Below are 57,671 nucleotides of genomic sequence, written 5' to 3' on the forward strand. Positions count from 1 at the left end.
TTTTTTATAAATATAAATTATACACCCCCCAATTCATAGGGCGGGGGAAACCCCCCCGCCCCTTCTGGTTCACGCCATCACCGATTTACTTGGTGATGTCCACGCCCTTGGTTTCATGCAGGAACAGGCCACCGACCACGACTGTCATCAGCGCGATGATGATCGGGTACCACAGGCCGTAGTAGAGGTTGCCGGTGCCGGCCACCAGCGCGAAGGAAATCGCCGGCAGGAAGCCACCGAACCAGCCGTTGCCGATGTGGTACGGCAGCGACATCGAGGTGTAACGGATGCGGGTCGGGAACAGCTCGACCAGGTAGGCGGCGATCGGGCCGTAGACCATGGTCACGTACATCACCAGGATCCACAGCATGAACACGGTGCCGGCGATGTTGATGCGCGCGTTGTCGGCCTTGGCCGGGTAACCCGCTGCGGTCAGCGCCGCCTTGAGTTCGCCACCGAAGGCATCGCCCTTGGCCTTGAGCTCATCCTTGGTCAGGCCGGCGGCCTCGAACGAGGTCACCTGGGTGTTGCCCACGCTTACCAGCGCCAGCGAACCGGCGGCGGCAGGCTGTACGTCGTACGGCACACCCGCCTTGGTCAGCGCGGCGGTAGCCACGTCGCAGGAGCTGGTGAACTTGCGCAGGCCGACCGGATCGAACTGGAACGAGCAGGTGTTCGGATCGGCAATGACGAGGGCCGGCGAGCTGCTGCGGGCTTCTTCGATGGCCGGGTTGGCGAAGTGGGTCAGGCCCTTGAACACCGGGATGTAGGTCACTGCGGCCAACAGGCAGCCGGCCAGGATGATCTTCTTGCGGCCGATGCGATCGGACAGCCAGCCGAAGAAGATGAAGAACGGCGTACCCAGGGCCAGTGCAGCGGCGATCAGCAGGTAGGAGGTGGTGGCATCAACCTTCAGCATGCTGCTCAGGAAGAACAGCGCGTAGAACTGGCCGCCGTACCACACCACGGCCTGGCCGGCCGCGGCGCCGAGCAGGACCAGCAGCATCAGCTTGAGGTTGCCGTCCTTGAGGCTGTCACGGAACGGGGTCTTGGAACCCTTGCCTTCGGCCTTCATCTGCTGGAACAGCGGCGACTCGCTCAGCTGCAGGCGGATCCACACCGAGATGCCGAGCAGGATGATCGAGACCAGGAACGGAATGCGCCAGCCCCAGGCTTCGAACGCCTCGTTGCCCAGGAAGTAGCGGCAGGCCAGGATGATCAGCAGCGACATGAACAGGCCGAGCGTGGCGGTGCACTGGATGAAGCTGGTGTACAGGCCACGCTTGTCGGCCGGTGCATGCTCGGCCACGTAGGTCGCCGCACCACCGTACTCGCCACCCATGGCCAAGCCCTGGGCCAGGCGCAGGATGATCAGGATTACCGGTGCCGCAAAACCAATCGAGGCGTAGTTGGGCAGCACGCCGACCAGGAAGGTCGAGATGCCCATGATCAGGATCGTGACCAGGAAGGTGTACTTGCGGCCGATGCGGTCGCCGAGGCTGCCGAAGAAGGCCGCGCCGAACGGACGCACGAAGAAGCCGGCCGCGAAGGCCAGCAGGGCGAAGATCATGCCCGTGGTTTCATTGACCCCGCTGAAGAACTGCTTGGCGATGATCGCCGCCAGCGAGCCATACAGGAAGAAGTCATACCATTCGAACACGGTGCCAAGGCTGGACGCGAAGATGACCTTCTTGTGGCCCTTGGTAAGTTCTGCTTTTGCAGGTACGGGTGTGGTGGACATAAGACGCTTCCCCTCCGAAGCAATCATTGGTGGCAGGTGCCGACAATGCGTCGGCACCCATGCTTAAAAACTGTACTTCGTGGTGAATTGCACGCGGTTGATGTCGCCCTTTCGACCATCTTCGATCTCGCGCACGCCGTACATGTACTCCGCGCCGATATCGACCTTGGGCATCGGCGTATAGAAGATGTTGCCGCGGATGCTCTGCACGCTCTTGGTGACCAGCGGGCCAAGGACGCTGTCGTTGTCGTAGTCGCTGCGGGCGTAGATCAGGTTGGTACGCAGCTTCGGGGTGAAGGCGTGGCGCCAGCCGACATAGCCAGCCAGCACGCCGGTGGGGTTGAGCTCGTCCTGGGCCACGTCGTAGGCCGTATCGGCGGTGACGCCCAGGCCCACGTAACGGGCGATGCCTTCGCCGCCGCTGATCTGGTAGTGCAGCTGGTCGCTGCCGCCCATCACCCACTTGCCGCCCAGGGTCAGGCCGCCGCCGATCTTGTCGGCGTCGGCGCCGGTGGCCTGGTTGTCGACCTTGAGCTGGCGCACGATACCGCCGACCCCGAAGGTGCCCCAGTCGCCCTTCCAGCCATAACGCAGGGTCAGGTCCGGCAGGGAGCCGCGGTCGCTGTTGCTGGCCACGTTGGTCCACGCCCCGGTGACCGGATTGCGTGTGCCGGTGAGCACGGTGGTTTCCGGGTTTTCCAGCGCGACGCTGAAGCCGCCCTGGGTGTAGCGGATCTGCGCCTGGCGCACGAACAGCACGCCATCGGTGGGACCGACGAAGTCGGCCGCTTCCGGCAGCGAGGCCGCGTCCATGAAGTTCGACCAGGTCTGGCCGGCCATCCAGTTGTTCCAATACATATACGCGTGGCGCAGGGTCACGCCGTAGGTATTGGTGGCGGTCTGGTTGCCCAGCGAGTTGCCGAAGAAGTCCATCTCGAAGAACGCACCGGACTTGTTGCCCTTGTCCGAGACGTTGTCGATGCCCAGGTTGAAGCGCGAGAACTTGGCGTGGGCGTTGAAGTCCACGTCCGAACGCTCGCCGCTGCCGCCGGCACCGGCCACCGGGGTCTGGCCCGGCAGGTACAGCGCGCGGCCGGTGGCATCGTCGGCCAGCTGGCCATCGCCGGTCTGGGTGAGCAGGAAGTCGGCCTTGATGAAGCCGCCGATCTTGACCGTGGTGCCCGGCGCGGCGCCCGGGGTAATGGTGGTGACCTGGATCGGCTGCTTGCCGGCGGGTACGGTGGCGCCGGCAGGCTGTTGCGCCTGCACGGTCTTCACCGCGGTCACGTCGGTCTGGGCCTGGCTGATCTGGGTCTGTTGCTGCTGGGTGGTGGACAGCAGCAGCTGCACCTGGCGTTCCAGTTCGGCAACGCGCGCTTCCAGCTGCTTCTCCTTGGCGGTTTCGGCAAACGCCATGCCAGGCGCCACCAACGCGACCAACAGGCAGGTCGCCAACGGCTTGCGCATGGTCTTCAACATACGGGTACTCATGTTGCCCTCTCTCCCGGGTGGCAAAGTGATCGCCGCGTGTGGGGTCACGGTCGAGCCGAGCGTGCGGCCGGTTGACGCACCCCGGCTATTGGCAATTGGTCGAACCCCGTTGTCACGACCAACGGTCGTGACCTACCGCCTTCGGCTTGGTACGACCATGGTCTAACCATTCCCTTACCTCGCGGCGCGGTGGATGCGGCAAACTGAGGGGGATGAATCGCGGGTTATGCTGCGATCGCACAACCCAGTCCTAGTGCAAGTGAGGGTGCCATGGCCGATCTTTACCCCGTCAAGGCGGACGTTGCCGCCAAGGCGCGCATTGACAAGAACACTTACCAGCAGCTCTACCGCGAATCGGTGGACAACCCCGACGCGTTCTGGGGCAAGGCCGCCGAGCGGCTGGACTGGTACAAAAAGCCGTCCACGATCCGCAACGTCAGCTACCAGCTCGACGATTTCCGCATCAAGTGGTTCGAAGATGGCGAACTCAACGCCAGCGTGAACTGCCTGGACCGCCAGCTGGACACGCGCGGTGACAAGGTTGCCCTGCTGTTCGAACCGGACAGCCCGGATGCCCCCGCGCAGGGCGTGACCTACCGCGAGCTGTACGAGCGCACCTGCCGCCTTGGCAACGCGCTGCGCAACCTGGGCGTCAAGAAGGGCGACCGGGTCACCATCTACCTGCCGATGATCGTCGACGCCGCCGTGGCCATGCTGGCCTGCGCGCGCATCGGTGCGATCCACTCGGTGGTGTTCGGTGGCTTTGCGCCGAACTCCATCGCCGACCGCGTGATCGACTGCGGCAGCAAGCTGATCATCACCGCCGACGAAGGCCTGCGCGGTGGCCGCAAGATCCCGCTGAAGGCCAACGTGGATGCCGCGCTGAAGCTGCCCGGCACCACCACGGTGGAAACCGTGCTGGTGGTGCGCCACACCGGCGGCGCGGTGGACATGCAGGCCCCGCGCGACCGCTGGTTCCACGACGTGGTGGACCCGCAGCCGGCGCAGTGCGAACCGGAGCGGATGAACGCCGAAGATCCGCTGTTCATCCTCTACACCTCCGGTTCCACCGGCAAGCCCAAGGGCGTGCTGCACACCACCGGCGGTTACCTGCTGTACGCGGCCTACACGCATGAAGCGGTGTTCGACCTGCGCGAAGAGGACATCTACTGGTGCACCGCCGACGTGGGCTGGGTCACCGGGCACAGCTACATCGTCTACGGCCCGTTGGCCAACGGCGCCACCTCGCTGATGTTCGAAGGCGTGCCGAACTACCCCGACACCTCACGCTTCTGGCAGGTGATCGACAAGCACCAGGTCAGCATCTTCTACACCGCACCCACCGCCATCCGCGCGTTGATGCGCGAAGGCGATGCACCGGTCAAGCGCACCTCGCGCGCCTCGCTGCGCCTGCTGGGCAGCGTCGGCGAGCCGATCAACCCGGAAGCCTGGCGCTGGTACTACGACGTGGTCGGCGATGGCCGCTGCCCGATCGTGGATACCTGGTGGCAGACCGAAACCGGCGGCATCCTGATTTCACCGCTGCCCGGCGCGATCGACCTCAAGCCGGGTTCGGCCACCCTGCCCTTCTTCGGCGTGCAGCCGGCGCTGGTCAACGCCGATGGCGAGATCAAGGACGGCGCCACCGAGGGCAACCTGATCATCCGCGATTCGTGGCCGGGCCAGATGCGCACCGTCTACGGCGACCACCAGCGTTTCATCGATACCTACTTCCGCACCTACCCGGGCAGCTACTTCACCGGTGACGGCTGCCGTCGCGATGAAGACGGCTATTACTGGATCACCGGCCGCGTGGACGATGTCATCAACGTGTCCGGACACCGTATCGGTACCGCCGAAGTGGAAAGCGCGCTGGTCTCCCACCCGAAGGTGGCCGAAGCGGCCGTGGTCGGCTTCCCGCACGACATCAAGGGCCAGGGCATCTATGCCTACGTGACCCTGGTGGCCGACGAGACGCCGAGCGAGGAACTGCACAAGGAGCTGGTGGCATGGGTGCGCAAGGAGATCGGTCCGATCGCCTCGCCCGACCACCTGCAGTGGGCACCGGGGCTGCCGAAGACGCGCTCGGGCAAGATCATGCGCCGCATCCTGCGCAAGATTGCCGAGAACGCGCCCGACCAGCTGGGCGACACCTCGACCCTGGCCGACCCGTCGGTGGTGGCATCGCTGGTGGAAGAGCGTAAGGTCAAGTAATTGGTTCCCACCTCCCCCATGACAACCCTGCTGATTGCCGATGACCACCCCCTGTTCCGCGAAGCGCTGCGCGGCGCGGTGCAGCGGGTGATGCCGGGCGTGCAGCTGTACGAGGCCGACAGCGTGGAAGCGCTGTACCAGCTGGCCGACCAGCATGCCGATGCCGACCTGGTCCTGATGGACCTCAACATGCCCGGTGCGCAGGGCTTCAACGCGCTGGTGCACATGCGGGCGCTGCACCCGCAGCTGCCGGTGGTGGTGGTGTCCGCGCGCGAAGAGCCCACCGTGATGCGGCGGGCGCTGGACCACGGCGCGTTCGGGTTCATTCCCAAGTCGGCCGACTCGGACACCATCGGCCATGCGCTGGGCACGATCCTGGATGGCGAAACCTGGGCCCCGCCGGAGGCACACAACGTGCCGCCGACCGGGCGCGAGGAACGCGAAGTCGGCCAGCGCCTGCGCGAACTCACCCCACAACAGTTCCGGGTGCTGCAGATGCTGGGCGCCGGGCGGCTCAACAAGCAGATTGCGTATGACCTCAATGTGTCCGAAGCGACCATCAAGGCGCATGTGACCGCGATCCTGCGCAAGCTGGGCGTGACCAACCGCACCCAGGCGGTGTTGATGGCCGGCAAGCTGACGTTGGATGACGAGCCGTTGGTATTGCCGCCGGAAGAAGATTGATCCGGCATCGCCTGGATGCCGGCCAACGGCCGGCGCTACCCGCTGCGGCTGTAACGCCTGCGGCGTTATAGCCGCAGCTATACATCCCAGCATTCCCTGCGCAATTCGCGTGTTTGGGCGGTAAACCGCGTTCGCGGTGCTAAGCTTCGCGTCCCCTTGGGGAGTAGCCTGTTTCCTGCTGAAGGGAAACGCCCGTATCAACATACTCGGCCAGTGCGCCGTGGTGCGGGCAGCCAGTGATGGTTGGCGAGACCAGCGGTCCGCGTGCGCAACGACAGGTTGGGCGCGAGCGTGGACCGTTGCCCGTCATCGCCCAGCCTGCAAGCACGTCCTGATGTCCCCCATTTCCATGCTGTTGATCGGCTTTGCCATGTCCACCGATGCCTTCGCCGCAGCGGTCGGCAAGGGCGCTGCCATGCGCAAGCCCCGCTTCCCCGATGCACTGCGTGCCGGTTTGATCTTCGGCGTGATCGAAGGCATCACCCCGGTGATCGGCTGGCTGCTCGGCCGTGCCGCCTCGTCCTACGTGGAAGCCTTCGACCACTGGATCGCGTTCGTGCTGCTGGGTGCGCTGGGCGTGCACATGATCATCAACGGGGTGAAGCCGGACAAGGACGACGCCGACGAAGACCCGGACAAGCACCACGGTTTCTGGCACCTGGCCGTGACCGGGTTTGCCACCAGCATCGATGCGATGGCGGTGGGCGTGGGCCTGGCCTTCCTGGATGTGCACATCGGCGTGATGGCGGCGGTGATCGGCCTGTGCACGCTGGTGATGGTCACCACCGGCATCATGCTGGGGCGGGTGCTGGGCGACATGATCGGCAAGCGTGCGGAGATCGCCGGTGGCGTCATCCTGATCCTGGTGGGCAGCGCGATTCTGTACGAGCACCTGAGCGGCGCGGTCGGCTGACGGGTTGCCGGGCAGGGCCCGGCACTACGCATCAGGTGCGTGGACGGTGGTAGTCGACGATGTCGACCAGTTCGTGGCCGTCGGGGGTGTTCCGGTGCAGCAGGCGCCAGGCATTGCGGCCGGGACTCTGCCGGCCCTCCCAGTGGATGTCGTTGGCGTAGAACAGCACGCCATGGAAGCGTACCGGGTGGCCGCACGGACGGTTGGCGGCGAGGTCTTCCTCGATCCGGTTCAGCTCGCGCCAGGTGCGACTGTCTGCCGCCAGATCGGCAAGTTTCTCCTGCAGAAGCGCACTCCGGAATATTTTTCCCTTGGCAGGGGCGGCCGAGGCCACCAGATCCGGCATCGCGACCGAATCGCCAGCAGCGGTCACGCGGCGCCGGGTGTGCCGGCGCTTGGTCAGGCTGACCAGCGCGCTTGGCTCCAGCGTCTCCAGCGTTTCGCCGGGCAGCGTCTCCGCCGGATGAACGTGCATTTCGCCATCGTGCTCTTCCGTGGTGAACGCACAGGCATCGCGCAGCGCGGTGTTGGCCAGGTCCACGCGGAGGTAGGGGCAATGCAGGCGGCGCAGCACGGTGCCGGCGAGCACGTCCGGCTGGTTCAGCGCGTCGGCGATCGCGCTGCCCTGCTCTGCGCGAGCGGCCACCAGGTAGCAGGCCGTGGCATTGCGTTTGCTCAGCAGCATCACGCCGCGCACGCCGCAGTGGGTCAGGTAGAAATGGCGGATGACGCCGGCCATGAGCGGATTCGGGGGCACCCCACGGCTGCGGCAGTAGTCATTGAACTGGGTGATCATCCGGCCGAATTCGGTTTCGAGCTGGCTGGCCAGCGATTTCAGCGCGTCCAGGTCCTCCACGCTGGTCCCCACGTCGCGCAGCCGCTGGCGCACGGCCGGATAGTCGACCAGCGCCTTTTCATGCGGCTGCAGTTGCCGCGAAGGCTTCTCCGGGTCCAGCCATCGCATCGCGTTGGTGCAGCCGATTCCCATCCAGCCGGAGATCAGCGCCGGCTTCACGATCTCGGCAACGCTCCATGCGGGGCCGGCGGCATTGGTGCAACCGCGGAACACCAGCTCGAATCCTGCGCCCACCACGGCACCCAATGTGCCTGCGAGTGGAATCGCCGCGCCGGAATGCAGCGGGGTGGCAAGGAGGGAACGCAACGAGGGAACGGGCACGGGAACTCCGCAGCGGGGTGGTCGGCTGCGCAGCATAGACAGCACGACCGCGCGGTGGTCGCGCGCCTGTCGCCTTCAACCTTTGAGGGTCGAGTGCGCGGCCAGGTACGCGCGCAGCGACGCCGGCTTGATCGGCTTGGTCAGCAGGCGGTAACCCCGCTCGCGCGCCATGCGCTTGAGTTCGTCGCGGCCATCGGCGGTGAGCAGTGCGCCGGGAATGTCGCGCCCGGCGCGCTCGCGCAGTGCCACCAGCGTGTCCAGTCCATCCAGGCGGTCATGCAGGTGGTAATCCACCAGCATCACGTCCGGCTGCGCCTGCACTTCTTCCAGCGCCTGGTCCACGGTGCTGGCGGTGATCACCTGCACCTGCCAGCGGCCCAGCAGCGCGCGCATGCCGTCGAGGATCTCCTGGTCGTTGTCCACGCACAGCACGCGCATGCCGGCCAGCGAATCGGTGCGGGTGCTGTGCTCGGGCACGCTGGACTGCGCTTCGCTGGCCGGCAGATCCGGCACCTGCGCGCGCGGCAGCAGGATCGAGAACATGCTGCCGCTGCCCACCCGGCTGCGCGCGTTGAGGCGGTGGTCGAGCAGGCGCGAGATGCGCTGGCAGATCGACAGGCCCAGCCCCAGCCCCTGCTCGCCCCAGTCGAACGGCTGCTGGTAGCGGTGGAACTCGTTGAAGATCTGCTGCATGTGGTGCTCGGGGATGCCCGGCCCGGTATCCCACACCTGCAGTTCGATCTCGTCGCGCCGATGGCGCACGGCCAGCACGATGCGGCCCTGGCGGGTGTAACGCAGCGCATTGGCCAGGAAGTTCTGCAGCACCCGGCGCAGCAGCCGGCGGTCACTGCGCACCCAGGCCGGGCGCGCGAACAGGTCCAGGCGCAGGCCGCGCCCGGCCGCCACCGGCGAATACTGCGCGGCCAGTTCGCGCATCAGCAGGCTCACGTCGAAATCGCCGATCACCGGGTGCAGGCCGCCGGCATCCAGCCGCGACACGTCCAACAGCCCGTCCAGCAGTTCCTCGGCGGCACGCAGCGAAGCATCCACGCGCTCGGCCAGGTGGCGCTGCTCGTCGTTGTTGTGGTGGCTGTCGCGCAGCGCCGAGGCGAACAGGCGCGCCGCGTTCAGCGGCTGCAGCACGTCATGGCTGATCGCGGCCAGGAAACGGGTCTTGGACTGCTGCGCCACTTCGGCTTCATGCGAACGTTCGGCAACGCGCTGTTCCAGCGTTTCGTTGGCTTCCAGCAGCGCGGTTTCGGCGTGCTTGTAGTCGGTGATGTCGTTGTAGCTGGTGACATAGCCGCCGCCGGGCAGCGCCTGGCCGCGCATTTCGATCACCCGGCCATCGCTGCGGGTGCGCTCGAAGATGTGCGGCGAACCGGCGCGCATGTAGCCGATGCGGCGGTTGATCTGCACGTCGATATCGCCCTCGCCCAGCTCGCCGCGCTCGGCGTTGTAGCGGATCAGGTCGGCCACCGGGCGGCCCACGTACAGCATGCCGTCGGGGTAGCCGAACATCTGCTGGTAGCGGCGGTTCCAGGCGGTCAGGCGCATGTCCGGGTCGACCACGCTGACCCCGGCGCTGATGTTTTCCAGCGTGGTGGACAGGATCTCGCGGTTGAAACGCAGTTCCTGGCCGGCTTCGTCCAGCACCGCCACCACTTCGCCCAGGTCCATGCCCGAGCCGCGCAGCAGGCTGGTCAGCAGCAGGCGCGCCGACGCCGCACCGATCGAGGCGGCCAGCAGCCGTTCGGTGAACTGTACCCAGGCCCGGTCCGCCGGCGCGGAGGCCTGCAGTTCGCGGCCCAGTGACTGTGCCTGTTCGAAGAACGAACGGCGCGCGTGGCGGTCGCCGACCACGCGCGAGGCCAGCGCCAGCAGGTCGCCCACGTGCACGTGGCCCGGCCAGGCACCGGCCACCGAAGGGCGCTCGGCATACGGGTCCAGGAACGGGGCGGCGCGCAGGCGCTCGTCCACGCCCGGGCGCCAGCGCACCGACACCAGCAGCATCGCGGCGGCGTTGACCAGCAGCGACCAGAACGTGCCGTGGGTGAGCGGATCCCAACCGGTCATGCCGAACAGGCGCTGCGGCTGCAGCCAGGAGATGCCGAACGGACCTTCGCTCAACCAGCTCGCATCCATCCAGCCCGCATGGGTCAGCGCCGGCAGCAGCAGGGTGTAGATCCAGGTGCCGAAGCCGAGCAGGATGCCGGCCTCCACGCCCTTGCGGCTGGCCCCACGCCAGTACAGGCCGCCGATCAGGCCCGGCGCGAACTGCGCCACCGCGGCGAACGCCATCAGCCCGTACGACGCCAGCGTGCTGTCGTTGCTGCTGCCGCGGTAGTAGCTGTAGGCGGCCAGCGCCAGCAGCAGGATCGCCATGCGGCGGATCCACAGCACCCGCGAGGCGACGTCGGCTGCTTCCTGGTGGTCGCCACTGCGACGCAGCAGCACCGGCATCACCAGGTCGTTGCTGACCATGGTGGCCAGTGCGATGGAGGACACGATGACCATGCCGGTGGCGGCCGAGAAGCCGCCCACATAGGCCACCAGTGCCAGGAATTTGCGGCCTTCGGCCAACGGCAACGCCAGCACCATGCTGTCGTCGGCGATGCTGCCGCCGGTGCCGAACAGGGTCACGCCGGCGGTGGCGATCGGAATCACCATCGCCGAAATGATGATCAGGTAGCCGCCGAACATCCAGCGCGCGCGGCGCACGTCGCGCACGTCGCCGCATTCCACCACGGCCACGTGGAACTGGCGCGGCAGGCACACGATGGCCAGGAAACTGAGCAGGGTCTGCGAGATGAAGCCCACCGGCGGCAGCCCGGTGAACAGCGTGTGCGCGCTGCGCACCACGGTTTCGCCACGGTCGGCCAGCCACAGGTAGGCGAACAGGCCCAGCGCCACCATCGCGATCAGCTTGATCATCGATTCCAGCGCGATGGCCAGCATCATGCCGTGGTGGTGTTCGGTGGCATCCACCTGGCGGGTACCGAACAGGGTGGCGAAAAGCGCCATCAGCAGCGCCACGTACAACGCAGGGTCGCTGAAGCACCCGGTGGGGCCGACGCTGCCGGTCAGCACCTGCAGGCTCATCGCCACGGCTTTGTACTGCAGCGCCAGGTAGGGAACGATGCCGATCAGCGCGATCACCGCCACCAGCGCGGCCAAGCGCCGCGAGCGGCCGAAGCGCGAGGAGATGAAATCGGCGATGGACACCACGTTCTGGCTGCGCGCGATCAGCGCCAGCCGCTCGATGATGCGCCAGCCGAACAACAGCAGCAGCAGCGGGCCCAGGTAGATGGGCAGGTAGCCGATGCCGTTGCGCACCGCCGTGCCCACCGCCCCGTAGAAGGTCCACGACGAGCAGTACACCGCCAGCGCAAGGCTGTAGACCACCGGGCGCAACCACGGGCGGTCGGGGTACATCGGCCGGCGGTCGCCCCACCAGGCCACGCCGAACAACAGGGCGGCATAGGCCACCGACACCAGCAGCAGGATCCAGCTAGAAACCACGGGCATGTTTCCGCGAGCGTGACCGGCAGTGTAGCCGCTGCATGCCGTTGCTCACGCCGCCAGCGGCCGCGATGGGAACTGCAGGTCGATCCGGGTACCGTCGCCCGGGCGGCTGTGCACCTGCACCGCACCGCCAGCCGCCTCGACCAGGCTGGCCGTCACCGACAGGCCCAGCCCGGTGCCCTGCCCGACCGGCTTGGTGGTGAAGAACGGCTCCAGGCATCGTGCGCGCACGGATTCGCTCATGCCCTGGCCGGTGTCCTGCAGCTGCAGCACCAGACGCCCATCAGGGTCGGGGGGCTGCAGCCGCAGCGTGAAGCGGCCGCCGTGGGGCATGGCCTGGTTGGCATTGACCGCCAGGCTGAGCAGGATCGATTCGAGCTGGGCCGGGTCGAAATGGATCAGCCGCTGTACGCCGCCGGTGTCCACCTCGCAGCGCACGCCTGCATCGAACACCTGCTCCAGCGTGGGCGCCAGGGCGACCAGCGTGGCGGCCGCATCCAGCAGCTGCGGCCGGCCCGGTTCAAGCCGGCTGAAATCCAGCAACCGGCGGCTCACCGCGCTGGCCCGGCGGGTCGCCGAATCGGCGCCCTGCAGCGCGCCCTGCAGCGCCTCGCCCTCGCTGCGCCGTGCCTTGGCCACGTAGCCCTGGATCAGCGCCAGCAGGTGGTTGAAATCGTGCGCGATGCCGCTGGCCAGCCGGCCCACGTTGTCCATCTTCATGGCGTGTACCAGCTGGTCGCGCGAGCGCTCGCGTTCCTGCATTTCCACCTGCAGCTCATCGCGCTTGCGGGCCAGTTCCTGGCTGCGCTGGCGGGCCTCCTGCAGGCTTTCGCGCAGCCCGGTCACGCTGTGGTGGAACAGCCAGGCGCCCATCACCGCGCCAAAGGCCGATACGGCCAGATCGGTGGCGGCGTGCAGTACCCGGTCCGGGCGGAACAGCGCCCCGGCCGCATCGACCCACGCGCCCAGCGCCATCAGCCCGCACAGCCAGGCGGTGGTCCAGGCCAGCGGACGGCTGCCCAGCACCGCGGCCACCAGCAGCACCGGCACCAGCTGCACCATCTGCACCCGTACCTGCGCGGCCAGGCCCCAGTAGCCGTAGGCCAGCACCAGCAGCAGCAGTTCACCGGCCAGGAAGGTCACCGCCGCATGCAGGCTGCGGCCGGCCCGGTGTTCGATCAGGCAGAGCAGGCACAGCAGCACGTGGGAAGCGGCCATCGCCGGCACCATCATGTCCAGCCCGCCCCCCAGCCGCACCGCCATCCAGGCCGCCAGCAACGGGTGGTACAGCCCCACCATCACCAGCAGGCCACGCAGCATGGCATCGGTGCGCCGGCCCAGCCCGGTGGGGCGTTCAGCAACGGCGACGCGGGCGGAGGGCGACGGCTCGGGCATGCGGGAGGGGATCGGCAGGCGGCGCCGGCGCGCGGCGGCAACATCGGTATATTAGCAGTGCGCTGTAGATCGTCTGCACTCGACCGGGGAAGTCGTTGTCGCCATGCCTATGTTGTCGCTAGTCCGGCGCGGACTGCCTGCGCTTGCCGTTCTGCTGTCGCTGACCGCACTGCCCGCACACGCGCAGCGCCCGATGGAGGCCGCGCCGCGGATGGCGCAGGTCGAACAGTGCCACACCCTGCTCACCAGCGATCCGCAGGCCTCGTTGCAGCTCGCGCGCAGCCTGATGGCCACGCCGGCGCTGTCGACCTCGATGGAAATCGGCGCGGTGGGCTGCCTGGGCGTGGCCCTGCGGGCGCTGGGGCAGCTGGACCAGACCACCGACCTGCCCGACCGCCTGCTGGCGGCAGCGGCACGCGACGACGCCAGCAACGATGATATCCAGCGCGCCCGCACCATGGCCGCGCACCTGCTGCTGTCGCGCGGCGACCGCGCACGCGCGCTTACCCTGACCAGCACCCTGCTGGACGATGCGGTGCGCCAGCGCGACGTGCAGGGCCAAATCGGCGCATTGATGCAGATCGCGATGATCCGTGGCGATGCGATGGGCGACGCCGAAGGCGCGCTGACCTACCTGCGAAAAGCCACCGCGCTCAGCGAACACCTGCACCGGCCGCCGAACCCGGGCGACCTGATCCTGTACTACAACTACGGCTATGCGCTGCTGATGCTGCAGCGGCATGACGAGGCCATGGCCGCGTTCAAGCGGGCCGAAGCGATCGGCACGCGGCTGAGCGGACAGGAGCTGTTCCTGAACCGCATCGCCAGCCACCGCGCCGAGCTCCGCCGCCTCGGCGGGCAGCTGGATACCGCCGAAACCGGCCTGCGCGGCGTGCTGGCGTGGCAGGCCGCGCAGGATCCGCAGGGCCAGGTGGTCACCCTGCAGCGCCTGGCGCGGCTGGCGCTGGACCGCCGCCAGCCCGACGCCGCCTTGCCGCTGGCCACGCAGGCGCAGGGCCTGGCCGAACGCGGGCGGTTCGTCGAGGAAATCCGCAACGGGCTGGACCTGCTGGGCGACATCCACACCCTGCTCGGCCACCGCGAACAGGCGCTGCAGTACGTGCGCCAGGGACGTGCGCTGGACCAGGCCCGCAGCAAGGGCGAAACCCTGGACCAGCTGGCCCGGCTGCAGGCGTCGGCCGAGCGCAGCATCGCCCCGGCGCAGGTCAATGCGGAGCAGGACCTGGGCCGCGTGCGGGTGCTGCGCAACACCGCCGTGGTCGCACTGCTGGCGGTGTGGGTGGTCGCCACGGTGGTGGTGCTGCGGCTGCGCCACCAGCGCCGCCAGCTCACCCTGCTCAGCCGCACCGACAGCGTGACCGGGCTGCTCAACCGGCGCGAGGCCGAACGGCGGCTGGAGGAACGCGCCGCGCGCGGCGGTGCGTCGGAACGCAGCGCATTGCTGCTGCTGGAACTGGATGACTTCAAGGCATTGAACGAGCGCCACGGGCAGGCGGCCGGCGACAGCGTGCTGCGCAGCGTGGCCGACTGCCTGCGCGGGGCCTGCGACCGCCACGACCTGCTGGCGCGCTGGGGCGGCGCGGCGTTCCTGGTGGCCCGCCATGACACCAGCGCGGAAGCGGCGCAGGCCCTGGCCGGCCATCTTCGGTTGGCGATCGAACGGCTGGTGGTGGATATCGAGCCCGGCCAGCACCTGACCCTCACCGCCAGCGTGGGCGTGGCGCCGTTGCCGCTGTTCGCCGATACGCCGGCGGTGCTGGATGACAGCCTGCGCGCGGCCGACCGTGCGTTGCAGGGTGCGCGGCAGAGCGGGCGCAATGCGTGGGCTGGGCTGTGGGGTGAACGTGGAGCGCAGGCACCGCATCTGCATGCGGTGCTGGGCAATCCTGAAGAAGCGCTGGCCGCCGGCTGGGTGACCCTCAGTGGCAGCCGGGCGATCCATTGGGCGCCTTGACTGCGCAGCCGCGCAGGGCGTGGCTCTACCGCCGGCGCCTCGTCAACGCGTGACGTCGAACCGCACTTCCACCCGGCGGTTCGGCAGCAGGCATTCCAGCAGCGCCGCGCGCGGACGCACGCCATCGCACTGCTGCACCTGCTGGGTGTCGCCGCGGTATTCGTAGCGGATCGTCGCCGGGTCCAGCCCGCGTCCGATCAACAGTTCGCGCACCGTGCGCGCGCGCCGCTCGGACAGCGCCTGGTTGGCATCGAAGCCACGTCCCTGCAGGCGGTCGGCATGGCCGACCAGCACCACCTCCTTCAGCTGCAGCTTCTCGCTGGCAATGCTGCCCAGCGCGCGGTCGATGCTTTCCAGCGAATAGGTGCGGATATCGCGGTAACCGTCGCGGTCGAACTCGAACAGCACGTTGGCCACCAGCGGACCCGGCGCTGCCACCACTGCCGGTGCCACGTCGCACTGGCGGGCCAGCGCCTCGGCGTCGTTCACCAGCTCCTCGGCGATCTGGATGTACGGCTTGGAATGCCGCCACTGCTGCTGGTTGAACTCGTTGCCGGCGTGCACCAGCTCGACCTCGCCGCAGGCCACCTGCTGCGCGGCGCAGGCAAAGCCCGGCGCGCCGTGCAGCACGCGCAGGCGCTGCCACAGGTCATCGCGCAGGTACTTCGCATTGTTCACCAGCGGCGTATCGGTTGGCAGCGGACTCGCGCCCTGCTCCATGCCGATGATCAACCGCTCCGATTCGCCCAATGCGGCCTGCGGGAAATCGCTGCGGTCGTTGCGGCTGTATTCGTGGAACGACACGTCCAGCCAGCACTGTGCCTTGGACAGGTGGTAATCGCGGATCGGGCGGCCGCCGTCGTTCAGCGCCTGGATGCGGCCCTGGGTGGCCTCATACGTGGCATGGTCGGCATGGATCGCCTCGTCGGTGATGCGCTGCTGCTGCGGCAGCAGCTGCGCCGTCTGCGCATGTGCGGCACTGGCAAGGGCGGCAAGGATCGCCGCGCCCAGCAGCGGGCGCGCGAAACGGAAGGTCGTGTTGGCGTTGTTCATCAGGGCATCCTCAGCGTGCCGGGTCGCGGTAGCGGACGGGGTCCGGCCGGAAAAGGTCTTCGTCGAACTTGAAGCGCAGGCGCACGAACACGCCCTGCTGGGTGTACTCGTAGCCGTTCAGGTCGCGGTCGCCGGCAAAGCCGGTCCAGTTGTAGCCGGCCGACAGCCACAGGTTCTGCCGCAGCAGGCGGCCGACTTCCATGCCGTAGGCGTACTGGTTGGCGCCGCTCTGGCCACGGAACGTGGAGCCGAGCACGCCGATGTCCCAGTTCTCGGTGATGTCGTACACCACGCGGCCAGACAGCAGCGTGGCGCGGAAGTCACTGTTGACCCGGCCACCATCGGCGTAGGCGAACTGGTCCTGCTGCCACTTGCCGGCCACGCGCCCGGTGAACCACCACGGCCGCGACGGGTGCCAATCGGCGTGCGCCGAGACGATGTGCGCGCGGGTGCGCACATCCTGGCTGCTGCCATCCACCGTGCTGCCATCCACCAGGGTCAGCCCGCTTTCGTCGCGCTCGAGCTTGTACTCGTAGCGGGCCAGCGCATTGATGCGGTTGCGGTCGGTATCGCGGTAGGCCACGCCCAGCTGGAAGCGGTCCTGCAGCACATCGCCGCGTGCGTCATAGCGCGTGCTCAGCAGGTAGTTGCGGGCCAGCAACGTCCAGTCGCGGCTGAGCTTGCGGGCCAGCATGAACTGCAGCAGCGTGGTGTTGAACGCCTCGTTGCTGTCGGTGTCCGGCACGTCCTCGGAGATGCGGTGCTCGGCGCGGATCGCGCTGCGCCACAGCGGGTTGGCGCCGTAGTCCAGCGCCAGCGCCAGGCCCGTGCTGTCGCCGGTGCTGCCGTCGATCACCTTCACGTGCTCGGCCGAGCTGGACAGGCGCAGGCCCTCGGCGATGTCCCAGTTGTTGCGGATACCCGAAGCGGCCTGCACATCGCGGCCACTGATCGCATCGCGCAGGCGGTACTCGCTGAAGGTCTGGGTATCGCGCAGGTAGCTGCTGTCGATACCGAACACCAGCGCATCGGCCTCGCGGTCGGTGGTGGTGATGCCGTAGGCGCTGGTCAGGCCGGTCTGCTTTTCGTAGCGGCCATACAGGCGGCTGCGTTCGAACACCTGGTAATCCAGGCCGGCGGCCAGCCGGCGACGTTCTTCGCCGCTCACGCTGTGCTCGATCTCGGCACCACTGCTGAGCTTGTCGCTCAGGCGGTAGCCCAGGCCGAAGCGGGCGCTGTCCGATTCCAGCTCGGTGCCCACCGGCAGGTCGCTGGTGATCGGGCTGCCGGTGCTGCTGCCGTTGATCACCATCAGCCCGGTGGCCGGGTCCAGCGCCTGCTGGCCGTAGCCGAGCGCGCCGCCACCGGCACCGGTGGCGAAGCCGCCGGTCAGCCCGCCGGCATTGCCGAACGGCACCCCGGATGACCACGGCGACGTCACGCCGATGGTCTCGCGGATGCTGCGCACGCCAAGGTCCACGGTCAGCCGCTCGGTGGCGCCAATGCGCACGCCGGCGCCGCCGGCATCGCGCTTGCCACCCTCCGGGTTGCGGTCTTCACTGCGCAGCCCTTCCACGTACAGCTCCAGGCGCGGCCCAAGCTGGTAGGCCACGCGCGCGTTGTACTCCCCGCGGCCGCCGTACAGCGGCGCGGCCGGGTTGTTGAACGCCGGGTCGGTGCGGGCGGCGAACAGCCGCGCTTCCAGCTTTTCGGTCTGGTGCGCGAACTCCACGCGCCAGGCATCGCCTTCCACCTCGCCGGTGACATCCTTCAACCCCTGCGAGGTGATCTGGTTGATGCTGTTGGTGTTGACCTCGCTCTGGGTGCGCGCGAACTCGGCCACCAGCAGGGTGTTGTCGCCGAACCGGTAGCTGGCGTTGGCGCTGCCCATGCGGAACTCCGCATACGGGTTGCGGTCGTCCACCGCCGCCGCGCCCACTTCCAGGCGGTTGTTGAGCTTTACCTGCGCGTCGGCGCCGACCACCCAGAACTTTTCGGTGTCCTGGTCCAGTTCATAGGTGATGCGCAGCGAGACCGGGTTGAGGTCGCTGTCGAACGCCGGCAGGAACTGGTTGAGCAGGATGCGCCCGGAGAAGGGCTCGAAGCTGTAGTCCACCAGCCGCGCCAGCGGCCGCACCGACACGATGCGGGTCGGTTGGTTGCGGTCGCGCGAGATGACTTCCACGCGCTCGCTGCCTTCCAGTACCGCATTGTTGCGCAGCGCATACGGGCCACTGCCCTGGCTGCGGAATTCTTCGATCACCTGGCGCAGGGAGTCTTCGATGGCGAACACATTGCTGCGCACGCGCTCGCTTTCGAAATGCCAGCCCAGCCCGGTAGCGGTGCGGTTGTAGGTGCCCAGGCTGCGCTGCGGGATGGGGCCGCTGCCGCCGATGCCGGTGGCCGTGGCCAGCCCGTCACCGGTCTGGAAGTCACCGTACAGCAGGTAGCTGCGCTGGTTGTCGATGCGCACGTACAGGCGTTCGGCCGAGCGCGCGTCGAAGCCGCGCAGGGACGAATCGCCATAGACCGGGTAGAACTCCTCGGGCTGGATGTCGCGCAGCAGGCGGCCGCGGGTGTCCTTGTCCGAATCGTAAGCCGCCGTCAGCAGCGCATCGCCCTTGATGCGGCCCTTGACGAAGAACGCGGTGCGCGCGGCGGCGTTGGCCTTGCCGTTGTTGAACTGGCGCTCCCAGCGGCGGATGTCGCGGTCGAACGCGTCGTTGTGTTCCACCGGCGAAACCAGCCCGCCGTTGCCCTTGCGACGGAAGTTGACCACGCCTTCGATCAGGCCGGTGGCGATCATCTCGCGCATTTCCGGCACGAAACCAATGCTGCCCTGCGCGGTTTCGGCACCTGCTGTGATGCGCAGCAGCACATCCTGCGGCTCATGCGGCGCGACCAGGTCGAACTCGGCCACGCCGTCGACCACCTGCAGCTGCACGCCGGGGGTGACCTTGTCGGCATCCAGCGCACCCGGCCCGAACTCATCGGTACGCGAACCCGGCAGGCGGATCCGGCCACCGCTGTTTTCAATCGTTGCGTAGGTGGTGCCGGCCAGCGGCAGGCCGCTGGGGTCGAGCAGCTGCACGCGCACATGCACCGGGCTCTGGCCATCGGCCGGCACGCCATCGCGGTCCAGTTCCACCACGATGCGGTCCAGCGTGCCCGTGGCCGCGCGCACCGACACCGGCGCAGCGTCCACGCTGGCCGGGCTGCGCGGGTACAGCGTGCTGGCGTCGCCCAGCACCGGGGTGAAGCGGCCCGGCGTGCCCACGCTCTGGGCCATGGCCGGCAGGGTGGCCAGCGCACAGGCCAACAGGCTCAGGCGCGGCAGCTGGCGCACTACGGAAGCACGGCTCATGGCTGGCCCTCCGTGGCAGCGGCGGCGGGCGGTGTGGCTCTGGGATGCACGATCGGTCTCTGGTTGGCCGTGTCGGTCGCCTGCTGCGGCGCCCGTGCGGGTTTGCTCTCGAAGCGCAGCGGCGCCTGGCCCGGTTCGGTTTCCGGCGCCTGCACCTCACCCTGGGTGCGGCGGGCCTTGACCTGCTCCAGCACCGGGTTGGCACAGCTGCCTTCGATGAAGTCGGCGCGGTGCAGCTCGCCGTTCTTCAGGTCGAGCAACAGGCTGTCGGCGTCGCCCAGGTTGCGGTTGCTGCTGGTGGTCAGGCGCGCGCCGACCGGCAGCGTGCTGGGATCCACCTTCAGCGTGTGGCTCTGCGGCGGCAGGCCGCAGAAGCTGTACTTGCCTTCCGAATCGCTGATCACCCAGGTGCCGTCGGAGAAGTACAGGCGCACGCCCGGTATGCCCAGCTCTTCGCGGTCCTGCAGGTGGTTGTTGTTGCAGTCCATGAACACCTTGCCGAGCACGCAGGCCTGTTCGGTGAACACACCCCCGGTGACGCGCACGCGGTACTCGGCACGGTTGGAAGCCAGCGAACCGGGCAGCGGGGTGACCGCCACCGGGTCGATGCAGCCGCCATTGATGGAGCAGCCATGGGCCTGCGCCCGGTTGATGCCATCGCCCTGCTGCGCGCCCACGCCCACGCGGACCCGATAGGTCAGCACGATCTGGCTGCCGACGTTGATCGGCCCCAGTGCGAAGCCCAGCAGCGGGCCCGGCTTGCCGGCCGGGTCGGCCACCGCACGGCCGTCGGCACGCGCGGTGCCGTCGATGTAGGTGAAGCCACGCGGCAGGCGGTCGATGACGTTCAGCGCGGCCAGCGCACTGCCGGCGGTCTGCCGCACGGTGATGGTGTACTGCACGGTGTCGCCGATCTCGGCGGTCTGGCGGTCACCGGTCTTGGTGATCGCCAGGCCCGTGGCCACCGCGGTATCCAGCGGCAGGTGGTTGTGCACGATCGCCGCCGTGGCCGAACCGGCAAACAGCGTGAGGTAGTACTGGGTGGCCGTGCCCACCGCACCGGTCGGTGCCTGGGTATTGGGCTGCACCACGTGGTTGGCACCGGCGCTGCCCGCCGGCGACAACGCACCGGCCTGCGGCGGGATCATCGTCGACACGAAGGTGTAGCCACCCGGCGGGGTGACGGTCAGCTGGAATTCGCAGCGGGCCGGCGCGGTCGGCGCGAACGCGAACTGGTAGAAGCCTTCGCTGCCCACCGTCATCGCGATGGTGTTGCCCTCGATGCGGTAACCGCCACCGGCGGCGTTGAGCACGCCGGTACGCGGGTCATACCCACTGCACAGGCCGACCGGCGCCAGGCTCACCACCGAACCCGGTACCGGGTCGCGGGTGGTGGCGTCATACACCACGCCCGACGGGTCCACCGGCAGGCTCTGCTGCGGCAGGTGCTCGCCGGCGCGCAGCACCACTTCCAGCTGGCTGGTGCCGTTGTCGGTGGTGCGGCAGGCGCTGACCCCACCACGCGCGATCGCTGCATCGGCGTCGCAGGCTTCCTGCACCCCACCGGCGGTTTCGCGGGTGACCGGGAACGGCCACAGCACGGTCGAGCGCGGGTCGCGGAAGCGGATGTTCCACTTCACGCCCGGCACCACGTCACCGAAGCGGTAGCTGCCGTCGGCCGCGGTCACGGTGGTCTTCAGCACCTGGCCGTTGGCCGGGTCCACCAGTTCCACGATCCACGACGGCAGGCGGCGGTCGCCGCCATCCAGCAGCTGGTCGTCACTGCCCACGTCGAACCAGACGGTGCCGCCGACCGAGGCGGCCAGCTGCACGCTGTTGGGCACGCGGCAGGCGTTGTGGGTGATGCCGTCCACGCACGCCGGCAGGTTGCCCACTTCGCCCTCGAACGCGGCACGTTCGGTCGGGGTCGGGGCGCGGAACGGGTTCTCGCCGCCGCCTTCGACCAGCACGGCATTGTTGACCGTGCCGGCTTCGGCCGCCGCTGCCGCCACGCGCACCACCACGGCGATGCTGTCCGGCGATACCGCACCGGCCGCCAGCACGCGCTGGCTGCTGCAGCTGAAACGCACCGCGCCGGGTTCGCCGGTACAGGTCCAGCCGGTCCCCACCGGCTGGCTGTCCAGGCTCAGGCCCGCCGGCAGGCGGTCGTGCACCACGTATTCGCCACGGCTCGGCTGCTGCCCGGCGTTGCGCACCTGGATGGTGTAGCCGGCCAGGTTGTTGACGGTGAAGCGGGTGCTGGTAGACGCCTTGCTGACCATCATGTCGGGCGAATCACCGATCTCACCGAAGTTGTAGTCCAGCGCATCCACGCCCAGCGGCAGCACGATCTGGCTGATCGCCGACGGCACGCTGGCACGGTCGCTGGCCACACCGACGGGGGCGGCGTTGACGGTACCGGTGCTGGTGATGCCGTTGAGCGTCTGCGGCGGCTGGGTCGGCTCGGTCACGGTGTAGGTGCCCGGGCGCAGACCCTCGAAGCGGTAACGGCCTTCGGCGTCGGTGCTCAGCGTGAGCGAGACCGGCTGGCCAAGGTCGTCGGTGCCGGTCAGCACCACGCTGACCCCGGCAATGCCGCCTTCGCCGCTGTCGACGGTGCCGTTGTCGTTGCTGTCGTTGTAGACGCGGCCGGCAATGCTCGCCGTCGGAATCTCGCCGAAGTTGTTGTTGGTCGATTGCTGGTTCACGCCCAGCACCACCGCGTTGATCTGCGAAGGCGCGGTGCCCGGCGCGGTCACGCTGCCACCGGTGCTGCCGGCCACGGTGCGGCCATCGCGGGTGCCGGCGGGCTGCTCCGGTTCGGTCACCACGTAAGTGCCCGGCGGCAGTTCGGCGAAGCTGTAGCTGCCGTCGGCATCAGTCACGGTGTCCCGGCTGATCGGGTTGCCGGCCAGGTCGGTGCCGGTCAGGGTGATGCGCACGTTGGCCAGGCCGGTTTCGCCCGGATCCACCACGCCATCATTGTTGCGGTCGGTCCAGACCTTGCCGCTGATGCCGCTGTTGAGCGGAATCTCGCCGAACAGGTTGTCCACCGACGCGCTGCCCGGGGTGGTCAGGTCGATGGTGCTGATCCGGCTGGGCACGGTGGTGATCGGCGTGGCGGTGCCACGCGGGGTGCCACCCACGGTGCCGGCGGTGGTGATGCCGTTGCTGGTACCGGCCGGCTGCTGCGGCTCGGTCAGGGTGTAGGTGCCCGGGCGCAGGTTCTCGAACGCGAAGCGGCCATCGGCATCGGTCTGCACGCTGAGGCTGACGCTGGCGCCGGTATCGTCGGTGCCGGTGACCAGCACGGTCACCGCCTCGATGCCAGTTTCCGCCGCGCCATTGCGCAGGCCGTCGTTGTCGACGTCGAAGAACACGGTGCCGGAGATCGCCACCGGCAGCACTTCAGCGAAGTTCTGCTCGATCGACGCCTTGCCGGCCGGCAGCACGATCGTGCTGATCGCGCTGGGCACGGTGGCAACGGGCGTGGCCACGCCCGCAGCGGCGCCGTCGACGGTGCCCGCGCGGGTGATGCCGTTGAGGGTCGGGCCACCATTGAAGGTCGGCTGCGCGGCCTGCTCGGTCACCGTGTAGGTGCCCGCCAGCAGATGCTCGAAGCGATACCGGCCATCGGCATCGGTGACCGCAGCGGCCACCGCGTTGCCCAGCGCATCCACGCTGCCGGCTGGCAGCTGCAGCTGCACGCCGGGCAGCCCGGGTTCACCGGCGTCCTGCACACCGTTGTTGTTGCGGTCCAGGAACACCGCGCCGGACAGCGACGCGGCGCGTTCGCCGAAGTCATTGCCGCTGGCACCGGCGACCGGCAGGTTGCTGAGCGTGATCACGTTGCCCGGCTGCTCGCGGCCTTCGCCCAGCCCGGTCGGCTGGGTCTCGGTGATGCGGTAGTCCTGGCCGGCGATCGCGCCGGGGTAGCTGTACTGGCCATCGGCGTTGGTGACCAGGCTCACGCTGGTGTCGTCGGGCGTGCCGAAGATGCCGTCATTGCCGGCGCCCACGATGGTGATGGACACCCCGGGGATGCCGACGTCGCCGACGTTGTGGTCGCCATCGTCGTTGCGGTCCAGGTACACGGTGCCGCTGATCGGCGCGTTGGCCAGCTCGCCGAACAGGTAGCCGGTGGCGTCCTGGCCGGCGCTGATGGCAATGCCGGAGATCACATTGGCCACGGCGGTGCTGCCCGGCGTGGTGGCGTTGCCCGCGGTGTGCTTGCCGTCCAGGTAGCCGGCCGGCTGGGTTTCGGTAAGCGTGTAGCCGGTGCCGGCCTGCGGCGGCAGCAGGTCGCTGAAGCGGTAGCTGCCGGTGCCATCGGTGGTGGCGGTGAATGCCACCGGGTTGCCGAGCACGTCGGTACCGGACAGGGTCACGCTGGCGTTGGCGATCGGATTCTCGCCGGTGTCGTGGCGGCCGTTGTTGTTGTTGGCGGCCACGTTGGAGAAGTCTTCATAGACCTCGCCGCTGAGCGAACCCAGCGCTTCGCCAAAGTCGTTGCCGCTGGAACCGGTCAGTGCCAGCGCGTTGAGGGTGATGGCGTTGCTGGCATTCTCGGCCGCATTGGCATAGCCCTGCGGCTGGGTTTCGGTGATGCGGTAGTTCTGCCCGACCACGAGGTTGTCGAAGTCGTAGCGACCCTGCGCGTCGGTCTGTACCACGACCGGCGGCAGGTCGTCGGCATTGCCGAACACGCCGTCGGCGCCTGCGCCGGTCAGGGTGATCGTGACGCCCTGCAGGCCACCGTTGGCCTGCGAGTTGCGGGTACCGGCATCGCCGGCATCGAAGTCGCCATTGCCGTTGCGGTCCAGGTAGACATGCCCGGAGATGGCGGTGATGGCGTCTTCGCCGAAGTTGAATTCGGTGGCGTCATCGCCACGCGACAGATCGATGTTGCCGATCCGGTCAGTGGTTGCGGCGTCGCCGGCCGCGCCGGTGGCCACGGTGCAGCCCACGCAGGCGGCGGTGCCGACCTGGCCCGGGTTGATCGCGCTCGGGCGGTTGCGGTAGCTGCCGGTGGGCAGCACTTCGCGCAGCGTGTACAGCGCCAGCGGGTCCAGTGCGTTGAACGCGTAACTGCCATCGGCGGCGGTGGTGGTGCTGGCCACCACGGTGCCGGCCGCATCCAGCAGCTCGACCGTAGCGTTGGCAATCGGCGCATCGCCGGTGTTGCGGGTGTTGCTGTAGTTGCTGTCGACGTAGACGAAGCCGGACAGCGACGGACGCCGCACTTCCGGGAAGTTGTAGCGCAGCGCATCCACACCCGCGCCGAGCGCGATGGTGGTGTAGACCGAGTTGGCACTGATGGCCGGGTCGACCAGGGCGAAGGTACCGCCGGCCGACGGGGCCAGTGAGCCCGTTGCGGGCGGTGCCACCGGGCCGTTGACGTACGCCGCCGGCTGGACCTGGGTCAGCGTGTAGCCACCCGTTCCCGCAGGTGCGAGGTTGTCGAAGCGGTACGCACCGTTGCCGTCGGTGGTGGCGGTATGCGCCACCGCGTTGCCATAGGCGTCGGTGCCGCTGAGGCGGACCTCGATACCGGAAATGGTCGGTTCGCCGGCCTGCGGCGTGCCGCCGTCGGCACCGCTGCGCTCGCGGTCCTGGAACACCACGCCGGCCAGCGACGAACGCACCACGGTGTGGTTGCTGGTGCTTTCGTTGTTGCCCGAGTTCGGGTCGACCTGGTCGCTGGTGGCGCGCGCGGTGTTGATGCCGGCGCCATTGGCCGGCAGCGTGGTCCAGCGCGCGGGCACCAGCACGCGGGTGCGGCCGTCCAGTGCCAGGTCGCCCATGCGGCAGGTGAGGTCGCGGCCGTTCAACGTGCAGGTGCCGCTGCCGTTGCTGACCACGCCGGCATCGGCGGTGGTGCCGACCTTCTGCCAGGTGGTGGCTTCGGCGCCGCCGATCACTTCCAGCCCTGCCGGCAACGTATCGGTGACCACCACGCCATCACCGCGCACCGGGTTGTCGCCAGTGCGGTCGCGCGACAGGCTGTGGCCGGGGCCGTTGTTGACCACGTCCAGCACGTACCAGAACGGCTGGCGCAGGCTGATCGTGGTGGCTGCGGCGGGCAGCGGTTGGGTCGGGTCGGCGTTGGGCGCCAGCACCACGCTGGCCTTGCTCATCGCCAGGTCCGCGCGGATGCGGATGCTGGTTTCCTGCACGGCACTGTTGTTGCTGGTGTCACGCTCGGTTTCGGCCGAACGCGCGGTCACTGCGTTGAACAGGGTCGCGCCGGTGGCCGGCGGTGTGGTCAGGTACTGATAGACCAGGTACAGGTAGCTGGTCTGGTTGGCGGCAATCACGCCCTGTTCGGTGGTGGACACGCCCACGCTGGGCATGCTGCACGACAGGGTCTGCGCGGCCGTGGTCGGGTTGCTGCTGCCCGGTGCCACGGTGCAGCGCACGCCCGGCGCTTCCAGCGCGCCCTGCGGGGTGGTGCTGGTGCCGATGCGGCTGCCGACGAAGGCGACATTGGCGCCGCTGGCCGGGGTGATGGTGTCTTCGATCAGGGTGCGGGTGGCCAGCGACGGGCCATCGTTGCGCACGCTCACCTGGTACAGGATGTAGTTGTTGGCTTCCTGGCCCACGCGCGAATCAAAGCCCAGCGGATCCACGCCGCCCACGAAGTTCTGGTCGATCTTGTTGACGATCAGGTCCACTTCGCCGGCGCTGAAATCCAGCGCCGCCGAGCGCAGGTCATCGTCGGTGCGGCTGTTGTAGTTGTAGCTGCGCCCGTTGCCATCGACGCCGCTGGCCGGCACCGGGGTGCCGGTGTTGGCCGGGTCGAAATAGAACGAGCCATCGTTGGTGAAGCGGCGGCCGGTGTTGCCGCTGTTGACGTTCGGGCGGATCACCACCGTCATCGTCTGGGTGGAGTTGTTGGCCATGTCCAGCGGCGCGCAGGTCAGCCGCAGCGTGGCCGGTGTGCCGCCGGTGTTGAACCACGACACACCGCCCGGCGCGGACGCCGAGCTGATCGCCGCATCGAAGGCGGTCACGTTGCACGCGGTGTTGCCGCCGCCGGTGCGCACCGCCGAGACCAGTACGAAGCCGGCATCGTTGGCCGGCAGGGTGAACGTATCGCTGTACACCACGCCACGGGCGGTGGACGGGCCACGGTTCTGGTAGGTGATGCGGTAGGTGGTGTTGACGCCGGCGCGGCCCGGGCTGCCCGAGGTGATGTCCTTGGCGGTGGTGGCCATGTTGGCCACCGGGTCGATCTGCACCCAGTCCGAGGCGCTGTTGTTGCCGGGGTTGGCTTCACCGATCGAGCCACTCACGGTCGGATCGATGCTCACGCCTGCGGTGTTGCAGAAGCGGCCGGCCGGCATCGCCACGCCGCCGCAGCTGCCTGCGCCCTGGCTCTGGCTGTCGAACAACCCACGATTGACGGTGAACACGATGGTCGCGGTGGCACCGGCGGCCAGCGCCGTGGCGCCGGAGCGGCAGATGTAGCTGCTGCCGACCGGGTCGCAGGTCCAGCCGACCGGCACGGTGTTCTTGGTGACGGTGGTGACCCCGGTGACGAAGCCCGGGATCGGGTCGTTGACCACCACGCCGGTGGTGGTCGCACCGCCGTTGGTGACCTGCAGGGTGTAGGTCACGCCGCCATCGGCTTCGCGGATGATGTTGTCGGCATCGCCGGGCGTGTTGGTGCGCTTGGTGATCGACAGGTCCGCACGCGCATCGGTGGCGCGGCTGCCTGCGCCGGTGCAGTCGTTGGTGGTGTTCGGGTCCAGGTTGATGCCACCGCCCGTGGTCGGCTCGGCCGAACCGCCGCTGCCGCCGGTGCACGCGGTGTTGGTCAGCGTGCCCTGCAGGCGCGCCAGCGTGTACAGGGTCAACGCGGCGGAGTTACCGTTGACCGCAACCGGGTAACCGGCGCTCTGGGTACAGGTGACCACCTGGCCGGTGGTACCGTTCCATGCACGGTCCGCGATGCAGCTGAAACCGCCCACGGTGACCGCTGCGCCCGGTGCATACGGCTGGCCACTGGCGTCCACCCACTCTTCGCCTACGGCCAGCGCATCAACCAGCTGCAGGTTGCCTGTGACGGTGCGCGGCCCCAGGTTCTGCGCGCGCAGCGTAGAGGTCATCACGCTGTCGGTGCGCAGCCCGGTGCTGTTCCACACCGGCACCAGCGCCGGCGTCTTGGTCTTGCTCATGCGCAGGTCGGCGCCGTCGGGAATGACGGTCAGGCCGACGCTGCCGGTGTTGTTGGTCAACACCGGATCCGGCGTGGCGGCGCTGATCTCGGCCGTGTTGGTGACCGTGCCGCTGCTGTTGGTGCCGGTGGACGGCACCTGCGCCTGGATGGCGATCTGCGCCTGCGCGCCCGCCGCAACGCTGGCCGCGTTGCAGCTGACGACGGTGCGGTCGGTGTTGACGGTGCACGCCCAGCCGTTGGGCCCGGACACACCGTTGATGACGAAGCCTTCCGGCAGCGCGTCGCGCAGCCCCACGCTGGTGGCGGCGCTGGGGCCGTCGTTGCGCGCGGTCAGGGTGTAGGTCACCACCGAGCCGGCGGCCGCCGGGGCCGGCGATACCGACTTTGACACCAGCAGGTCCGCACCGGCGGTCACCGCCGTGGTCACCTGCGCGGCGTTGTTGTCCGGCACCGGGTCGGGCACGTTGCCAGCGCTGACCACCGCCGAATTGACGATGTTGCCGGTGCCGACGTTGACCTTGCCGCGGAACTGGTAGCTGGTGCTGGCGCCCACCGCAAGCGTGCCGTTGTAGGTGCCGTTCTGCTGGGTGAAAGCCCAGTCCGCACCGACCGGGGTGCCGACCAGGGTGACGTTCGGCGGCAGCGTGTCGGTGATGCGGAAGCCCGTGGTCACGCTGGGGCCGTTGTTGCGCACGGTCAGCGTATAGGTGATTTCACCGCCGCCAATCACGGGATCCGGCGTGGCGCCCTTGCTCAGCTGCAGGTCCGCAGCGGCCTGGATGGTGGTGTTCTGGCTGGTGCGGTTGTTGGCAACGTTGGTATCGCTGCCGAAGAACGGGTCGGTGTTCTGCAGCGTGTTGATCGGCGTGGTCGCCGGCGGCAGCGCGTTGGCGAAACCGATCGCGGCGCGCACGGTGATCGTGGCCGGCGAGGCGATGGTAGTGACCGGCAGCTTGAATTCGTAGGGCGCGGTGGTGGCGTTCAACGCCGGGTTGGTGCACACCACGCGCGTGGTACCGGCGGCGCCGGCCGAGCTGCTGCAGCCTGCGGGCGCGGTGCTGCCCAGCGCGGTGCCGGCGGGCAGGTCGAACAGGGTCACGCTGCCGCTGGCGGTGTCGTTGGCGCCGTTTTCAACCTTGACGTTGTAGATCACGGTGGTGCCAGCCGGCACCGGGTCGTAGCCGGTGTCGGAGAAGTCGGTGATCTGCAGGTCGATGGCCAGCGCGGTCAGCGGCGTGGCCAGCAGCAGGGTGGCCAGGCCACGCAGGCAGCGCAGGCGCCATGAGGGCGCTGTTGCGCGCTCGAACGACGACACCGCCGCGCAGGGAGCTGCGCGATCGCTATGGCTGGACATGTGTTTTCCCCTGTTCCGGTCGTTGCAGCGTTCACAGGGAACGCCAAACGATGCGTACCCAACGCAACCGGTCCAGACGTCCCCTGTCAGATGAATCCCGGAATGCAGGCGACAGACGTCGCCGGCCATGCCGGGCGGGGCGAATTGTGATGTTGACGTGAAGGCAAGTCAGTGCCGGCGGCTCACCCACGCTCACACTGGCTCACACCGCCCTGCCAGGCGGCGGATCAGAGGCTCAGCAGGTAACCCTGGCCGCGCAGCGCGCGCAGCGGCAGCTCCACGCCGGTGGCGCTGCGCACGCGGGCGCGCAGGCGGTGGACCAGTACATCCAGGCGGTGCGGGTCGAAATCCCACGGGGTATCGGTGATGTGCGCGATCAGCGCTTCGCGGGTGACCGCCGCACCGGCGGCGTCGAACAGCAGCTGCAGCACGCCGCGCTCCATGACCGTGAGCTCCAGCGTGGCCGCCGAAGGCGCATGCAGGGTCCAGCCATCGGCCGAGACCCGCCAGCGTGGAGCGTCATTGGTCGCCGCCGGCGCGGCCGATGCCAGCGGCAGGCGGCGGCGCAGGCTGAGCAGGCCGGCGGCCAGCACGTCCATCTCCGGCGGTTTGACCAGGTAGAGGTCTGCGCCCTGGGTCAGGCCCCGCGCCATGTCGCGGGCGTCGCCGCGCCCGGTCAGGATCACGATGCCGATCGAGGCCGATGCCCGCAGGTGGCTGGCCACCGCGTAGCCATCCTCACCGGGCAGGCCGACATCCAGCACCACGATGTCGCAGCGGCCGCTCAGCAGCGCGCGGTACAGCGCTTCGGCACTGCCCAGCCCGCGCACCGTCGCACCCCGCCAGGCCAGATCGTCCAGCAGCAGCGCCAGCAGCTCCGGGTCGTCTTCAACCACCCAGACATGCAGTCCTTCCAGTTGCCGCGTTGCGGTCGTCGGCACGCTGCCGTGCCTGTCGTCCTGTGCTGCCGTCACGTGATGTCGCATCCCCGAATCAGCCTGCAGTCTAGCCGTGGGGCGCGGGAGCGCCAAATGCTACGAAAGCATCACCTCGGCCCGGAGGGGAGCATGCGACAGACAGCGTCGGGGTTGCCGCTTGTCGCCGCGTGGCGCGGCGGGCAGCGTGAAGGCCCCCCTCCCGGTAGCGTCTGCCATGCCTGTACCCAACGCCAGCCACGACATGCTGAGCCCGATGCTGCGCCAGCGGCTGGAACGATCGCTTCCGCTGGAACAGCAGGCGGTTACGGTTGAAGCCCTTGGCAACCTGCTGCATTCGGTCCGCAACATCACCCCCCTCCCCCATGACCCGCCGCCTGCCGACCCGGCCAACCGCGGTGTCATGGCGCAGATCTACCGGCGGCTGGTCACGCCGGTGGCCGGCGCGCCGGCAGGTCCCTTCACGGTGGGCGAAGCGTGGACCGTGCAGATGGTTCATTACCTGGACGAAGTGGACCGGGCGCCGCCTCTTGGCGCGCCCGATGCGGCCAGCCCTGCGCCGCTCCCGCAGAGCCACATGCATGCGCACCTGTTGTACGAGCTGCGACGGGAGTTTGGCCTGCTGGGCTTTCCAGAGACGTATCAGTGGCGGGAACTGGCCGTCAACGACGCCGCGGCAGGGCTGGTGGCCGAGTCAACCAGGAAAGGCCTGCAGCCCACCGAGGTGCGGGCCTTCAGCGCCCGTGAACTGCCGTGGCCAAACACCGCGCCAACGGTGCCTGTCGTGGTGCTGCTGGCCGCGTGGAACGCGGCGGCGCCACCGCCGACGCGGCCCGATGCGGCGTCCGGGCCGCATCTCTGGGACCCGTCCAACCCGCTGGATAACCGCGACGGTGCGCCGGACCTGCTGCGCGCACCGCTGGTGCTGCAGTGGTCCGGCCTGATGCCACGCGAGCGGCTCTGAGCCGCCGGCCTTATTCGGCCGGCACGCCCATTTCCTTCAGCAGTGCCGGTGCCGGGTAGACCTTGGCCAGCAGCCAGCGCAGGTAGCGCATGTCCACGTGCACCGCGCGCTTGAAGCGCGGGTCGAACCACCAGCTGGCGCTGACCGATTCCCAGTTGCTGTCGAAGTTCAGGCCGATCAGTTCGCCGCGTGCATTGAGCACCGGCGAACCGGAGTTGCCGCCGGTGGTGTCCAGGTTGGTCAGGAAGTTGACCGTCTGGGTCTTCAGCACCGGATCGGCGGTGCTGCCGAAATCACTCTTGGCGATCGCCGCCAGCAGCGGCTTGGGCGCGTCGAACGGGAACGCGTTGGTGTTCTTCTCCACGATGCCGGCCACGGTGGTGACCGGATCGAAATGCACCGCATCGCGCGGCGACAGTGCTTCCACCTTGCCGTAGCTGATGCGCAGCGTGCGGTTGGCGTCCGGGTACACCGCCCGGCCCTGCTTTGCCCGCCACGCGAACAGCGCCTGCATGTAGGCCGGGCGCAGGCGCAGCTGCTCGCCTTCGCGCTCCTTGCGCTGCTCTTCCAGGCGCAGCTGCGCGGCCACCAGCGGGCCGGCCAGGTCGATCAGCGGGTCATGCGCCAATGCCTTGCCTTCCTTAGCAGCGGCGAAGCGGCCCAGGCGTTCGGCTTCATCACCCAGCCGGGTGCCGGTGTACAGCGCGTCCAGCGCCTTGGCCAGCGCGGCCGGGGTACGGCCGAACGCGTCGTCGAACTCGGGTACGCGCTGCGCATCGGGCAGCTGCTGGTAGCGGGTCAGCAGATCGGTCAGCAGCGCCTTTTCCACGGCCGGCGCGTAACGGCGCTGGACCTGCTTGAGGGTGCCTTCGATCAGCGCCTGGTCGCGCTGCTGGTAGCCGCTTTCGCGCTCGGCATCGGGCTTGGCCGATTCAATGCGCAGGCGCTCCAGCAGCAGCGCCGAACGCAGCAGCTGGCTCTGCGCGGCGGCCTGTTCCAGCACGAAATCGCGCTCGCCCATCGCCGCGCCCTGCGACAACGAGCCCAGCAGCGCCTGGATGTCCGGCTGCCAGGCCGCATCGGTGGCCTTCAGCATCGCCGCTTCATCGGTGGCGCGCTGGGTCTTGGCATCGCTGCGCAGCAGGCCTTCCAGCTCACCGGCGGCGCGCTTGCGGTTGTTCTTCAACGACTGCAGCTGCGCGGCATAGCGGGTGCGCGCCTGCGCATCCTTGGCGGTAGCGGCCTCGATGGTGTCGATCATCTGCTGGAACACCGCTACCCGGCGCGGCAGCACCGCATCGATCTGGCCGGCGAACTCGGCCGCAGTGCGGTGGCGGTAGGTGATGCCCGGGTAACCGGCCAGCATGGCGAAATCACCGGTCTTCGGGCCATCGATGGCCATCTTCAGGTGCGCCGGCGGGTGGTAGGGCACGTTGTCCGGGCTGTAGGCGGCCGGCTTGCCGTCCTTGCCCACGTAGGCGCGCAGCAGGGTGAAATCGCCGGTGTGGCGCGGCCACATGAAGTTGTCGATCTCATCGCCGTAGTTGCCGATCGCGCGCGGCGGCGCGTAGACGAGGCGCACGTCGCTCAGCTCCAGCTGGCGGATGCGGTAGAAATCGGTGCCGTAGTACATGTCGGCCACGCTGCAGCGCACGTTGCCTTCCTGCTCGCATTCGGCCACCAGCTGCTTGCTGGCGCGGTCCACCGCGTCGAAATAGGCGCGCCCGGTCTTGCCGCGCGCATCGCGCAGCACTTCATCGGTGACCTTGTCGAAGCCGGTGGTGACCAACACGCGGAAATCCGGGTTGGACGGGCGCTCATCGGTGCGGCCCTGGGCGATGAAGCCGCCGTCGATCAGGTTGTGCTCGGCGGTGGTGTTGTACTGGATCACGCCCATGGCGACATGGTGGTTGGTCAGCAGCAGGCCGTCTTCGGACACGAACGAGCCGGTGCCGCCACCGGCACGCACCACGGCGCTGAGCGGCGCGGCGGTCACGTTGGCCAGGTCGGCCGGGTTGCCCTTGAAGCCGGCGGCCTTGAGCGGCTTGGCCAGGTCCGGCAGCTGGGTTGGCATCCACATGCCTTCGTCGGCGTGGGCGCCGGCGGCGAGGGTGAGGCCAAGGGCCAGGGCGGCGCTGAGGGGCTTGCGTGCGGGCATGGGTGCATCCGGTACGGCGGAACGAGCGGGCACCTTAGCCACTGGGGGCCGGTGGGGCAACGCCCGATGGTCAGGGGTGGGCCGGGCTGGCTAGAATCGGCGCTTCTCAGGGGGAGATGGCAGGGATGATCGTAGGGATTGATCTGGGCACGACGCATTCACTTATCGGCGTGCACCGGCCCGAGGGCGGGGAACTGTTCCGGAACGCGCATGGCGACCTGCTGACGCCCTCGGTGGTCAGCCTGGATGGTGACACCGTGCTGGTCGGCAAGCCGGCGCAGGACCGCCTGGTGACCCAGCCGGGGCTGAGCGTGGCCACCTTCAAGCGATTGATGGGCACGCCGCATGAAACCCGGCTGGGCGAGCGCCGCTTCCGCGCCGAGGAGCTGTCCGCGCTGGTCCTGCGCTCGCTGCTGGCCGACGCCGAGGCGGCGCTGGGTGAGAAAGTGACCGAGGCGGTGATCAGCGTGCCGGCCTATTTCACCGACGCCCAACGCAAGGCCACGCGCAGCGCCGGGGAACTGGCGGGAATCAAGGTCGAGCGGCTGATCAATGAGCCCACTGCGGCGGCGCTTGCCTACGGCCTGCGCGATCGCGCCGGCGAAGGCCGGGTGCTGGTCCTGGACCTCGGCGGTGGCACCTTTGACGTGTCGATCCTGGAGCTGTTCGATGGCGTGGTGGAAGTGCACGCCACGGCCGGTGACAACTTCCTTGGTGGTGAGGACTTCCTCGAACTTCTGGTCAAGGCGTTCTGTGCGCGCCACAAGATCGACCCGCGCCGGCTCACCCCGCACGACACCGCCGTGCTGCGCCTGCGCCTGGAGCAGTTCAAGCGCGAGCTCACCGATGCCCGCGAAGCCCGCGTGCAGTTGCGGCTGGAAAGCCATGACCTGGAGTGGGAGCTGGACGAACCCGGCTTCGCACAACTGTCTGAGCCGCTGCTGCAGCGCATGCGTGCGCCGATCGAACGCGCCATGCGCGATGCCAAGCTCAAGCCCGCCGACCTGGATGACATCGTGCTGGTCGGTGGTGCGGTGCGCATGCCGATGGTGGCCCGGCTGGTCACGCGCATGTTCAACCGCCTGCCGCTGCGCCACATCCACCCCGACCAGGCCATTGCGCTGGGTGCGACGGTTGCCGCCGGCCTGAAGGACCGTGCGCAGTCGCTGGAAGAAGTGGTGCTGACCGATGTATGCCCCTACACCCTGGGCACCCAGATCGCGCACCGCGTGGGCAACCAGGTGCAGACCGGCTATTTCCATCCGATCATCCCCCGCAACAGCGTGGTGCCCATCAGCCGCGAGGACCAGCTGTTCCCGCTACACGAGGGGCAGAAGCAGCTGCTGGTGGATATCTACCAGGGTGAAAGCCCGATGGTGGAGAAGAACATCAAGCTGGGCGAGATCAATGTGCCGCTCACCCCCGGCAAGGGCACCGAGGGCGTGCTGGTGCGCTTCACCTATGACATCAACGGGCTGCTGCAGGTCGAAGTGACCGAGGCAGCCACCGGGCAACGGCACGAACTGGTCATCGAACAGAACCCGGGCCTGCTGGATGCCGCCGAGATCCGTGAACGCCTGGCCCGGTTGCAGCAGCTCAAGGTCCACCCACGCGAGCAGCAGCAGAACCTGGCGCTGATCACCCGTGCCGAACGCATCTACGAAGAACTGGTCGATATGCGCCCCACCCTGCAGGAGTGGATTGCACGCTTCCGCAACACGCTTGAGTCGCAGGACCCGGCATTGATCGAACAGGACCGCCGCCAGTTCAATGCTGCGCTGGATGAACTGGCTTGAGCGGGGCCGGTGAGCTGCTGGACCTTGCCACCGTCGGCGACGAGCGTGGCCTGAAGCGGGCCTATGCGCGTCTGCTCAAGCAGACCCGGCCAGACGAAGACCCGGCCGGCTTTCAACGCCTGCATGACCTGTACCAGCACGCCTTGGCGCGGTGCCGCGCAGCGCAGGAGCAGGAGCATCAGCAGGAGCAGGACCGCCCCGGCGCGGCACGGTGGGGAGAGATCGACGCGGTGGTGGCCGTGGCCGCCCCGGACGCACTGACACCGCCACGCGCCGCAGCGCCACGGATTCGCAGTGAGGCCGAAGCGCCTGTACTGTCGCCGGTTGACCTGGACCTGCCGGCCCAGCCCACGCCGGAGCATGCCTGCAGGCTGCTGCTGCGCCGCGGCGCGGAAACCGCGCGTGAGGCGTTTCCGGCCCGGCTGCAAGCGGAGACCCGCGAGTGGTCGCTGGATACCCGCGATGCGGTCAGCGCCCGCCTGATTTCGGCATTGCGCGAAGGCGATGTGGTGATGTGCAGTGCCAACCTGCACGTGATCTACCGTTTCTTCGGCTGGGATGACGTGGCCAGCGGTGCAGACATGCACGAGCTGCAGTGGTTGTCGAACCGCGCCCACGGCGCATGGCTGCAGTTGCCGGCCAATCACGGCGAGTTGGCGGCGCTGATGCCCAGGCAGCGCGATCGACGCATGACCCAGCGCGAGGTCGCCAACTGGCTTGACCGGCTGCAGCGATCCCGTTCGTACGTGGACAACCTGCTTGCCGCGCTGCATCCCCGTACTCCGGGCCAGATGCATGCGCTGCTGGCAGCACTGGGTTGCCACCCAGGCGTGCCTTTACCGGTGGGCATCAATGCCGGCCAAGCGAACTTCTGGGCCTCCGCTGGCAGCCCCCTGCATCGCACCGCGATACTTCTGGCGGTGATCCGGGCCACGATCATTGGCGTTGGGTTGATGATGGTGGGTCTGTACATTGTTGAACGCACCAAGGACCCGGCGCATCCACAGCTGACGCCCACCGCGGGCCTCTGGTTGCTGGCCGCCCTGCTGTTGCCGCCGGTCTGGATACTGCTCAGCATCGCGCAGGATGCTGTGTACCGATATCAGATGGCGCCCGAGACAGCGACGACGCGGCGCCCGTGGCTGCGCTTGCTGACCATTCCGCTGCTGGTCGCGCTGGCAGCGGCGTGCTGGCCGCTGTTGGCGTGGAAGGCCGGGCTGATGTTCGTCCTCGGCTGGCCGCTGGCGTGGAAGGTACTGCGACTGGCACAGGTCCGCAGCCGCTACCGACAGGGCAAGTCCCTGGAGATCAGCGGAGGCGCGTTGTTCCTGATGCTGGTGCCCACCCTGCTGCTGGTGCCGGCCTGGATTGGTGCCCTGGGCTACTGGGCAATGGACCTGTACCGCCATCGCAAGGTGCTGCGCTGGACGAACGCGGTGCGCCATGACTGAAACCCTGGATGACGTTGTTGGCGAGCTGCAGCGCCTTGGCGCTGAGTCGGACGAGCGTGCGATCAAGCGTGCCTATGCAAAGGCATTGAAGGTGATCCGGCCGGATGAAGATGCGGCCGCGTTTCAGGCGCTGCATGATGCCTACCAGCGCGCGCTGGCCGCGCGCCGATCGCAGGTGGAAAGCGCCGACGAGAGCGCGGCCTTTGCGCAGACGGTGGCCGCTAACGACGCATCGCAGTCTGCTGCACCTGTAGCGGCTGCGCAGCCCCGGATCCGCTCGGTCGACGTAGCACTGCCGCCACAGCCGGATCCGCGCCATGCCCTCGCCTCCATGCTGCGCGAAGGCAGCACTGCGGTACCCGCGCAGCTTCCGGCGTGGTTGCGTGCGCACAGCCAGGACTGGTCATTTGATACCCGCGACGCGGTTGCACTCCGGTTTCTGCATGCGCTGCGCGAAGACGACGTGCTTGTATGCGAGAGCAACGTACTGGCGATGTACAACCTGCTCGGCTGGAACGACATCGCCAGCGGTGTGGATGCGCGCGAGCTGCAGTGGTTGGCTGAGCGAACCCACCGCGCATGGTTGCAGTTGCCCGCCCAGCACGATGGATTGGCGATTCTGGTCGCCGGGCCCGGGCCGAATCGACCTTCTGCAGGAGCGATTGCCACACGCCTCAAGGCTCTGCAGACGCCACGCTCGCGTCTGCGCAACCTGTGGAGTGCGCTGCGGCCAGATCGGGCCAAGGCGGTCGTTGCCTTGATGGGGGCGCTCGGCTGCCAACCGGGGGTGCCACTGCCGAAAGGCATCGACAGCGGGCAAGCCAACTTCTGGGGTGGCCAGGCGCAGCCTTGGCATCGTCTGGAACTGCAGGTCTGGTTGTTCCGGGCGGCTGTCTTGAGCACTGTTCTGGTCGGTGTTCTTTTTCCGGCAATGTGGTTCGATGGATATGCAAGCCTACTGACAGGGTCACCACTGCGGACCGGCCTGCTGGTAATGACGGCCTGGCTGCTTCCCCCGGCGCTGGTCCTTGGCCGTTTTGGTCGCCACGCGCTTTACGCCTGGCAACTCGCACCGGAATCGGTGAGATCAGCGCGTGAGAATCTGCGTATCGCAGGCGTGCCACTGCTGGTTGGGATAGTGGTGGTTCTGGTCCTGTCAACATACCGGTTCTTCCTCGACTGGATACCGCTGTACATCCTCGCGGTGTGGTTGCTCACGTGGCAGGTAGTCCGAATAGCGCAGTTCCGCTACTACGCACGGCGGAACGCTCGCCCGCCCGAGCATGGCAGCGGACTGTTCTTCATGGTGGTGGGCACGGCGCTGTTCGTCCCTGCATTGGTGACGTCCATCGTCTTCTGGGCATTGGATCTCCGTCGCGCCCGGGCGATGCGGTGGTGGAACGAGTAGAGAGCCAGGCCGGGCCCGGCTCTACAATCGTCATCGGATTGCCGATCAATGCAATGGCATTACCGGGCGCAGCTGCCTTATCGGCGGTCGATTGGGATGCGACCCTACCAGCGGGCGCGGTTGGAGTCCTGGGCGGCCTGGCACCAGCCTGGGCGGCAGGCGACGCGTACTACCGGGTTGACCATCCGCAGCAACAGGCAGCCCGGCGCGATGTGCAGGCTCACGCGCGAGCCGGTTTCCATGCCGGCGGTGGTCATCCACATGCCGCGCAGGTGCAGGGATGGGATCAGGATTTCGCCGGGCTTTGGCTCGTTGTCGTCATGGCGCTCCGCACCGATGAGGACGGTGCGCGGCATGCGCCAGTGGTAGGTGACGCGGGATCGGGCGTCGGCGCGGGAATCATCTTTGATGCCGTGCATGGTAGGCCTCTCCTGGATGTCTCCCTCGCCGGGATGGCGAGGGAGTCGGGAGGCTGATAGCCGTGTGAAACGAAACGGTGCGACGTATTTCCACGAGGGTGTTGTATTCGGTCACCCTCCCGACGCATTACATCCAATTTCCGGAGCTATCAGACTCCTCAACCCACCATGCGGACGCGATGACGATATCGGAATTCGGTTTTATCTGTTGATTTGGCCGAACCGGTAGGCGGTGCCTAACACTGCGTCGGAAATGGACTGCGAGTACCCTGCATCCATTGCGGTGCAAGCACTTTGCGAAGTGTGACGCGGTAGGCGAACTGTCTTTGCGTGCGCTCTGCGCAGCATGAAGCGGCAAGATTTCCTTGCCGCATTCGGCATGCACCGCGCAGCGGTGCAGCCAGGCAGGGCCTGGCGCTACTTTTCTTTTCGCCAGTTGAGCGAGCCGCGGTTTTCTACCGTGCTGGATTCGATTTCGATGTCAAAGCCACGGCGCAGCAGGTACTTCAGCGTGAGTACCGAGCCGCTGCCGACCAGCGAGACGCCGTAGCCGACGTACAGCTTGGGCGAGATGAACTTGCCCACGCCGATCACCGAACCGCCCAGCGCGCGCGACTGGCTGACGCCGGCATCGTCCAGGCCGAGCTTGGCGCCCAGCTGCGAGGCCAGCAGGCCGCTGCCGGCCGACAGCGCCGCCGAGGCCGCGTTGACCTGCTGGGTCTGGTCGCTGCTGGCGCCGGTGAGGCTGCGCCCCAGCACCAGGAAGGCCAGCGCTTCGGACTGCGACATCGACGGGTCCGACCACACATCCACCCGTGGCGACTGCGCGCGGCCGGTCACGTCGATACCCGCCGTGACATCGCCCACCCGGCGCTCGGCCCGGATGTTGATGCGCGGGTCGGACACCGCGTTGAAGTTCCAGTTGAGGTTGCCGCGGGTAATGGTCAGGTCCTGGCCATAGGCCTTGTAGCGCCCGCTCACTTCCAGCGCGCCGTTGGCGGTCATCTCGCGACCGGGCCGCGACCACACCTGCATCTTGCCGCCCAGCCCGCCCTTCAGGCCGAAGCCGGCCATGCGCACCTTGTCGCCCAGGCTCACGGTGAGGTCCATGTCCAGCGGCAGGCTCGGGCCTTCTTCCGGGTCGGCCGGGTCCAGCACCACCACGTCTTCGGAGACCGAGGTACCGCGATCCAGCCGCTCCAGGTCCAGGTCGGCCTCGGGCACGTGCACGGTGCCGCGCAGCTGCATGGCGGCCTTGGCCAGGGTGAAATCGAGGTTGGGGTTGGCAACGATGCGCAGTTCCGGCGTGTTGGACAGCAGCACGTTCTCGCCGTGGATGTGCAGCTGCAGCGGCTGCGCATCGCCGAACCACGACAGCCCGCCATCGACATACAACGTGCCCTTGCCCGAGTTCGCCTGCGCGGTGATCTTGGCCGAACCATCCGGCTGCGCGGTGAAGCTGCCGCTGCCCTGGTCGAAGGTCAGGCCCAGCGCCGGGAACTCGCCCTTGAAGTTGCTCAGCTTGGCTTCGCCACCCAGCGACGGCGTGCCGCGCGTACCGCGCAGGCTGACGTGGCCTTCGATAAGGCCGGTGGGGCGCACGATGTCGGGCGAGAACAGCTCGATCCAGTACAGCCGCGACATGTTGAGGTACAGCTCGCCGTTGAGCGGGGCGTTGGCGTCCCAGCCGGTCTGCACCTTGGCATCGACGAAGCCGTTGCCCTGGAAGCCGACACCGAGTTTGGCGTTGATCTGCGCCGGGGTCATTTCCAGCGTGGCCGAGAACTGGTCATAGCGCACCAGCTCGCCACGCGCGTTGTCGCCCAGGCGGATGCCGCCTTCCAGCGAGGCGATCTTCGCGCTGCCCTCCCAGGCATTGCCGCGCGGGCGGATCTGCCCATCCAGGGTGATTTCGCCGCGCAGGTGCAGGCGGCGCCCGGATTGTGGCGGCAGCCACGGCTGCACGAGGGCCAGCGGCAACGCATCGCCACGCACCTTCAAGCCATCGCGCGGCCAGTTGGCGCTGGCGCACAGCGCGCCGCCGGTGGCCGCGCCCAGGCAGGTGTCGGTCAGGGTGAAGGTGCTGCCCTGGATGCCGAACGTGGCCGGTGCGCGCAGTGCCCACGCATCGCCCTTGATCGGTGCGATCCGCAGCGCGGCGATATCGCCCCGCCATGCGTTGCCCTGCTGGCGTACCCCGCCCTCCAGCGCCACCGCACCCAGTTCGTTCTTCGCCTGCGCGTCCAGCTGCAGGTTGGACACGCTGCCGCGTGCGTTCACGGTGATCGTGTCCAGCAGCATGCCGGCCTGCACGTTGGTGCCCTGCAGCGCCAGCGTGCCGTTGCTGCCCTGCCACGGCAGGCGGCCACGGATGCTCAGCGCTTCGGCGCTGTAATCGGCATAGCGCAGCCCGCTGCCGACCAGGTCGGCAGTGATGTCCGGCGCGGTGCGCGGCCCGCGTACCTGCACCTGCCCACGCAGCGTGCCGGTGCTGCCGGGCATCAGGTCATCCAGCTGCACCGGTTCCAGCTGCGCCTGCACATCGAGGCGGTCGCCGACGCTGCCGCGTGCGGTCAGGCGGCTGTTGCCCACCGCCAGGCGCACGTTGCCTTCGCCCTGCTGCCCGCGCAGCGCGAAGCGGCCCTGCGCATCCACGCGGCGGTTGCGCAGCATGCCGTTGATGCCGGGCACGTCCACGGTGGCTTCGTAGATGCCGGCGGTGCCGGCCGGGCTGCCCGCCGGCGGCGGCAGCTGGCGACCCTTCGAGGCCACGTTGCCGGACAGGCGGCCGTCCCAGCCGGGCACGAAGTAGCCGGGATCGAACGCGGCCAGCTTGGCGGCCACGTCCCAATCCAGCTGCGGTGCCCACGCCACCTGGCCGGTCACGTCCAGCGCGCCGCCCGGGGTCTTGGCCTGCAGCTGCTTGATCCGGGCGGCGGTGTCGCTGCCGCGCACATCGAAGGTCAGGTCGGCCGATTGCTGTTCGCGCTCCACCGAGGCCGTGCCGACCGCCGCCCAGTTCTTGAGCGTGCCGGCCAGGCCCATGCGCGCTTCGTTGAGCGTCACCGGCACCGGCTTGGCGGCGCCCGGCGTGGTGGGGTCGGCTTCGGGCACGAAGGTCAGGTCGTTGGCGACGATCGCGAAGCGCAGGCTGGCGTTTTCGCGGTCACGGAAATCGGCGGTGCCCTGCAGCCGTGCCTGGCCACCGAAGCCCTTCACCACCAGTGGCGAGACGGTCAGCACCTGGTCGGCCAGGCCGACGTTGGACGGTGCCAGCTCCACCGCCAGGTCGCCCTGCTGGATGCGGCCCTGCAGGTTGGCCTGCCCGCCCTTGCCGGTGGCCTGGAAATCCAGCGACAGGGGCGTGCTGGTGCTGGCATCCATGCCCGGCACCAGCAGTGCCAGATCCAGTTCCTTGCTGCGCGCACTGGCCTTCCACACCGGTTCGTCGCGGCCATCGAAGATCAGGCTGGCCTGCAGTGGCGCGGGCGCATGCCCGGCCAGGGCGATTTCCATGCGGTCCAGGTCGCCACGGGCCACCAGTCCCAGCCGCGCCGGGGTGCGCCCACGCGGCGCCGGCAGCACCGCGCCGATGGTGATGTCGGTGGAATAGTCGCTGCGCGGCACGTAACGGCCGTCCACGCGGAAGTCGCCCAGGTCGCTGTCGACCTTGAGCTGGCGTGCGCGGAATTCGCCGTTGGCGATTTCCAGGCCACCGCGCAGCTTGGTGATATCGATCACCGGTTCCTGCGCCTGGGTGATGCGGAAGCCATCGATGATGATGGTGTCGGCCTGGATCGCCAGCGGCATTTCGATCTGCGGCAGCGAACCGGGCCACGATGGCATTTCGAACGGTTCATCGCTCTTGGCCAGGTTCAACGTGGCGTTCTTGATCTGCAGCGCATCCAGCTGCAGCTTGCGGCCCAGCAGCGGGCGGATATCCGGATCCAGGTACGCGCGCTCGGCGGTGAAGTGGATGTCGTCGTAGCGGAAATCCAGGTTGTGCAGCACCAGCGGCCCGGCCACCGGGCCGTCCACCTTGCTCCAGGTCAGCGTGGCGCCGGCGGGAAGCCGCGCCACCACCTGGGCCAGCAGCACATCGCGCCCGGCCACGGTCTGTAGCAGCCAGTACACCAGCAGCAGTGCCAGCAGCACCAGGCCCAGCACGGTGAAGCCGGACCACGCCCAGAAGCGGCGCTTGCGGTAGAAGCGCACGCGCGGCGGCGGCGGGGTTGGCGGGGTCGGGGTCGGCGTGCTCACAGGTCCGCTCCCACGCTCAGGTACAGCTGGAACTTCGAATCCGGGTGGTTCAGGCCATGCGCGATGTCCACGCGCACCGGGCCCACCGGCGATTTCCAGCGCACGCCGAAGCCCACGCCGGTATGCAGGTCGATGGTGTTGTCGAACGCGCTGCCGGTATCGACGAACACCGCGCCGCCCCACGGGCCGCCCTTGAAGTAGTGCTCGTACTCGGCCGAGGCGGTCACCAGGTTCTTGGCGCCCAGTGCGAATTTATCCGGCGGAGGCGTGCGCGGGCCCACTTCACGGAACGCATAGCCGCGGATGCTGCGGTCGCCACCGGCGAAGAAGCGCAGGCTGGGCGGCATCGCCACCAGGTCGCTGGTCCAGGTGGTGCCACCTTCGCCGCGCAGGATCAGGCGGTCGGCGTCGCCGACCGGAATGAACCAGCGCAGCATCACGCTGGCCTGCACGAAGCTGGTATCCGAACCTGCGCCTTCGATGCCGCCACGCAGGGTGGCGCTGCCACTGATACCCTTGCGCGGGGCAAGGCGGTCGTCCACGTTCACGTAGTCGGCCACCAGCTGCGGGTACACCAGCGTGGAGGTGTTGTAGATCGCGTTGGTGAACTCGGTGCCCGAGGCATAGCGCCAGCGCTCGCGCAGGGCGTTGACCGAGGCGATCGCGGTCCAGTTCTCGTTGATCTCGCCGCTGCGGCTGCCGATCAGCTTGAAGTTGCGCAGGTCGATGTAGTCGGTCTGCTCGTCATAGACGCTGGCGGTAAGCCCGTACCAGCCATCCAGCCACTTGAACGCCGGCACCCGGTAGGTGCTGACCAGGCTCTTGCGCTTCTGCGCATAGTCCAGCTGGGTGTTCATCTTGTGGCCGCGGCTGTTGAGGAAGCGCCGCTCCAGGCCGCCGCGCACACCGGCGCCGCTTTCGCTGCCGTAGCTGATACCGGCGGTGTAGATGCTGCGCTTGGCGCGGGTGAGGGTGACATCCACCGGCACGTTGCCGTTCTCGTCGGCCTGGTCCGGCTGCGGCTGGATGTCGATCACGCTGAAGTAATCGAGCTTGGTCAGCGATTCGCGCAGACGGTCCAGCTTGCCTTCGTGGAAGTAGCTGCCCTTTTCCCAGTACACCAGCGGGTCGAACAGGCGCTCCACGAAGTAGTCCTGGTGGAAGCGGATGTCGCCCATGTTGTAGCGGCGGCCGCTGTCCCAGGTGAGGTCGATGTCGGCCGCATTCTCGGCGCGGGTGATCTCCACCCGGCGCTGGGTGAAATCGGCATCGAAGTAGCCACGTTCGGCCAGGCGCCGGGTGATGGTCACGCGGCTGGCGTCGTAGAGCGTGTGCTCGAAGCGCTGGCCCTTGCGCGGCCGGAAATTCTCCAGGTCTTCCTGCAGGTACTGGTCCAGCTGCGCCGGGCCGGTGATGTCGATGTTCTCGCGGCGCACCAGGGTCGGCGGGCCACGGTCGACATGGATCACCACGCGCAGGTTGTCGCCTTCGCGCGGGCTTTCCACCGTGATCACCGGGTTGTAGAAGCCGAACGGCTCCAGCGCGCGCCGGGTCTGGCGCTCGGCCTGGGACAGCAGGTATTCCAGCCGCGACTCGCCCTGCTCCTTGCCGATGGTGTCGTACAGCGACAGCGAGACCTCGATGTTCTCGATCATCTCGGCATCGTCGCCCTTGTCCAGGCCGGTGATGTCCACCTTCTCGATGGTGCCGCGCGCATGCGCGGTCGAGGCGGCGGCCAGCGACAGGAACAGGAATGGCAGGGCGTATTTCAATAGCTGCATGGCGGACAGGATAACGGGATCGGGCCAAAAACGAAGCCTGTATCCCACCCATCGGCCATGCCGGACATCACGCCATATTCACGCAGGTGGCAGCTGGCGCAGGAATTCCTCCCAGTCCATGGCAGGTGACACGAAGATTTCATAGGGGCCGCCCGAGGCCATGCCGGACTCGATGCAGATGCAGAAGAAAGCCTGCCCCGAGGCCGTTGGCGCACGCGCGAAGTAGCAGTCGCCCACGCCCTGGTTGTCGAGCAAGCCGAACACCAGCACCCCGTCGCGCAACACCAGGTTCACGGCCCCCTGCACGACGCCGTCCGCATGATCGGCCGATGCCTGTTGCCGCTGCACGGGCCCTTCGCTGTCGTCGCCTTCGAGGAAGCCCTGCTCAAGGTACTCGGCCAGCACGTGCGCGAGGTGGCTGCGGTACTCGTCACGGACAAGCGGCATCGCAGCGCCGTAAAAGTGCAGGAAAGGCCCTTCGCGCCCAGCCAGCGCCTGCTCGTGCCTCTCGCCCAGTGATGGCGCGGCGTCATCAGGAACGCCGGGCGCCCTGAGCGGGGGTACGCCCCTACCATTGATGATCATCTCGAACTCTTCACAAACACACGCAGGGATGGTGCCACCCCCGTGGAGGTGGCACCAGCGAACATGACTCAGAAGGCCTCTTCTTCATCCTTCGGGTCCCACAGGCGCGGCTTGGGCTGCACCGGTGGATCGCGAAGCAGCTCGGCATCCACCCACTCTGCAACCTGCTTATCCTTCAGCTGCACCATCGCCTCGGCCTGCATCTGCGCATCGGTATAGCCCTTTGCTTCCCAGTCCTGCTGGTTGCGCTGGATGACACGCTGGACCTTCTGCTCAGCCCACCATTCATGGCGGTGCTTGTTGTCGTCAAATCGATAGAACACTTTGATCTTCAAGTCGGGCATGAAGGACACCAGCTCCCGCATTCTCCGCAGACAGCTGGTCACGCAAAGGTGCATGTCGGTAAGCGCGTAGAAACGCCCTGCCAGACCATGGATCGGCGCACTGCTGCTTCCCTTCAGGGCCCCCGAAATCTCGGCGACCGCGCTGCCGAGGTTGCCGAACAGGTCGTTCAGAATCTTGTCTTCGCTGCAGGTCCGGGCCGAATAGATCCGATAGTTCTCGCCGGCAACCAGCGAGCGTGCATTGCTGGGCAGCAGTCGCGCGTCGCCCATCACCTGCCGCATCGTGGCGGAGACGTCGTTGCCCCCGAGCGCTTCGATCTCGGCGTCGGACAGGTCGCGCAGTAGAACAGTCCGGGCCCGGCCCTTGGTGCCGGGCGCCTTCACCAGCAGGTCGTCGTCGACCAGCGTGATCTGCACCGACGCTTGCCCGGGGGCAGCCAGCTTTCCGCCCATCGGCGAAAGATCGGCGCCCATGGCGTAGTCGGCGCGGAACATCCCGGTCTGGGTGAGCTTTCCGTCCGCCACCGAGTCGGGCAACAGCACCCGGCGGATGTAGTTGGGCTTTACGAAGTCCTCCTCGCCCATCCATCCGCGCGGATTGCCGCTGGCGGCCGCGCCGGCCGGCCGGAACCCCGGGCCAAGGTCAACCGGATTGCCCTTGTACGTCAGCCCGCTCAACTGGTAATTGGCGAAGTTCATCATGTCGAAGCCCTTCAGCAGGCCGTAGTCGAACCTTCCAAGTTCGCTCAGACGCCGTGCATCGGCGGGTTCGAGCGCCAGATTCTGCTTCTTCAGTTCGCCCAGTTTCAACAGCAGTGCCTTGTATTCGCGCTCCATCACCATGCGCTCTGCGTACCGGGCGTCCATCTTCTCGTGCAGCTTCAGCAGGCCCTCGTCCAGCGCCTCGTACGTTTCGACGTCTTCAGGCTCCAGCGAGATCCGCGTCAGCGGGCTGCAGTCTTCCGCCGCACGCGCCATGCGCCCGCCGCTGCGACGCGGCAACGCGCATTCGGCTGCCCCATGGCTCTGCTTCATGCGGTCGATCACCGCCTTGCGCAGCCGTTCCGGGTCGCCGACCGCCTGGCGTTCGGCCGCGGTCAACTGCTCGAAAACGCGCTGCTGCCAGCTGGGGGGTGTTGCCTTGACAGTGCCCGGCGCGGGAATCGTGTCGCCCGCGCCAAAGGTGACGTGACCGGCCGGTGCGCCCTCGCCGGAGGCACCAAAGGCCAGCATGATGCCGTTGCCTGACGGATCGGAACGCGTGCTCCAGTCGCGGCCGGGCACCACGTTCTGCAGATGGCGCTGCAGCACCTGCACTTCCGAGAGCGAACGGATCCGGCCGCCAACCACTGACTGGCGCTGCTCACGCAGCTTGCGGTTGGCCAGCACATCCGCCACCTGCGCGGCCGTCTGCCGCGGGAAGAGCCACGATTCGGCCTGCTTGGCCAGCAACGGATCAGACGCCACCAGTTCCTGCGCTTCTGCGCGGGTCAGTTCCGGGTAGTGCTTGACCAGGTTGTCGGCAGCCGTGGGCAGGCGGTGCTGCATCGCCTGCCAGCGTTGCCAGGTCTGCTGGCTCTGGGCCGGCTTCTCGCCGATGACCCCGGCCAGCTCGCGGCGGACGGCCAGCAGCACCTCCTCGCGCGCCGCTTCCGGTGGCAGTTCCAGCTTCCCAGCCACCTCGGCCAGGCCGGCCGCGTCGACGAGGGCCTCCAGATCCGGCAGTGTCCGCGCGTTCGGCACCTCGACGTGCAGTCCCACCGGGCCGGTGCCGAAGCGTGCCGCACGCATCCAGTCGCCGATTTCGTAGAAGAACGTTTCCACGCTGCGGCCGTTGCCCAGCCGCGGGCTGTCGGCCCAGGCACGCAGGATGAACGCGCCTTCGCCCGGCCGCCCGAGGGTCGCGGGGTTGGCCACGATTTCCTGGAGGCGCTCGGCCATCGCCCAGTCCTGGACCACGTTCATGACGTCGGCAGTGGGCTTCCCGCCCAGCTCCAGCACGCCGAAGATCGCTTCGAGTTCGTCCAGCTTCTCCGCGGGAAGATTCTTCGCCTCGGGCAGCTTGCTCATCCATTTGCGCGTGACCAACGGCGAAACCGTGGTGGTGCCGCGGCGCGGCGCCGGTTGCTGCTGCCGGCGCCGCCAGCCGTTGTCGGTGTGCTGCACGGGCGGCCCCATCGCATCGGCCGCATCCGGCATGCGCAGGCGCAGCACGTTGTCCTCGTCCGGCGCTGCTTCGATGAAGCGCCCACCCTGCTCGATGAAGGTGCGTTCGCCCTGTCGATAGACGGTGGCGCCATCGGGCCCGGTCTGCTTCAGGATCGGCAGACCGACGCTGGCCAGCGATTGCCGGGACACCGCGAAACCTTCATTCACCCGGCCGTCGGCGGTGAAGCCACGCAACTGCAGCCGCATGTTGCGCACTGCAGTCCGAGCCTCTGACAGGGTATCCAGGCCACGCTTGCCCACCTGGTACAGCAGGCTGGGGATCGCGCCGATCTGTGCAATGTCCAGCAGGTCGTACAGCCCGCCGCCGAGTTCGATGAGGCCGTCATTGACGTTGCCATTCTCAAATTCCGTCACGCCTCGCTGGATGCTGTCGGCCAGCATTCCCAGCGTTCCGGCAACACACCATGCAGTCCCGGCAAACCCGCTGGCCATCGAGCACGCCGCGCCGACACTGATCGCCCCGATCATCTTCAGCCTCTCACCCAGTCGCTCCAGCTGGCTCACCGTCATCCGGTCCACGTCGCTCATCCGCGCATCGATCAGTGCGGCGGCGGCCGCCTTGGGTCCGCGGGTCTGGGTGAAACCGAACGGGATGCCGTGGCTGCTCGAGGTATGTTCGAACGCCTTCGCCAGGCTTTCGTGGTGGTCCATCCGCGCGCGCGCGCGGATGTAGCCTTCTGCCTCGGGGCGGCGCAGCCACGCAGCAAACGCGCGTTCGTCCAGCAGGCGGTCGCCGTGCCCGGTGTCGGGCAGGAACACGTGGCGCCCCGCGCTGCTGCGGATGGCCCACAGCCCGACAATGGCATGGCCGTTGATGGTCACCCCCTGCAGCGACGACGGGCGGGTGCGTTGCGGGTCCAACTGGGCATGCGCGGCCTGCAGCGCGCGGTAGCGGGCCTCGTTGAGCGCGCCGTCCTGCCGGGCGGTTTCGATCATCCAGGCGGTGCGTGCGCGGATCTGGTCACCCAGCGCGGCGGCAAGCACCGGGCCCTGCGGGCTGTGCGGCAGCGCTTTCAGATGGTCGATGTAGGCATCGGCCAAGCGGTTGCTTTCGGCGAAATCCTCCAGCTCGGTGCAGATCGCGCGGCGCAGGGAGGCGTCGTGCAGCTGCCCGCTCATGGCCGCGTCTTCGCGCAGGGCGCCCTCCGGGTCGCGCCGGTAGGCCACCAGCTTCATCGCATCGAGGGTGTCGTCGTCCAGCCACGCCACCGGTTCCAGGCGCGCGCTCGGCAGGCCACCGGCATCCGGCGACCAGTCCGGCAGGTTGGCCGGCATTGCCGGGCGGCGCAGGCCCTGGCCCTGCCAGCCATGGGTGGCCCAGTCGACCAGGTCCATTTCGCGCCCGCCCACGCGCAGCCGGACCAGGTCCGGATCGAAACCCTCCAGCGGGCCCGCGAACCCGGCCGTGCGCAGCGCGCGGACCATCGTCGCGGTCACGTCGGCGCGCGCGTGGCTGTGCAGCGTCTGCAGCACCCGGTCCTGCTGCTGCCCGTATGCGGTTTCGGCGGCGATGTTGGCGATGCCCAGCGGGCTCCAGCGCAGCCGGTTGCGCTGCAGCCGCTCCTGCCCCAGCACCTCGCCATGCGCGATCAGCGCGTCGGCCCACTGTTGCCGCGCGCCTTCCGGCTGGTCAACGCGCGCGAACGCCAGCTGGAAACTTTCACCCGGATTCCAGGCCTGTGGCCCGCGCTGGCCGCTCTGGTAGCGCGCGAAGCGCGCCTCCCACGACTGCACCAGCCCGCGCACCTCGGCACGCTGGGCCGGCAGCGCCGCCTGCACGATGTCATCGCCCAGGGTCACGTCGATGTTGCCGTTGGCGACGAAGGCGCCGATACGGGCGCGGCGTGTATCGAGGTACTGGCGGAACGCGGTTTCATCGCCAAAGGTCTGGAAGCTGGACAGGTCCGACCGGTACAGCACCACCTGGCCCTCGGTGCCCTGCTCCACGCTGCGCAGTACCAGGTAGTTGGGCACCACGATCTTCACGTTGGGGCCGTCGGCGTAGGTCAGCTCCGCGCGCTCCACCGCGCCGGTGCCCTGCAGGAAGCCCAGCACGATGTCGGCGCCACGCCGGTGCGCGTTGCCGCTGCCCAGTACGCCCTGCGCCTTTGCCTTGAGCGCATCGATCACCAGCCGCGCCTGTACCGTCCGGCTCAGCGCCGGGCGCACCTGTTCCATGCGGGCGTTGATGGCCCCACGCAGAAGGCGCGCATCGGCACTGCCGACGAAGGCGGCAAGCTGCGTACGTTCGTCAGCGGTCACCCCGGTGCCTGCGCGAAGGAAGGCGTGCCTGTCCCCCACGTCGCGCGTCAGGCAGTACTGCAACAGGGGCAGGCGGTCGTCGACGGCGATGCCGGCCACCTGCGTGGTGGGCAGCTTTACTTCAATGTCCTGCCAGGGGCCGCGCCAACCTGTCTTCAGCAGGGCAGCCGTCATCGCCGCCTCGGTGGCGGCGTCCACTTCTGCCAGCGCGGGGGCGAGCTCACGCACCACCTGCCATTGGCTCACCAGCAGTTCCTGTTCCGATGCGGGCAGCGTTGCCACCCATTGCCAGCCGGGCTGGCTGGCAATGACGTCGCGGGCGACCGCGACTGACCACAGGCGCATGGACTGCACCCGATCCAGCAACGCGGTGTCGGCCTGCAGCGCGTCCCGCAGCACGGCCGGGTTGCCGTGCAGCTGCGCCTCGACGGTGCCGGCATGGGTCACGGGTGCGCCGTTGGTGTCCGGTACCGCCCGACGCGCACGCGTGCTGCGCGTTTCCGTGTCGAGTTCGCCGAGCAGCAGGTCCAGGCCCGTGCCCCAGCGGCCATTGGGCAGTTCCACGACATCTGCTGCCAGGCGTTCGGCCAGCGCGGCAGGCGTTGCCGTTGGCGTAGCGGGCCAGAAATAGCGCGTGGCGAACAGCGCTGCCGCGCCCGCGGCGGTCAAACCTGCCACGGTCTTCATGGCGGCCTGCGCAAGCAGGGACTGTCGCAGATTGGGGAACAGGCGCACGTTGGACGCCGCGTCCGCAGCCGATGCTGCAGGCACCAGCGGCGTGGTCGGGGTGACGCTGTCCAGCGAGGCTCCCATCGCCGTCATCTCCACCACAGGCTGCGCCTGTGGCACCGCCTGGAAGCCGCCGCGCGCAGCCTGGCCGAGTGCGGCGATGCCGGTGCCGAGCCAGGCCAGCCAGCCACCCTGCCGGCGGTCGGCCGGCGAGGTGGCGGCGTCGGGCAGCGCGTTCGCCACCGCGACGGGCGGCTCGTCGATCGCACCGCCCCGATGCAGCGGCTCAGGAGCGGCCGACAGGGCCACGTGGTCAACGTGCGGGTTCCAGTCCGGTATCACGGCGCTGCCGCGATCCACCGCGTGCTGGTGCAGGATGCGCGCCTGCTTCTGCTCTTCAGTGAGCTTGACCTTCGGCGCCGCAAGGTCTGCACCGTGGGTCGCTTCGACTGGCTTGAACAACGTGCCGCCCACACCATTGAGCACGGCGACCCGCTGCCAGTGTTTCGGCAGATCGGCGATGAATGATCCGATGCCCTGCAGCTGGCCCGAGGGCTTGGGCAGCTGTTGCCGCAGCTGCCACAGCAGCGCCGCCACCGCCAACGCCGACAACAGGTGGCCGCCGCCGAGCTTGGGGCGCAGCTGCGCATCGGCCTGCGTCACGCTCTCATGCAGGGCCCATAGACCGTTCCGGACCGTCTCGGGCAGCGACTGCACCAGCGCGTCGAAGTCGGCGTGGGTCCGCAGCGTGGGCAGTGCCGCCGCCAACGAGGGCAGCACGGTTGCCACGCTGCTCCACGTGCCGGTGAACACGCTGCGCGCCAGCTGCCCGGCGGTGAGCGCACTGCCGGCCCAGCCGGGCAGTTCGGCCATGAGCGTGGTCCACGCGGCCCGGCTCAGCACGCTGTCCAGCGCATGGATGCCCAGGTTGCGCAGCACCGCCACGTCGTGTCCGCGCGCGGCCAGCGCCTGTTCCATGCACTGGATGATCGCCGCGCGCTCCTCCGGCGAGGCGGCCGACGCAAGGTACTTCTTCATCGTCCACGCCAGCGCTGTGCTTTCGGGTGCACCCGTGGCCAGGATTGCGTCATGCACCGCCGCCTCGTGTGGACTCAGCGCCATATCCAGGGCGCTGGTGGCCGGTATGCACGGCGACGCTGCGTTGCCGACGTGGCGGGGCGCGTGATGGCTGGCAGGGTCCTGCGCCGCGGGCGCGTTCGGCGGTGCGAAGTAAGGCGTGAGGGTCTGCGAGGCGGCAGCGGGCTGCGGGAACGGGGGCATGGGGCGGTACTTCCGTGCGGAGCGGGGATGGGCCGGCGCGGAACGCGCGGCATGTCGTTGCCGCTGGAACGAGCGGCGCGGGATGATCACGCGCCGTGGGGGAATACCGATTGCACGAATTTATCGTTTACCGCTGTTACGGTTGATACGCTCAATCAAGATTCAGACAAATTGCAGCTTTCGTCGCATTCGAACCGCTGCGCACAAAAAGAAAGCGCCCGAACCAGTCGGGCGCTTTCAGGGATGACACGCGATCAGGCTGTTGCCGTCAGCTGGACAGATGCTCGATGGCCGCTACGCTGCCCAGGCGGTCGCCCAGGCGCTTGAGCAGTGCCAAGCGGTTGCCACGCAGCGCGGGATCTTCGGCGTTGACCATCACCGCGTCGAAGAACGCATCCACCTGCGGGCGCAGGCGGGCCAGGCGCGCCAGCACGCTGACGTAATCCTTCTGGTGCAGGCTGGCATTGCTGTCGTCAATCGCCGCTTCGACGGCTTCGGCCAGCTCGCTTTCGGCCGGCTCGGCCAGCAGCGCCGGATCCACCATGCCCGGAATCGCACCCTCGGCCTTGCGCAGGATGTTGCGGATGCGCTTGTTGGCGGCGGCCAGCGCTTCGGCTTCCGGCAGCGCCGCGAAGATGCCGATGGCATCGATGCGGCGGTCGAAGTCGTACAGCGAGGCCGGCTTCAGTTCGGCCACCGCATTGAAGTGCGTGGCCGGCACGCCCTTGTCGGCGTAGTAGCCGCGCAGGCGGTCGATGATGAAGTCGTACAGTTCCTGCGGCAGCGTGTCGGTCTTGCGCTCGGCACTGGGCTGGACGGCGGCGGGCAGGCCGGCGAACGCCGTTTCCAGCAGCGCGCGCAGGTCCAGCTCGAAGCCCGATTCGATGATCGTGCGGGCCAGGCCCAGCGCATTGCGGCGCAGCGCGAACGGGTCCTTGTTGCCGGTCGGCTTCAGGCCTGCGGCGAAACCACCGGCCAGCGTGTCGGCACGCTCGGCGATGGCCAGCACTTTGCCCAGGTCCGACAGCGCGATATCGTCGCCACCGAAGCGCGGCTGGTAAGCCTCGTCGATGGCCAGCGCCACCTCGGGCGATTCGCCACCGGTCACCGCGTAATGGCGGCCGGCGATGCCCTGCAGCTCGGGGAATTCGTTGACCATGCGCGACTGCAGGTCGTTCTTGGCCAGCACGGCGGCGCGCTTGGCCAGCACCGGATCGGCGCCCACCTGCGGTGCGATCAGCCCGGCCAGCGCCACCACGCGCTGCACCTTGTCGGCCACCGAACCCAGCTTGGCCTGGTAGGTGACGGTCTTCAGACCCTCGCCCATCGCTTCCAGGCCCTGCTTGAGGTCCTCATCGAAGAAGAACTTGGCGTCGGCAAAGCGCGGACGGATCACCCGCTCGTAGCCCTTGGACACTTCGGCCACGTTCTTCGATTCGATGTTGGCGATGCCGATGAACTTCTCGGTCAGCTTGCCGCTGGTATCGAGCACCGGGAAGAACTTCTGGTTGATTTCCATCGTCTCGATCAGCGCTTCCTGCGGCACCGCCAGGAATTCGCGTTCGAAACTGCACAGCACCGGCGCCGGCCATTCGACCAGGTTGACCACCTGTTCCAGGTTGTCATCGGTGATGCGCGCCTGGCCACCGGCGGCGGCGGCTTCGGCGTTGACCGCGTCCACGATGCGGCTGCGGCGCGCATCGGCGTCCACCAGCACATACGCAGCCTGCAGCGAGCTCACGTAGTCGTCCGGCGAGGACAGCCACACGGTCTTGTCGTGCATGAAGCGATGGCCGCGGCTCATGCGGTCGGACTTCAGGCCCAGCACCTCGGCTTCGATCACGTCCTTGCCGTGCAGCAGCACCAGCCAATGCACCGGGCGGGCGAAGCCGTAGCTGTGGCTGCCCCAGCGCATCGGCTTGGGAATGGGCATGGCGGCAATCGCCTCGGCCAGGATCTCCGGCAGCAGCGCGGCGGTGCGCGCGCCCGGGGTGACCGAACGGTGCACGAAACGCTCGCCCTTGGCATCGCTGGTGCGCTCCAGCGCGGTCCAGTCGATCCCGGCCTTGGCCGCGAAACCCTGCAGCGCCTTGGTCGGCTGGCCGTCGGCGTCCAGCGCGATGTTCAGGTACGGGCCCAGCACTTCACCGCGCTGTTCCGGCTGCTCCACGGCCACGCCGGGCAGCAGCACCGCCAGCCGGCGCGGGGTGGACAGCGGCTTGGCGTCGCCGCGTTCCACGGCCACGCCACGCTTGGTCAGGCCGTCCACCACGCCATCGAAGAACGCCTGGGCCAGGCCCGGCAGCGCCTTCACGGGCAGTTCTTCGGTACCCAGTTCAATCAGCAGCGGCAGCATCGTGCTCATGCCTGCACCTCCTTGGCGGCCACCGCTTCGAGGCGCTTGGCTTCATACAGTTTCGCCACCGCCTGGGCCAGCGCGCGCACGCGCAGGATGTAGCGCTGGCGCTCGGTCACGCTGATCGCGCGGCGCGCATCCAGCAGGTTGAAGGAATGGCTGGCCTTGCACACCTGCTCGTAGGCCGGCAGTGGCAGGCCCACTTCGACCAGCTTCTGGGCTTCCTTCTCGCACGCATCGAAACGGTGGAACAGTTCTTCCACGTCGGCGTATTCGAAGTTGTAGGTGCTCTGCTCCACTTCGTTCTGCAGGTACACATCGCCGTAGGTCACCGGCGTGCCGTCCGGCCCGTAGGTCCAGACCAGGTCATACACGTTGTCGCAGTTCTGCAGGTACATGCACAGGCGTTCAAGACCGTAGGTGATTTCGCCCAGCACCGGCTTGCATTCCAGGCCACCGGCCTGCTGGAAGTAGGTGAACTGGGTCACTTCCATGCCGTTGAGCCAGACTTCCCAGCCCAGGCCCCAGGCGCCCAGGGTCGGCGATTCCCAGTTGTCCTCGACAAAGCGCAGGTCGTGCACCAGCGGGTCGATGCCCAGTGCCTTCAGCGAATCCAGGTACAGCTGCTGGATGTTGTCCGGGCTGGGCTTCATCGCCACCTGGTACTGGTAGTAGCGCTGCAGGCGGTTGGGGTTCTCGCCGTAGCGGCCGTCGGTGGGGCGGCGCGAAGGCTGCACGTACGCGGCATTCCAGCTTTCCGGGCCGATCGAGCGCAGGAAGGTCGCCGGGTGGAAGGTGCCGGCACCGACCTCCAGGTCCAGCGGCTGGATCAGCACGCAGCCCTGCTGCGCCCAATACTGGTTGAGGGTCTGGATGAGGCCCTGGAAAGTGATCGGAACGTTCTGGGTCGCGGACATGCGGCGGAGTCTTGCCTGCTCAGGGGGTGCGCTAGTATAGCGACGGACCGCCCGCCGGCATTTCAGGCAAGCTGCCATCACGCCGTGCAGGCCCCGCTCCGAGGATTCTGGCGCCATGGAACACCGCTCACCGGCAACGCTCGCCCCCGTTCCTGCTCCGGGGCCCCTGCCGCCGGGCCGGCTGGATTTCGACCAGGTGGCGGCGGCCATGGTGGCCGACGGGCTGGTCGCGGCCAGCGATGTCGAGCGCATCCGCTTTTCCGGCCAGGGCGCCCGCAACGCCAGTGAAGTGCACCCGCTGGTGCTGCTGGCCAACCTCAAGCTGGCGGCCGCCTCGGGCGGTGAGCTGGGCCTGGAACGGCTGACCGAATGGCTGGCCACCCGCACCGGCACCCGTTACCTGCGCATCGATCCGACCCGGGTGGATGTGGCGGCCGTGACCGCGCTGGTCTCGCATGCCTATGCGCGCCGCCACCGCTTCCTGCCGCTGGCGGTGGACAGCGAGCGGCTGCTGGTGGCCACCAGCGAGCCGCTGGCCCAGGAATGGCTGCTCGACCTGCAGCACCTGGCCCGGCGCCGGATCGAGCTGGCCATGGTCAACCCGCTGGACCTGCACCGCTACACGATGGAGTTCTACGGGGTGACCCGGTCGGTGCGCGGGGCACGCGGCGACGTGCGCAGCGAAGCCAGCGGCATCCTGCCCAGCTTCGAACAGCTGGTGGAGCTGGGCCGCTCCGGCGACGTGAACGCCGATGACCAGCACGTGGTGCACATCGTGGACTGGCTGCTGCAGTACGCCTTCGAGCAGCGCGCCTCGGACATCCACCTGGAGCCGCGCCGCGACATGGGGCGCATGCGTTTCCGCATCGACGGGGTGCTGCACAAGGTGTTCGAGGTACCGCCGGCGGTGATGACCGCGATGGTCAGCCGGATCAAGGTGCTGGGCCGCATGGACCTGGCCGAGCGCCGGCGGCCCCAGGATGGCCGCATCAAGACCCGCTCGCCGGGCGGACGCGAGGTGGAAATGCGCCTGTCGACCATGCCCACCGCCTTCGGCGAGAAGTGCGTGATGCGCATCTTCGACCCGGATGCGGCGTTCAAGAGCATCGACCAGCTCGGTTTCAGCCCGCAGGAAGCGGCCGGCTGGACGGCGCTGGTGGAGCGCCCGCACGGCATCGTGCTGGTCACCGGCCCGACCGGTTCGGGCAAGACCACCACCCTGTATTCCACCCTGAAGCGGCTGGCCACGCCGGACGTGAACGTCTGCACCGTGGAAGACCCGATCGAGATGATCGCGCCGGAATTCAACCAGATGCAGGTGCAGACCAACATCGACCTGGATTTCGCTGCCGGCGTGCGCACCCTGCTGCGGCAGGACCCGGACATCATCATGATCGGCGAAATCCGCGACCTGGAAACGGCCCAGATGGCCGTGCAGGCCTCGCTGACCGGGCACCTGGTGCTGTCCACGCTGCACACCAACGACGCGCCCTCGGCGATCACCCGCCTGCTCGACCTGGGCGTGCCGCATTACCTGCTGGCCAGCACCATCAACGGGGTCCTGGCCCAGCGGCTGGTCCGCACACTGTGCCCGCACTGCAAGGTGCCCAAGCCGCTCAGCGCGGCCCAATGGGCGGTGCTGGCTGATGCCGATGAGGCATTACCAGAGTCGCCCACGCCATATGCGCCGGCCGGTTGCCTCGACTGCCGGCGCACCGGCTACATGGGCCGGGTAGGCCTGTATGAGTTGCTGCCATTGAGTTCGCGGCTGCGCGGGCTGATCCGGGCGGACATGGACCTGGCCGGTTTCAACCGGGCCGCGCGTGCTGAAGGAGTACGAACCCTGCGCCGCGCGGGGCTTGAAAAGGTGGCGGCAGGGCTGACTACAATCGAGGAAGTCCTCAGCGTGCTGCCTCCCCCCGATGAACCGCTCGCCTTTCCTGATTCTTGAAACCGGCCAACCGGTCGCCTCGCTGCGCCGGTACGGCCGTTTTCCGCACTGGATCCGGGTCGCGGCGGGGCTGGATGCGGACGAGACGGTGGTGGTGGACGTGGAGCACGGCGGCGAGCTGCCCGACCACCGCGATTTTGCCGGGGTGATCATCAGCGGCTCGGCCGCCTACGTGACCGACCGCGCCGACTGGAGCGAGCGCAGCGCGCAGTGGCTGCGCACGGCCGCGCATGACAACCGCCCGGTGTTTGGCATCTGCTACGGCCACCAGCTGCTGGCGCACGCGCTGGGCGGCGAGGTGGCCTACAACCCGGCCGGGCGCGAGTCGGGCACGATCGAACTGGCGCTGGAGCCCTCTGCGGTGGACGACCCGCTGTTCGCGGGCCTGCCGGCGCGCTTCCCGGCCCACGCCACCCACCTGCAGACGGTGCTGCGCGCACCGGAGGGCGCGGCCATCCTGGCCCGCTCGGCGCAGGACAACTGCCACGCCTTCCGCTGGGGCCAGCAGGCCTGGGGCGTGCAGTTCCACCCGGAGTTCGCCACCCACCACATGCGCGGCTACGTGCGGGCACGTGCCGAGTGCATCGGCCGCCACGGCGGCTGCGCGCGCAGCGTGGCGCGCGGTGTCAGTGCGGCCCCGCTGGCCCGCCAGCTGCTGCGCCGGTTCGTGCGCCAGGCACGCAACAACTGAAAGACCGCCGGAAGCGTCCTTTCCTTCAGGTGATAGGCACGGAAAACAGGGATAATCGTTGGGATTCGGGGCGCGCGCGCCCTTCC

General features: G+C 68.3%; 27 protein-coding genes. 10 read left to right on the plus strand and 17 right to left on the minus strand.

The window, feature by feature from the left end; genetic code table 11:
• Window positions 1-85 precede the first annotated feature (85 nt).
• Both QMX79_RS04020 and QMX79_RS04025 read right to left on the minus strand, forming a co-directional pair.
• Window positions 86-1,741 carry an MFS transporter gene (locus QMX79_RS04020; protein ID WP_282244601.1) on the minus strand — a complete coding sequence of 552 codons (1,656 nt, stop codon included), beginning with the start codon at window positions 1,739-1,741 and terminating at the stop codon, window positions 86-88.
• A gap of 63 nt (window positions 1,742-1,804) precedes the next feature.
• Window positions 1,805-3,232: a DcaP family trimeric outer membrane transporter gene (locus QMX79_RS04025; RefSeq protein WP_282244603.1), complete on the minus strand. Its 1,428-nt coding sequence runs from the start codon at window positions 3,230-3,232 to the stop codon at window positions 1,805-1,807.
• A gap of 270 nt (window positions 3,233-3,502) precedes the next feature.
• Between QMX79_RS04025 and acs the strand changes: the two genes are divergently transcribed.
• The 3 genes from acs to mntP all read left to right on the plus strand — a co-directional run bounded on the left by acs (window position 3,503) and on the right by mntP (window position 7,043).
• Window positions 3,503-5,446 carry an acetate--CoA ligase gene (gene acs / locus QMX79_RS04030; RefSeq protein ID WP_282244605.1) on the plus strand — a complete coding sequence of 648 codons (1,944 nt, stop codon included), beginning with the start codon at window positions 3,503-3,505 and terminating at the stop codon, window positions 5,444-5,446.
• Between the two features lie 18 nt (window positions 5,447-5,464).
• Window positions 5,465-6,130, plus strand: a complete 666-nt coding sequence (locus QMX79_RS04035) for a response regulator transcription factor (protein WP_282244608.1) — start codon at window positions 5,465-5,467, stop codon at window positions 6,128-6,130.
• Window positions 6,131-6,464: 334 nt separating this feature from the next.
• Window positions 6,465-7,043, plus strand: a complete 579-nt coding sequence (gene mntP / locus QMX79_RS04040) for a manganese efflux pump MntP (protein ID WP_282244642.1) — start codon at window positions 6,465-6,467, stop codon at window positions 7,041-7,043.
• A 31-nt stretch (window positions 7,044-7,074) separates the two neighbouring features.
• Here the strand turns inward: mntP and QMX79_RS04045 are convergent, their stop codons facing one another.
• From QMX79_RS04045 to QMX79_RS04055, 3 genes are all read right to left on the minus strand, one after another.
• Entirely contained in the window at window positions 7,075-8,205 is a 1,131-nt protein-coding gene (locus tag QMX79_RS04045; protein WP_282244644.1) for a hypothetical protein, read from the minus strand.
• A 90-nt stretch (window positions 8,206-8,295) separates the two neighbouring features.
• Complete coding sequence (locus QMX79_RS04050; protein WP_282244685.1) at window positions 8,296-11,742, minus strand: PAS domain-containing hybrid sensor histidine kinase/response regulator; 3,447 nt, start codon at window positions 11,740-11,742, stop codon at window positions 8,296-8,298.
• Window positions 11,743-11,793: 51 nt separating this feature from the next.
• The gene (locus QMX79_RS04055; protein ID WP_282244646.1) at window positions 11,794-13,140 is read right to left on the minus strand and encodes an ATP-binding protein; all 1,347 of its coding nucleotides are present in this window, start codon (window positions 13,138-13,140) and stop codon (window positions 11,794-11,796) included.
• A 103-nt stretch (window positions 13,141-13,243) separates the two neighbouring features.
• Between QMX79_RS04055 and QMX79_RS04060 the strand changes: the two genes are divergently transcribed.
• Window positions 13,244-15,115, plus strand: coding sequence for a diguanylate cyclase (locus tag QMX79_RS04060; RefSeq protein WP_282244648.1), 1,872 nt, complete (start codon window positions 13,244-13,246; stop codon window positions 15,113-15,115).
• Window positions 15,116-15,157: 42 nt separating this feature from the next.
• Here QMX79_RS04060 and QMX79_RS04065 read toward each other — a convergent pair whose 3' ends face one another.
• From QMX79_RS04065 to QMX79_RS04080, 4 genes are all read right to left on the minus strand, one after another.
• Window positions 15,158-16,168: an OmpA family protein gene (locus QMX79_RS04065; RefSeq protein ID WP_282244650.1), complete on the minus strand. Its 1,011-nt coding sequence runs from the start codon at window positions 16,166-16,168 to the stop codon at window positions 15,158-15,160.
• Between the two features lie 10 nt (window positions 16,169-16,178).
• Window positions 16,179-19,532, minus strand: a complete 3,354-nt coding sequence (locus QMX79_RS04070) for a hypothetical protein (protein ID WP_282244652.1) — start codon at window positions 19,530-19,532, stop codon at window positions 16,179-16,181.
• Entirely contained in the window at window positions 19,529-29,068 is a 9,540-nt protein-coding gene (locus QMX79_RS04075) for an SdrD B-like domain-containing protein (protein WP_282244655.1), read from the minus strand. Before QMX79_RS04075 ends, QMX79_RS04070 begins: the two co-directional genes overlap by 4 nt.
• Before the next feature lie 227 nt (window positions 29,069-29,295).
• On the minus strand, window positions 29,296-30,009 hold the full coding sequence (locus tag QMX79_RS04080; protein ID WP_282244657.1) for a response regulator transcription factor: 714 nt from the start codon (window positions 30,007-30,009) through the stop codon (window positions 29,296-29,298).
• 211 nt (window positions 30,010-30,220) lie between these two features.
• Between QMX79_RS04080 and QMX79_RS04085 the strand changes: the two genes are divergently transcribed.
• On the plus strand, window positions 30,221-30,967 hold the full coding sequence (locus QMX79_RS04085; protein ID WP_282244659.1) for a hypothetical protein: 747 nt from the start codon (window positions 30,221-30,223) through the stop codon (window positions 30,965-30,967).
• 10 nt (window positions 30,968-30,977) lie between these two features.
• Here QMX79_RS04085 and QMX79_RS04090 read toward each other — a convergent pair whose 3' ends face one another.
• Window positions 30,978-33,125, minus strand: coding sequence for a S46 family peptidase (locus tag QMX79_RS04090; protein WP_282244661.1), 2,148 nt, complete (start codon window positions 33,123-33,125; stop codon window positions 30,978-30,980).
• A gap of 125 nt (window positions 33,126-33,250) precedes the next feature.
• Here QMX79_RS04090 and QMX79_RS04095 point away from each other — a divergent pair, with 125 nt between their 5' ends.
• Genes QMX79_RS04095 through QMX79_RS04105 form a run of 3 tightly spaced genes read left to right on the plus strand, consistent with a single transcriptional unit; the run spans window position 33,251 to window position 37,780 of the window.
• Entirely contained in the window at window positions 33,251-34,921 is a 1,671-nt protein-coding gene (locus tag QMX79_RS04095) for a molecular chaperone HscC (protein WP_282244663.1), read from the plus strand.
• Complete coding sequence (locus QMX79_RS04100) at window positions 34,918-36,372, plus strand: hypothetical protein (protein WP_282244665.1); 1,455 nt, start codon at window positions 34,918-34,920, stop codon at window positions 36,370-36,372. Before QMX79_RS04095 ends, QMX79_RS04100 begins: the two co-directional genes overlap by 4 nt.
• Window positions 36,365-37,780: a hypothetical protein gene (locus QMX79_RS04105; protein WP_282244667.1), complete on the plus strand. Its 1,416-nt coding sequence runs from the start codon at window positions 36,365-36,367 to the stop codon at window positions 37,778-37,780. Before QMX79_RS04100 ends, QMX79_RS04105 begins: the two co-directional genes overlap by 8 nt.
• A gap of 104 nt (window positions 37,781-37,884) precedes the next feature.
• Here the strand turns inward: QMX79_RS04105 and QMX79_RS04110 are convergent, their stop codons facing one another.
• The 7 genes from QMX79_RS04110 to glyQ form a co-directional block, all read right to left on the minus strand.
• On the minus strand, window positions 37,885-38,199 hold the full coding sequence (locus QMX79_RS04110) for a SymE family type I addiction module toxin (RefSeq protein ID WP_282244669.1): 315 nt from the start codon (window positions 38,197-38,199) through the stop codon (window positions 37,885-37,887).
• 417 nt (window positions 38,200-38,616) lie between these two features.
• Window positions 38,617-42,459 (minus strand): translocation/assembly module TamB domain-containing protein, encoded by a 3,843-nt coding sequence (locus QMX79_RS04115; RefSeq protein WP_282244671.1) that lies wholly within the window; start codon window positions 42,457-42,459, stop codon window positions 38,617-38,619.
• The gene (locus QMX79_RS04120; RefSeq protein ID WP_282244675.1) at window positions 42,456-44,240 is read right to left on the minus strand and encodes an autotransporter assembly complex family protein; all 1,785 of its coding nucleotides are present in this window, start codon (window positions 44,238-44,240) and stop codon (window positions 42,456-42,458) included. Before QMX79_RS04120 ends, QMX79_RS04115 begins: the two co-directional genes overlap by 4 nt.
• A 78-nt stretch (window positions 44,241-44,318) precedes the next feature.
• Window positions 44,319-44,825 carry a hypothetical protein gene (locus tag QMX79_RS04125; protein ID WP_282244677.1) on the minus strand — a complete coding sequence of 169 codons (507 nt, stop codon included), beginning with the start codon at window positions 44,823-44,825 and terminating at the stop codon, window positions 44,319-44,321.
• Window positions 44,826-44,893: 68 nt separating this feature from the next.
• On the minus strand, window positions 44,894-51,670 hold the full coding sequence (locus tag QMX79_RS04130) for a hypothetical protein (RefSeq protein WP_282244679.1): 6,777 nt from the start codon (window positions 51,668-51,670) through the stop codon (window positions 44,894-44,896).
• Window positions 51,671-51,938: 268 nt separating this feature from the next.
• Window positions 51,939-54,035 carry a glycine--tRNA ligase subunit beta gene (glyS, locus tag QMX79_RS04135; protein ID WP_282244680.1) on the minus strand — a complete coding sequence of 699 codons (2,097 nt, stop codon included), beginning with the start codon at window positions 54,033-54,035 and terminating at the stop codon, window positions 51,939-51,941.
• Window positions 54,032-54,943 (minus strand): glycine--tRNA ligase subunit alpha, encoded by a 912-nt coding sequence (glyQ, locus tag QMX79_RS04140; RefSeq protein ID WP_068847918.1) that lies wholly within the window; start codon window positions 54,941-54,943, stop codon window positions 54,032-54,034. The genes glyS and glyQ overlap by 4 nt, the downstream gene beginning before the upstream one ends.
• Before the next feature lie 115 nt (window positions 54,944-55,058).
• Between glyQ and QMX79_RS04145 the strand changes: the two genes are divergently transcribed.
• Entirely contained in the window at window positions 55,059-56,894 is a 1,836-nt protein-coding gene (locus QMX79_RS04145; RefSeq protein ID WP_282244681.1) for a GspE/PulE family protein, read from the plus strand.
• Complete coding sequence (locus tag QMX79_RS04150; RefSeq protein WP_068847921.1) at window positions 56,866-57,585, plus strand: glutamine amidotransferase; 720 nt, start codon at window positions 56,866-56,868, stop codon at window positions 57,583-57,585. The genes QMX79_RS04145 and QMX79_RS04150 overlap by 29 nt, the downstream gene beginning before the upstream one ends.
• Window positions 57,586-57,671 lie beyond the last annotated feature (86 nt).

This window comes from Stenotrophomonas sp. PS02300 (assembly GCF_029959395.1).
Lineage (GTDB): Bacteria > Pseudomonadota > Gammaproteobacteria > Xanthomonadales > Xanthomonadaceae > Stenotrophomonas > Stenotrophomonas maltophilia_AD.

What these genes read in the sequence shown, in the direction of transcription:
- QMX79_RS04020 (WP_282244601.1), bottom strand. Translation starts at nt 1,741, where the DNA reads ATGTCCACCACACCCGTACCTGCAAAAGCAGAACTTACCAAGGGCCAC.
- QMX79_RS04025 (WP_282244603.1), bottom strand. Translation starts at nt 3,232, where the DNA reads ATGAGTACCCGTATGTTGAAGACCATGCGCAAGCCGTTGGCGACCTGC.
- acs (WP_282244605.1), top strand. Translation starts at nt 3,503, where the DNA reads ATGGCCGATCTTTACCCCGTCAAGGCGGACGTTGCCGCCAAGGCGCGC.
- QMX79_RS04035 (WP_282244608.1), top strand. Translation starts at nt 5,465, where the DNA reads ATGACAACCCTGCTGATTGCCGATGACCACCCCCTGTTCCGCGAAGCG.
- mntP (WP_282244642.1), top strand. Translation starts at nt 6,465, where the DNA reads ATGTCCCCCATTTCCATGCTGTTGATCGGCTTTGCCATGTCCACCGAT.
- QMX79_RS04055 (WP_282244646.1), bottom strand. Translation starts at nt 13,140, where the DNA reads ATGCCCGAGCCGTCGCCCTCCGCCCGCGTCGCCGTTGCTGAACGCCCC.
- QMX79_RS04060 (WP_282244648.1), top strand. Translation starts at nt 13,244, where the DNA reads ATGCCTATGTTGTCGCTAGTCCGGCGCGGACTGCCTGCGCTTGCCGTT.
- QMX79_RS04065 (WP_282244650.1), bottom strand. Translation starts at nt 16,168, where the DNA reads ATGAACAACGCCAACACGACCTTCCGTTTCGCGCGCCCGCTGCTGGGC.
- QMX79_RS04070 (WP_282244652.1), bottom strand. Translation starts at nt 19,532, where the DNA reads ATGAGCCGTGCTTCCGTAGTGCGCCAGCTGCCGCGCCTGAGCCTGTTG.
- QMX79_RS04075 (WP_282244655.1), bottom strand. Translation starts at nt 29,068, where the DNA reads ATGTCCAGCCATAGCGATCGCGCAGCTCCCTGCGCGGCGGTGTCGTCG.
- QMX79_RS04085 (WP_282244659.1), top strand. Translation starts at nt 30,221, where the DNA reads ATGCCTGTACCCAACGCCAGCCACGACATGCTGAGCCCGATGCTGCGC.
- QMX79_RS04090 (WP_282244661.1), bottom strand. Translation starts at nt 33,125, where the DNA reads ATGCCCGCACGCAAGCCCCTCAGCGCCGCCCTGGCCCTTGGCCTCACC.
- QMX79_RS04095 (WP_282244663.1), top strand. Translation starts at nt 33,251, where the DNA reads ATGATCGTAGGGATTGATCTGGGCACGACGCATTCACTTATCGGCGTG.
- QMX79_RS04105 (WP_282244667.1), top strand. Translation starts at nt 36,365, where the DNA reads ATGACTGAAACCCTGGATGACGTTGTTGGCGAGCTGCAGCGCCTTGGC.
- QMX79_RS04110 (WP_282244669.1), bottom strand. Translation starts at nt 38,199, where the DNA reads ATGCACGGCATCAAAGATGATTCCCGCGCCGACGCCCGATCCCGCGTC.
- QMX79_RS04120 (WP_282244675.1), bottom strand. Translation starts at nt 44,240, where the DNA reads ATGCAGCTATTGAAATACGCCCTGCCATTCCTGTTCCTGTCGCTGGCC.
- QMX79_RS04125 (WP_282244677.1), bottom strand. Translation starts at nt 44,825, where the DNA reads ATGATCATCAATGGTAGGGGCGTACCCCCGCTCAGGGCGCCCGGCGTT.
- QMX79_RS04130 (WP_282244679.1), bottom strand. Translation starts at nt 51,670, where the DNA reads ATGCCCCCGTTCCCGCAGCCCGCTGCCGCCTCGCAGACCCTCACGCCT.
- glyS (WP_282244680.1), bottom strand. Translation starts at nt 54,035, where the DNA reads ATGAGCACGATGCTGCCGCTGCTGATTGAACTGGGTACCGAAGAACTG.
- glyQ (WP_068847918.1), bottom strand. Translation starts at nt 54,943, where the DNA reads ATGTCCGCGACCCAGAACGTTCCGATCACTTTCCAGGGCCTCATCCAG.
- QMX79_RS04145 (WP_282244681.1), top strand. Translation starts at nt 55,059, where the DNA reads ATGGAACACCGCTCACCGGCAACGCTCGCCCCCGTTCCTGCTCCGGGG.
- QMX79_RS04150 (WP_068847921.1), top strand. Translation starts at nt 56,866, where the DNA reads ATGAACCGCTCGCCTTTCCTGATTCTTGAAACCGGCCAACCGGTCGCC.